Here is a 57,671-nt window from a genome sequence, read left to right on the forward strand (position 1 = left end):
CAGAATGTGCGGGTTCGTCGGGACACCAACGGGCATTGCAGCATCTCGGTGTACGCACCGGGTGAGGTGGGTGCGCATCTGGCGGCGCGGATCGCACAGATGATCAGTGAGCGGATCTGCCCACGTGATCGGCGTCGTCGGGGTCAGGTGCAGGTCGCGGCCTTCGCCGAAATCCAAGGCCTGCCGGGTGCGTACCTGTCGTGTGAGTGCGGGCGGGGTGACTGCTCGCGGGCGATCCCGTTGCCGGGAGAACCCTGTGGTCTGACCGACCTCGACATCGATGTAGACGGCGACGCGACGGATCTGTCTGACGATGTCGACGCGGACGTCGATCATGGTGAGGCTGACGAGATCACCGAACCCGAGACGACCGACGCTCCCGAGACGATCACCGAGGGCGATGCTGATTGTGCGGCAGCGGATACCGCCGAGGCGCACCCCAACACCGACACCAACACCGACACCGACGCCGACACCGACACCGACAGTGATTCACAGTTGTCGCTGTCGTTGATCACCGACCCATCCGGACAGCGGGAAGCCCGACTGGAATACTTCGGCGTGATTGACGACTCCCACGCCCGAACGCTGATCGGTTCGGGACAGTTGGTCACCGTCAGCGAGTTTCCGACCCTGGACATACCCACCGTCAGCACCGCCACCTCACTGGATCGGATACCGGCGGCGTGGCGTCGTCTCGACGATCCGTTCCCCGCAACGCCGATCGACCCCACCGGACACGGCGGATATCTCCTCCCGCCGCCGGGTGCGTTGACGTATCGGATACCAGCCTGGTTACGGGAGAAAATCATCGAATTGGATGGCACCTGCCGGTATCCGCAGTGCGGACGCCCGGCCAGTGACTGCCAGATCGATCACCTGGTGAAGTTCGTGCACCAGGATCCGATCACCGGTGGCTGGACGGTGGAGTTCAACCTGATGCCGCTGTGCACCCCGGACCACCAACGAAAACACATGGGATTGCTGATCCCCACCATGCTCGCCGATCGGGCTGTCATCTGGCGCGACCCTGTCACCGGGGAAACCATCACCACCTATCCGCGGTAAGCCTTGGGCTGGTGCCATTGTCGGCATATGGAAGTGGTCTCGACGAGTGCCTCGACCTGCGCGATGAGTGGTGTTGCCCCGCAACCGGTTTTCGGATCACTCCCCCGCCGGCACCGGCAACCGCACCTCGACGATGTCGGCGGCAGCGGCCACGGCACGCTCCGGTGGCACCATCCGCTGAGCGAAGTCCGCTGCTACGCAACGGACCTTCTCCGTCAACGCCACTGACAGGTCCGCGCGGATCGACTCGTCGGTGAGTGCCGAGAACGCACGGCCGGTACCGACTCCAAGCGTGCGGATACGCTCCGCCCAGAACGGCTGCTCGGCGGTGAACGAATACACCGCCGATGGCACACCGGCCCGCAATGCGGCGGCCGTCGTCCCTGCTCCCCCGTGGTGAACCACAGCTGCGCAGTGCGGAAACAGCCACGCGTGATTGACCGCACCCACGTGATAGATGGACGTGTCGTCGGCGTCGACCCCGGGCGAGGCGCCCAGGCCGAACACACATCGGACACCGAGTTCGGCTGCAGCCACGCCGATCAACGACCGCACCCGCTGCGGGTCGGTCACCGGCATCGAGCCGAATCCGACGAACACCGGCGGGTCTCCCGCGTCGAGCCACTCGGCCAGTTGGGCATCCCCTTGCGAGGTCTCCGCGAGATGATCGCGGGCACCGGCGGGCAGGTCGAGGAACCCGATGATGGGTTTGACCGCGTGTCCGGCCTTCCATTCGGCAACCAACCCCGGAGCGATGGCCGGGTCGTAGGCCTGGATCTGCGGAACCCGCAACACCCCGAGACGATCCGGGCAGCCGGTGCGCGCGGGGGGTCTGCCGATCCGTCGGCGAAATCCATTCTCGCTGTATCGCGTTGCCCACCACACGATGCGGTCATAGGCCCGCCAGCTGCGTCGCTTCCACTCCGGCGACCACGAGTCGGTGACGCCGGGTAGCGGACCGATCACCCCGCTCTCCGACATCGGCGCATAGCGCAGGACCGTCAATGGCACGCCCAACCGCTCGGCGAGCGCGAGGCCCCGTGCCTGACACAACGGGGCCGCGATCAGCATATCGACATCGGTGATCGCGGCGTCGTCGCCGAGGAAGGTCTCGACCATGGCCCGGTCGAAGGCCGAGATGCCGTCCCGCACCGTGGCGAGCGCGAATCGCGCACGCGTCCAGGGGTTCCGGGACCGCTGGGCGTTTAACGCTTCATCGGAGGACCACTGCGTGCCGGTGTCGCGGCCGATGGCCACCACCGTCGCCAGTCCCGCGTTCCGCGCGAAGCCCAGCATGTTGGGCGGTACCGCGACACTGACCCGATGGCCACGTCGCTGGAGTTCGACGGCCAAAGACACGCCGGGCTGCACGTCGCCGCGACTGCCGTAGAGGATGACAGCAACATGCGCGCCGCCGGATCGGCTTGTCATCATGAGTAATTCACCAGAATCTATGATCGAGGCCCCAGGCCGACAGTTCCGCACTGAGCAGCTTCGCGAAATGATCCTGGTCGCCGTAGTACTCGGGACTGAAGGCGGCAAACGACAGGGTGACGGTGGAGCCGTACTCGACGATCCACGCCGAAAGCCCCGGGCCGGGCATCACCAGATCCTCACCCGCGGTGTCCTGCACCATCAGTCGCAGCACAAACGACGAGGCGGGCACTCCGGCGATGGTGCGTACCCGATCGTCGAGCACTCCGAGATTGGACACGCTCACATCGGGGGCGGGCACCGGCTCCCGGCTGGCAGTCGAGCCTGTCGCTGTGGCTGCTGGACGCGCAGGAGACCGCCGCGTTCAACGCCGCCTGCAAGCAGCACGGCAAGTCACTGTCCGGTGGCGCCTTCACTGCCCTCGCGGCGGCGATCGAGCGACTCACCGGTGAGCGCACCACCCGCTTCGTGATGCCGATGCACACCCGCACCGATCCGGAATCCCTGGCCGCCGCCGGGTGGTACGTCGGACTCGTGCCCGTCGAGATGTCGTTGGGTGAGGCGAACACCTTCGCCGAGGCCATCGACATCGTCGACGCGGGCGTACGTCGCCACGCCGCGCTCACCCACGTCCCGCACCCACGGATCGCGGAGTTGCTGGCCGTGACCGAGGCACCACGATTCGCCGTGTCATTCGTCGACGCACGTTTCGTGCCGGGCGCCGACTCGTGGGACGAGCGGGATCGCGCGCTGCGCAGCCGAATCCACAATCTCGACGAGGTCTACCTATGGGTGAATCGCACCCATGAGGGCATGAACGTCTCGATGCGCTTCCCGAACAACGAGGTCGCCGCGGCGTCCCTGCACGCACTGATCGGCGAGTACACAGCGGTGCTGCGCGAGGTCGCCGCCAACGGTGATCTCGCCTTGTGCGGCGCACCCACCGACGCCGCACCCACCGATTCCGCCGACACCGACTCGGCCCCGAGCCCGACGGTCACCTCGACCGAGGTTCGATGAGGCTGGGTCCGGACACCTACTGGTGCCCGAGCCCCGGGCGGCTGGTGGATTTCGTCCCCGCGCCGTCGACGATGCAGGCGGCCGAGTCCGCACCGGAGCACCCGCTGGGCCCGTCGCTGCTGCAGGGTGACCACATCTCCGGTGTGCTCGCGCAGCGCGCCGCCGGTCGCGAGCACCGTGGGTACACCTGCAGTGCGATCACGGTGGACGCCGACCTCGACGAGGACCGGATGGCGGCGGCGCTGACCGCGTTCGTACGCGCCCACGAGGGCCTGCGGTCGTCCTTCCGGGTCGACGAGGCCGCCGGCATCACCCGCTACGTCGTCGACCCAGAGGCGATCGACATCGTGGCCGCCGAGGTCACCGAGACCGACCCGCATCGTCATCTGGCCCAACGCCTTCCGCACACGGCCGTCTTCGATGCGTTCCCCGGATGCGCGTTCGGGGTGGTGACGCGACCGGGATCGTTCGACCTCTACTACGGCATCGATCACGCCTACGGGGACGGCAGTTCCCAGGTGCTCGGGCTGCTGGAGATCCTGGCCCGCTATCGCGGCGAGCAGAACCATCCGCTGGTGTCCGCACGGCACGGCAGTTACCTCGATTACGCCGTCGAGGAGTTCACCCGTGCCACCGCGCTCACCCCGGATTCGCCCGGCGTCGTCGAATGGCGGCGAGTCCTCACCGAATCCGGCGGCACCATCCCGGTTTTCCCGCTGCCGCTGGGGCTCGGTGACGATCCGCAGCAGGTGGTCATCCACTGTGAGGATCTCGCCGACGCCGCCACCACCGAGGCGCTCTCGGTGATCGCCAAAGCTCATGGGACGAGCCTGATCTCGGTGATCTATGCGGGACTCGCACTGGCGCACAAGGCATTGTCCGGTGCCGGGCGGTATGCCACCGCCACGGTGCTGTCCACCCGGGGGAACGCGGAGCACCGCGGTTCGCAGGGCTGGTACTGCAACTTCGCACCGGTCGGATTCGAGATCCGAGGCTCGACGGTCGAGGAGGTCATCGACGACGCGGCCGCCGCCGTGGAGGCGTCGAAGCGCGCCGTCGCCGACCCGGTACACGGTGCCCTGGCGATCCTGCTGGGCGAGGGGGCCATTGACCCGTCGGTGGTCGCGAGCCCACAGATGGTGACCTACTTCGATTTCCGCTGGTTCCCGGCCCCCGAGGGTGCCCGCGACATCGTCGTGTTCACCGGCGAGGGACGCACCCGCAATGCCTCCCTGTGGATCTCCCGCGATCTCGACGGTCTGCGCATCAACACCCAGCGTCCGGACAATCCGGTGGCGGCCGAATCGGTGGTACGGTACTTCGCCACCGTCCGCGACATCCTCACCGCCGCGGTGGCCGTCGACGCCGGAGCACGCTGATGCACGTCACCGCCGTCGACCTCGCCGACCTCGCCGGTCGACTCACCGAGATCGAGGTCACCTGGGATGCGGAGCCGGCGCAGTGCGATGTGCCGGTCACCTTCAATCAGGGCAACCATGTTCGCGCCCAACTCACCGGAAGCGGGGCCTGGCTGGCCGGCACGGTGACCCTGCCGGATCGGTATCCCGACCGGTCGCGGATCGTCGAGGCCGTCACCCGCCTGCTGGTCGAGCACGACGCGCTCCGGGCCCGAATTCGGCCGTGCGACACTCCTCGTCAGGACGTGTACGCCCCCGACCAGTTCGAGGTTCGGTCCCGGACCGTCGGCACGGTGTGGCACGGATTCACCACCGCCCTGATCACCGAGCGGTGTCGAGCGGGCGAGGTCCCCGGATTGTTCTTCGGCATCCTCGCCGATCGGCTCGTCTGCGCCTTCGATCATGCGCACGCCGACGCTCTCACCATCGATCTCGTCCTGCGACGGCTGTACGAGCTCTACGCCGATCCCGGCACCGCCGCCCGCACCACACGCAGTTTCGCGCAGCGGTGCGTCATCGAGGAGACGGGCGCGTCGGTGTCGGGTGGACCGCACTCGACCGACCCCACGCGTCTGATGCAGGTGTGGGAGGACTTCTTCACGATCACCGACGCAACCCTGCCGGTCTTCCCACTGCCACTCGGATCGGGATCGGCCCCACAGCGCACCGTCGTCGTACCGCTGCTGAACTCCCCGGAATGCCATGATGTACTGGGTCGTTCGGCGTTCGCCCACATCCTGGCGACGCTGGCAACAGCGGTGGCATCGGTGGGCGGGCCACGGCGACTGGCGACGCTGATACCCGTGCACACCCGCGGGGCGCGCGATTCCGGCTGGCACGACACGGCGGGCTGGATGGTCTCCAACGCGCCGGTGGTCGTCGACGCCGGAGATCCGGACAGCGCCACGCAGTGGCTGACACACGCTGCGGCACTGACGGATCTACCGCTGGATCAGGTACTCGCCCACTGTCGGCCGAGTTTCGTCACCGAGGGCATCTTCATGGTCTCCTACCTCGACTACCGCAAGCTGGGTCCGGCATTGCCCGGAGCACAGCACATCTCGGCGGTGACGAGAACCGACACCGCGCAGTTCTGGTTCAACCGTTCGGAGTCCGGACTGGATCTGCGCGTGCGCTACCCCGGCCGACCCGAGGCCGACGCCGCAATGGCCGAACTGCTCCGGGTGCTCACCACCGAACTCCGGGAACCGCTGCGCCACAGCGCGTGCCGCACCAGCGCCTGAGCACTCCGCGCGCAGTTGCGCGCTCGGCTCCCACATGCACGCCATGCATTCCGTGCGTGTGGGAGCTGCGTGCGCATCGTCGAGTGAGCCCCTACGCGCGGCAGGTGGTCGCGGCGGTGTCGATGGCCGCCTCGGCCGCGTGGCGTTCGTTCTCCGACCAGCCATGGACCCCGAGGAACATCTGACGGTTGTCGGCGTCGGTGGGCCGCACCTGATCCCAGTAATCGGCGCGGCCGGCGGGACTCAGGGCGAGAACGTTCGCCAGTTCCGCCGACGAATCCGAGTACTTCATGATCTTGGCGTAGTCGGCCGGGTCCTGTGCCGCCAGCGTCGCCTCGGCCTGCCCGACGGTGCAGGTGCTTCCCGGCACCGCCGACGACGTATCGGCGGCGGATGCGACACCGGCCGCCAGCGTTCCGGCGATGCCGATACCGACGACGACGATGCCGATCCGGACACCGACGGTCTGATTCACGAGTTTCATGGGTCCACCTTTTCTCCCGCACCGAAAACCACCTCCGGTGTGGCAGTCACCAACACTAGGAATCCACCTTGGGAGTGGGCTGTGATGAACCTGCCAATACTGAATGATTTCCATAGCGCGAGAACGCTTTTCACCATTCGTCGCCATTGCCCGGATTGGCGGGTGCACCCGCCGCCCGGATCAGCCGCCACCCCCACCCGGGCGCGAACTAAAGTGGATCCGATCCGTTCCACCCCACCCCGACACGATCGCAGCGATGGACACCGACGACCCACGCCCCCAACCGCCGGCACGACCATCGATGTCGGGCGCTCTGTTCGCGGTCCCGGACGTGCGGGGCCGCTGGCCCGCGGCCATTCGGGCCGGCCTCGCCTTCGCGATTCCCGCCGCCGTGCTGTATCTACTCGGCTTCGACCGCGATTGCCTGCTGGCCACCCTCGGCGGCTTCGCCGCACTCTACGGCGAGAAACGTCCGTACCGTGTGCGGTGGCGGGCGGTGAGCACCGCAGGCGCTGTGCTGGTGGCGACCACCGCCGGGTACGGCGCACTCGGGGCCTGGGCCGGGCCGTCGGCGACGCCGCCGGAGAATCTCGTCGTGATCATCGCGCTGGTCGCCGGTGCGGCCGTCACGGCGTTCTGCCTGAACGCGCTGCGACTCGGGCCGCCGGGCCCGTTCTTCTTCGTCCTGACCGCCGCGATCGCCTCCGTCGTGACCCGGCACGGCGTCGATCTCACCCCACTGGTCCTGGCCTCCGGCGCCGGCGCCGTCGCATCCCTGGTGGTATCGATGGCGCCGGCCCTGTGGCGCCCGCACGGCCCGGAGACCGCCGCCACGGCCGCGGCGATCCGGGCGGTCGAGGACTACCTCGACGACAATCGCAGTACCGCACCCGCACATCGTCACGGGGTGGCCCTGTCCACCTTGCATGCGTGGTCCGTGCTGCACGACGCGGCCGCCACCAACAGCGCTCTGGCCCAACAACTCTGGGAGTCCATGCGCCGCTGGCACGGCGCCCGGCAACCCGTCGACCTGGCACCGCCACTGCCCCGCCCGTCGGTCGCCCACCGGCTGCGGATCGCCGCCCGGCGGTTCAGTCACGCCGAGGTGACCACGGCACGGGTCGCGTCAGCCGCCTTCGCCGCGGGCGCGATCTCTATCGCCACCGGACTCTCGCGTCCCGACTGGGCGATCCTCGGCGCGGTGCTGGTTCTCCAGTTGGGGCCCGACCGCATCCGCGGTGTGGTGCGCGGTGCGCACCGGCTGATCGGAACGGTCGCCGGACTCGGCGTGTTCGTCGCCCTGCACCTGCTCGACCTGGGTGTGCCGACGCTGATCGTGGTGATCGCGGCGCTCAATCTGCTGATCGAGTTGACCATCGTGGGCAACTACGCCGTGGCGGTCACCTTCATCACTCCTCTCGCCATGCTGATGGGTGACCCCGCCGTCGACATCACCATTCCGGTGCGTGACCGCTTCCTGGAGACGTTGCTCGGCGTGGTCTGCGCCATCGCCGCCATGTGGCTGGTGCTCGGGCGTGCGCATCGCCGCACCTGGCGGTATGCCGACGAGGCCGTCGTCGGCGGTATCGACGACGTGCTCGACGGCGCCGCGACCCAACCCGTCGGTTCACCCCGATCGATGACGCTGCGCCGCGACCTGCAGTGGTCGCTGCTCGAGGCCGAGATGGCCGCCACCGATGCCGCCGGGAACGAACCCGGGTGGGCGCGACGACGTTGGGCCGCCCACGTCGCGCTGTGTCAGGTCGGTCATGAGGTACTCACGTGGTGCTGGCGTGCCGATCCGGACCGGCCGCTCGACACGGCGATCGCCGGAATGTTGTCCGAACGTCGACTTCTGCTCACCGATCACGCACCTCCCGGCCGCTGACTCCCTGGCGTCCGGTGCATCCGGGCCGACCCCGACCTTCGTCAACTACCTCGAGGCCGCGTCTGCGGTCACCGGCCAACTCGACAGGCAGCCGGTATCGGGCCGCGCCTACGCCGAGGTCAACCCGTGCCAGGTCAACCCGTGGGAAGAGCCCTACACGTCACTGCCGTGACCGGACTTCTCACCATCTGAGGCGACGACGCCCGTGCGGGCCCGCTCACGCGCATCACGATCGGCAGGCTCAGGACCGGCATTTGATCCCGACACGCCCCGGGGAGTACATTCGACGTCATGCAGCGCGCGCTCCTTCTCGGTTGCCGCGGCGGGGTCTGATCTGACCGGCCCTCCGTCGCGGGCCTTTCTATGCGCCGGTCATCTTCCCCCTCTTTCACTCTCGGAGAATGACCATCATGGCAGCAGCAGACACCTTCACCTCGGGCGCAAGCCGGATCGTCGAGCCCACTGGCCCGATCCCCGCCGACCAGCCCGCATGGAACACCCAACGCAACTCCGCGATGCCGGTACACCGCTATCGCCCCTTCGCCAACGAGGTCGAGACCGTCTCGGTGCCCGACCGCACCTGGCCCGACAAGGTCATCGACCGCGCACCCGGATGGTGTGCGGTAGACCTCCGCGACGGCAACCAGGCCCTGATCGATCCGATGAGCCCGGCCCGCAAACGCCGCATGTTCGACCTGCTGGTTCGTATGGGCTACAAGGAGATCGAGGTCGGATTCCCCTCGGCCAGCCAGACCGACTACGACTTCGTCCGCGAGATCATCGAGGACGGCGCCATCCCCGCCGATGTGACCATCCAGGTGCTGACCCAGTGCCGTGACGAACTGATCGAGCGGACCTTCGACGCGTGCCGCGGCGCCGCCAACGTGATCGTGCACTTCTACAATTCCACCTCGATCCTGCAGCGCCGGGTGGTGTTCCGTGCCGACAAGGACAAGATCACCGAGATCGCCACCCTCGCCGCCCGCAAGGTGCTGGAGGTGGAGAAGAACTACCCCGACACCAATTGGCGCTACGAGTACTCCCCGGAGTCCTACACCGGCACCGAACTGTCCTACGCCAAAGAGGTCTGCGACGCGGTCACCGAGATCATCGCGCCCACCCCGGAGCGGCCGATGATCATCAATCTGCCGGCCACCGTCGAGATGGCCACCCCGAACGTCTATGCCGACTCCATCGAATGGATGCACCGCAACCTGGCCCGCCGGGACTCGATCATTCTGAGCCTGCACCCGCACAACGACCGCGGCACCGCGGTCGCCGCGGCCGAACTCGGCTATCAGGCCGGCGCCGACCGCATCGAGGGATGCCTGTTCGGCAACGGCGAGCGCACCGGCAACGTCTGCCTGGTGACCCTCGGCATGAATCTGTTCAGCCGGGGCGTCGACCCGCAGATCAGTTTCTCCGACATCGACGAGATCCGTCGCACCGTCGAGTACTGCAACCAGCTGAACGTTCCCGAGCGTCACCCCTACGGCGGCGATCTGGTCTACACCGCGTTCTCCGGCAGCCATCAGGACGCCATCAACAAGGGCCTCGACCAGATGAAGTACGACGCCGACGCCGATGACGCCGACGTCGACGACATCACCTGGGCGGTCCCCTACCTGCCGATCGACCCCAAGGACGTCGGCCGCAGCTACGAGGCGGTCATCCGCGTCAACAGCCAGTCCGGCAAGGGCGGCGTCGCCTACATCATGAAGACCGACCACGGCATGAATCTGCCCCGGCGCCTGCAGATCGAGTTCAGCCGCGAGATCCAGAAGCTGACCGACGGCGAGGGCGGCGAGGTCGCACCCAAGGAGATGTGGGACGTCTTCGCGCAGGAGTATCTGCTGCCGATCCGGCCGCTGGAACGCATGCGCCAGAAGGTCGATGCGGCCGAGGTCGACGGCGGCGAGGACCGCATCACCGTCGTGGTCAAGGTCGACGGCGTGGAGAAAGAGATCTCCGGCTCCGGCAACGGTCCGCTCGACGCCTTCGTCGATGCGCTGGGCACCGTCGGATTCGACCTGCGCATCCTCGACTACAGCGAACACGCGATGACCGCCGGCGGTGACGCCAACGCGGCCTGCTACGTCGAGGCCGAGATCAACGGCGAAACGGTATGGGGAGTCGGCGTCGCCTCCTCCATCACCACCGCATCACTGCGCGCCGTCGTCTCCGCCGTCAACCGCGCACATCGGGTGGCAGCACCGGCCGACGAGGCCGGCGACACCGCACCACGCACCTGGGCCCCGTAGGCCGCAGGTCACACCGTAAGTTCCCAGGTCACACCGAGATCCCCGGGTCACATCGACCCTCACATCAGAAACCACCGGCGCGGGCGATCCCCGACGCCGGAGCCACCGAGCGCGGTTACGTCGCCGTCATCGCGCGTGGCACGGAATGGGCCGGACACTTCCTTGCGCGAGAAACCCTCGCGAATGTGTCCGGCCCTTTGCCGATTCGCCGGGATCGATCCCAGGGTTCTCATCCCTTACGCATGACGACCCGCGACCGCCCCGACTCCACACTGGAACGAGCACATTACCGTTGCCCCGTCGTGAGGAGCCGGACCATTGCACGCTGCGGACATGGGCCCCATCGACTACCTGGTGATCGAATTGGCACCGGGTACCGAGGAACTGCCCACCCGGATCGGTGAGACGCTGGCGCGGATGATCGCCTCGGGCATGGTGCGGATTCTGGATCTGCTACTGGTCCATCATGATCGGGACACCGGGTTGTCGGTCCGCGAGTACGAGGACGTCGGCGCCACGCTCCCCGCGGAACTCGGTGGTTCACTCGCCGAGATTCTCGCGCTCGAAGATCTCGACAATCTGGCTCCCGCGATCGAACCGGGCCGCAGCGCGGCAATCCTGGTGTGGGAGTACGTCTGTGCCCGGCAACTCATCGACGCGGCCGCCGCGTCGGATGCCCAGTTGGTCGCGCAGGGACGAATCCCGTTGCGCGCCATCGTGTCCTCGCTGTCCTGCGATGAGTGACAGGTGGGCCGCGCCCATCTCGGACCGCGGTCAGAGCAGGCGACGCTCCCGCGCCCGGTCGACCGCGTCGCGCCGGGTGGACACCCCGAGTTTGCGATAAATCGACTGCTGGTGGGTCTTGACGGTGTTGACGGAGACGAAGAGGTCCGCGGCGATCTCGGATGCCTTGTACATCGTCGGGAGATACCTCAGCACCGCCAACTCACGCTCGGTGAGCAGTTGTTCGGGCGCCACCGCATCCGGATCGGCCGGTGGTGGGGACGCCGCGGCGGTGTCGTCGCCGCAGAGTTCGAGGATGCGATCGACCACCTCGACATGTTTGCCGGTCAGCAACCGGTATCGCGCCACGATGGGGCCGATGTCGGCGGACCACGCCGCGAACGGGCGCACCGATCCGGTGGTACCGGCGACCGCGATCGCCTCCCCGATCCGGTCGAGGGCCTGGGCGTCGCGACGGCACCGGGCGGCCGCGACGGCGGCGACCACCATGGCCTCGCACTGCTGGATCGGATAGTCGCGGTACTTCGTCGACGGCCCGAGGATCGCTGCGACGTCGTTCGGCTTCGCCGACGCCAATGCGACCTCGGCGGTGACGACCCGTTCGAGGACGCCCGCGAGTCCCCAGTCCTGCGGCATCGGTGGCAGGCTTTCCCGGGCACCCTCGACGTCCCCGTGGACCAGGTGCAGCCGGATGAGGACCACGCACATCCACCGCCGGAGCAGGTCGGGCAGCGCGCCGGCGCGCGACCGCAGGACGGCCAGGCGATCGGCGGCGGTCCGGGCGGCGTCGGCGTCACCGGCGGCCACCGCCACCCAGATCGCGTAGATCTCCACGATCATCAGGGCGGCGATGTCGGTGACCGGTTCCCCGGCCACCCGCGCGCGCCGCACATGCTCCCACGCCTCCTCGAGGTGTCCGGTGTGCAGGGCTGCGGCAATGCACACCGCATGCGAGATGAGCACCTGAGGTTGCCTGCTCCAGCCCCGTCGGCCGGCCTGCTCCAACGTGGCGCGCGCCCGCCGACCGGCCTCGGCCAGATGACCGTCGATCAGATCCAGCAGCGACAGGTAACCCGACGCCGCGATGGCCACCAACCCCATGCCCTGATCGACGGCCTGATCTCGGCAGCCTTCCAGCATCCCGCGTGCCTCGACCAACCGGCCCTGCAGCAGGTTCCCGATCCCCAGGTTGTTGGTCGCGAGCACCAGGTAGGCGGGCGCGGCCGGGATGTGACCCGGTTCGACCTCGCCGATGACCTGCCGGATCTGCTCGGCCCGCACCGTGAGATCGGCGATGGTGTGGAACCGGGCGAGCACCATCCGGGCCACCGCGACCACGATCCGGGCGCTCGACACGAGTTCAGCGTCGGGATGAACCGCGCCGTCGGCCAGCATCCGCTCGACGGCGTCCGCGTACTGGCCCATCAGCAGGTAATCGCGTCGGTGATAGGCCAGCACGACGCCGATGATCTGCTCCGCCACGGTGGCCGGGAGGCCCGGCTTGTCGTCGACCTGCTGGAGCGTCGCCGCCAGATCGGCCGCGCGCGCGGTGAGCATCAGGGGAATTGCATACCCCCCGAGCACCCGCGCCGCCTGGGCCCGATCGTCAGCCGCGATCAGGTGCCCGACGGCGGCCACGTGATCACCGTGGTCGAGATACCAGTGCGCCGCGCGGCGATGCAGTTCGGGAACGCTGTCGGGCACTTCGGTCTGCAGCCGATCGCCGAGCAACTCCCGGAGCAGCGGGTGGTAGCGGAACCAGTCCGGGCGGTCGGCGAGGCGCACCGTCAGCGCGTTGTCGGCCACCATCTGTTCGAGAACACGGCGGCCGTCGTCGCGGCCGGTGAGGGCATGCGCCAGCGATGCATCGACCTCCGGGACGAGCGAGGTCGCCAGGAGGAATCGCCGGTCGCTGGACGACAGCCCCGCCAAGACCTCCTCGAGGAGATAGGCGGCCACCAGGCGGTTGTGACCGCTGAACTGCCACAGCGCGTCTCGACTGGCCACCTCGACCGGTGAGCCGCGGCCCAGCAGCGCCAGCCGCAGACCGGCGGGCCACCCCTGGGTGCGTTCGCCGAGCACACCGAGTTCGGCCTCGGACAGACCCATCCCGTCGCACAGCTGCCGGGTCTCGGCACTGGTGAATGCCAGGTCTTCGGCGGTGATCTCGGTGACGGCACCGTCGAGCTGACGCCGTCGTAGGCGCAGTCTGGGCCAGGTCCGGCCGATCAGGATCAGCCGCAGCCGATGCTCACACGCGTCGAGCAGCCGGATGATCGATTCGTTGACGTCGGGATCGGTGATCAGATGGACATCGTCGATGACGACGATCACCGGGGTGCTGCCCGCCGCCAGGACATCGCTGATCCGATCGACGTCGCCGAGGCCGAAATCGGGGCCCGGGGCGATCAGGTCGAGACCGTCGTCGTATCCGGGCACTCGGGCCACCCGGAAGGCCGCGAGCATATCGGTCCAGAACGACGGCAGGTCGGCGTCGGGATCGGCGGTCAACCACACCACCGGCCACGGCGCATCCTCGGCCCACGCGGCCACGGCGAGGGTCTTGCCGTAGCCCGGCCCGGCGCAGACCACGGTGATCGGTCCCTCGATACCGGCGATCAGTGCGGCGTCGAGGCGGGGCCGGTCGACCAGAACCGGCGGAACCGCCGGACGCGACACCCGCAAGCGCGAGCGGGCGCCGCCGATGCCAGTTTCTGTCACAACCCGTCCCGAGGAGATCGCCGGATACTTCCGGCCAGATCTTACGCACCGACGACCACATCCACCCGGGTTCATCAACCTCGCGGGTTCATCCACCTCGGATGACGACCCGATCCGGGCATCCCGCCCATGATGGACACACCAGCACGATCTCATCAGTCGAGGAGAACCCATGACGATGCGTCCCTCACGAGGCACCCGGCATGCGGTGATCGGCCATCCGGTCGGCCGGGCACGCCCGGTTCCCGCCGCCGGCGACACGATCGCCAAGGCCATCGAACGTCGTGCCACCAGGGTCGACGGAGCATCCCGGGGTGCGCCCACCTGACGGGTGCGCCCAGGAAGGACAGGACCGGAACCGATCGTCCGGCTCAGACGTCGGCGACCGCGGTCACCTCACCACGCTCGATCGCCGCGACGAACGCAGCGTGATCGCCGGTATTGACCTTGGCGTACCGGGTGGCGAACCGACGGATCGCCTTGTCGAACTCGGCGGTCTCGCCGAGGTATGCCGAAATCGCGACGGCGTCGCCGGATCGGCCGTGGCCGTAGGCGAGCACCCGGGCACACACCCGGCCGTAGGCATACAACCCCTTCTGGTCCAGGGCCTCGATGACGAAGGAACCCTTGCCGTCGCGAAGTTGACGGAGGTAGAAGTCACGCTGCGTGCCGTCGAGGCCGGGCCCACCGTTCCACCCCAGGAAGACATCGCTGACCGCCTGGATCAGCTTTTGCCCGTGAACGACGCGCTGGCCCTCGTTGTCATAGGTCGGCCCGTCGAGATATCCCGCGAGCACCGAACGCTGGGCCTCCTTGGCCTGCAGTAGCAGCGGATCGCCGGAATCCTTGCCCTGCAGCAACAGAACCCACGCCTGCGTGCCCACACTGCCCACCCCGACGACCTTGCGCGCCATGCGCACGAACTCGAAACGATCGAGCAGGACCTGATGATGCGGCTCCATCGTCGCCCGGAAGTCGACGTACCGGCGTGCGATCTCGTCGTAGAACCCCGGCGCGGACTCACCGAGCAGATTCTCGATGGGAACGATCAACGGGGGCTGATCGACGAACTCGACGGCGCCGTCGACGACGGTCGTCAGTTTGCTCAGCGCCTGCAGGCTGTCGCGGCGCCACGCCTTCTTGATGGTGCGTTGGACCTCCTTGGCCGACTTCGGATCCAGATAAGGGCTCAGCAGTGCCAGATCGGGTGTCGGAATGGCATGGCTGTACCACGCTTTCAACGTTCCCATGGACGCCAGTCCGGCCATCGTCGCGCGGTATTCGGTGGCGCAGGCCTGCGCGATCTCCTTGGCGATCTTCGGCGTGAACCCGTTGCCCCGCGCGGCGACGACCAGGCTGGCGGCGAGCCGTTTCACGTCCCATTCGAAGGGGCCGGGGTAGGTTTCGTCGAAGTCGTTGACGTCGAAGGTCAACTGCCGTTCCGGGGTGGCGTACAGGCCGAAGTTGCTCAGGTGCGCGTCACCGCAGAGTTGCACGGTCAGACCGGAATTCGGGGTCCGGGCGAGGTCGTCGGCCATCACCAGGGCGGCACCGCGGTAGAAGGTGAACGGGGTCCGGGCCATCCGGCCGTGGCGGATCGGCACCAACTCGGGAACCCGGGTACCCGCCTGACCGACCAGCAGACCGATCGGGTCGCGGTCGGCGCCGTCGCCGAGGTTGGCGAGATCGGCCACCGCGACGCGGTCGGCCGCCGCACGCCCGAGGGCCTCCCGATCGGACACGCTCAGATGGCGGCGTGCCGGGTCGGCCTCTACGTCCGGAGCACTCATGGCATGTCCGTTCTCATCGGTGACGACCGGCCCCGGTCGGGTCGAGCGGGGCCGAGCGGGGTCGAACGCCGGGGGTGGATCAGGACGCGAGGATGCGCTGCTTCTCCGTGGCGAATTCGGCGTCGGTCAGCACTCCCTGCGCGTGCAGATCCGCGAGCTGCTTGAGTTCGGCGATGCGGTCGGCGTTCGACGCGGCCGGGGCCGCCGGTGCCGGTTGCGGAGGCGGGGCCTGCTGGACATACTGCGGCTCGGGCTGCGCATACCGTTGCTGCTGCTCGTAACCCTGCTGGGCCCATCGCTGACCCTGACGACGAGACACTCTGTTGGACACCGCCGTTGCGGTTCCTGCGACGACTGCGGTGCGTGCCATTCCACGCAGGAGTCCGGGCATGATGTTCTCTTTTCTGTCGTTCGGCGAAAAGTAAGAGGATCAGTTCTCGGCGGACTCGAGCGCTTCGATCAGGTCGGTGACCGGAATCCGGCCGGACGCGACCGGCTCCGCCCCACTGCGCCGAAGCGCCGTCGCAAACGGTGCCGCCCAATGGTTTTCGTAGACGATGATGGCCGCGGCATGGCCGACGTCGAGCACGGCGCCCGCCTCGGCGAGATCATCCTCGCCGATGAGTCCGGACGCAGCCTCGGCGAACAGCGTCACGTCGAGGTCGCCGTCGAGGTCGAGGTCGGCGATGTCCACGCCGACCACACCGTCGGCGGTGCGCCGGAGGAACGCGAGGTCGAGGACTCGGATGATGTCGCGGTCGACGAGGTCACGCAGGTGCCCGAGTGCGCTGCCGTCGAAGTGGGCGTCTGCGGGAAATTCGACGACGAGATAGTCGATCGGACCGATCTCGACGTCGACGTCGGTGATTTCGCTGTCTGCTGCGGTCATGGTGTCCAGCCTTCCATCGCCCGATGTGCGCGGCATCATCCTCCTGGTATGACAGGAGTCGGTCGGCCGGTATGACCCCAGGCGACCGGCATCGACGACGGCCGGGCGATGTCATTCGGTCCGGGTGATTCGCATCCGCGGGCCGGCGGTGCACGATGAAGCGCGCACACAACCGTCGCCGGGTCCGTCGTGGCCCGAGATCTTGAGGAGAGGTCAAATCATGTGGGATTCGTTCTGGGAGTTCATCTGGGGCATGGTGGTGATCTTCGCGTTCGTCGCCTACCTGCTCGTGCTGTTCTACATCCTGAGCGACCTGTTCCGTGACCGGAAGCTGTCCGGCTGGTTCAAGGCGATCTGGATCATCTTCCTGATCCTCATCCCCTACCTGACCGCACTGGTGTATCTCATCGCCCGCGGGCGCGGGATGACCGAACGCACCGTCGCCGCACAGCAACAGATGCAACAGCAGACCGACGACTACATCCGCAACGTCGCCGGACCGTCATCCGCCGAGCAGATCGCCACCGCCAAGGCACTCCTGGACGCGGGCACCATCACGCCGGCGAAATTCGAGACACTCAAGGCCAAAGCGCTCGGGTGAGGCCCGCCGTATCGAAGTGAATCGGCCTCGGACGCGTCAGTTGTTGTCCATGACGCTGTTGTCCATGACGCGCCCGAGGAACTCCGTCGCCGCATCCAGCCCTCCCCGCCACGGCAGGTCACCGTGATCGGAATCGACCACCCGGAGCTCGTATCGTGTTCCGGCGGCGGCGAATTCGCCGAGCAAGGCCGCGGTCAGCGGTAGCGGCACATCGGCGTCGCGAAACCCCTGCACGACCAGGATCGGGCGGTCGTACCCCGTGGTCGGAACGGCCATGTACCGGTGCAACGCGGCCGCGAACACCGGGTCGTCGAGTGGCCGGGAGACCAGCCGTCCGGCAGGTGCCTGCCCGACCACCGACGCGAAGTCCGGTGCGCAGACACTCGAGATCCGGTCGATGATGCCGCGCCCGAGGGGCGTCAGATACCTTCCGACGTCGACGTCGTCGGAGTTGGCGGCCATCCCCGCCAGGATCGCGGCCACGGTTCCGGTCAACCCGGCGGGCAGTGCGGGGACACCCGGCCGCAGGGCGAGGATCGCGTTCTCCACATTCGATGCGGGCGCCATCGCGACGGTTCCGCGGAAGTCGAGGTCCGGGGCCCGGGCCGAGGCGACATTGCCGGTCGCCAGCGCGGCGTGACCGCCCTGCGAGACACCCACCACCGCCCACCGGCGGGACAGGCCGGGAAGCGCGATGTGGGCGGCCCGCACGATATCGGCCGACGCCGTCGCCTCCGACCGGGTCTGCAGATACGGATGGGTCCTCTGCCCGGCGACGACGGCGGCGGGGCTCAGACCCAGGTACTCCGGGGCGACGACCGCGTAGCCTGCGCGGTTGAATTCGGCGACGATCGCGGAGTCGTTGCGTTCGGCGATCGGCGACGCGGTGAGGCCGCAGTCCGGTCCGAGCCCGGAGGTCCCATGGGTCCACACCACCACCGGCCATCCGCCCGGCGGTGGCGTGCCGGCCGGCGTTCGCACCAACCCGCTCGCCGGTACGGTGTGCCCGAATCCGTCGGTGGTGAGGTACGACAGTCGCGCCACGCGGTCGAGGCCACCCCAGGCGCGGCCGAGTGGGGCGATCGCCACCACCGCGCCGGGTGGCCCGGGCGAGGCCTGCGCCGGGGCTCGCACCACACCCGTCAGAATGGCCGTGACCAGCACCGATACCATCACCGGCCACACGCTTGCATGCCTTCTCGTCGCCACGTAACACTCCTCGTTTACGAGTGAGTATCCACACCGATTCGCCCCTCCGGCTGGAATTATGGCGTCGAGCGCGGACAATCGAGACACATGACCTCCATGGAAATCCTCGCGCTCAGCTCGCTGCTCGTTCTCGTCGCCTGCGCCGCCGGCATCGGCGCGCTCATCGGCATTGTCGCCACCTCGGCCGGTTCCTCACCCGCCGCACCGGATCGCGGCGCCGACTTCGCGCCCGTCCCGGCCTCCTGAGGCCTGTCCTCAGACCTCGTACTCCACGAGCCGGCCCTGCACGTAGACCTCGGCGATCGCCGGCTCCCGCATCCCCATCAGCAGCGCGAACAGTGTCTGCTCCCTGGCCAATTCGGGATCATCGGCGCGAACCCCGTTGGTCAGCAACGATTCCAGCGGCGGCCAGCGTTCCGGCTCGATCACCAGGAAATCCGCTTCCTTACCGGCGTCGAGGTTGCCGAATCGCTCCTCGGCGTCGAGCGCGCGCGCCCCGGCCAGTGTCCCGGTGAACAACAGCTGCGCGGGATGCAGCGCCACGCTCGCGTCACCGGGTTCGGAAATGTGCACCTTGAACGTGTCGGCGAGCACCTGCGGTATCAGCCACTCATCCCCTGCCCCGCAATCGGTTCCGGCGGCGACTGTGACCCCGGCCGCGACGGTCCGCCGCCACGGCATGGTGCCCGAACCCAGGAACTGTTGCGATGTGGGGCAGTGCGCGATCGATGTTCCGGTCTGCGCCATCCGTGACAGCTCGGCGTCGGTGCAGTGCACCGCATGCGCCATGATCGTCCGTCGTCCCAGCAGGCTCTCACCGCCGGGCATCGAACCCGGCAGGAATTTCCCGTCGTAGGTGTCGAGATAACTGTCGACCTCGAAAAGTGTTTTCACCGTGTCGATTTCACCGGTGAGCGGACGATTGTTCTCGTTCAGGTGGGTGTGAACGTACACTCCTCGCTCGGTCACAGACGCGTATAGATCCCCCAGGGCACGCAAGGTCTCGGTGGTCACCGACAGGCTGAATCGGGGCACGATGGCGGTGTGGCGCAACGCGGTTGACGGGTCACCGGTGTCCGAGGCATGCCAGCGGTCGATCTCGGCCAGCGTCAAGGCGGTCGCGTCGGCCTCCGAGGTCATCAGCGGCGCAGCCGAATCCGGCCCGGAAGTCTGAATGCCGCGGCCGCTGACGATGCGCAGGCCCGCACGCTCGGTTTCGGTGAACAGTGCCTCCTGGGCCACCGGGAACGCCGATCCGAACACCATCGCGGCGGTCGTGCCGGCCGAGATCCGGCGGTTGGTGAAGTCCCGGGCGATGCGGCGGGCGAATTCCGGGTCGGCCAGTCGCGCCTCGGCCGGAAAGATGCAGGTGTTCAACCATTCCAGCAGTTGCCCGCCACCGTAGGCGTCCAGGGAGTAGGTCTGCGGGAAGTGGATGTGGGTGTCGACGAAACCGGGCAGCAGGAAGGCCGAACCGTGATCGATCACCCGGTGCGCGGCGAACTCGTCGGGGACCTCGCCGCGGGGTCCGGAGAACAGGATGATCCCGGAGTCGTCGTCGACGACCAGGGCACCGTCGTCGATGTCGACGAGTGCGGCCACCGCGTCGTCGACGGTGGGACTCCCGGCGATGTGGACGAGGTGGCCGAGGTGCGTGCTCATCGGTCAACCGAAGCACAACCGGCGCGGTTCGGCGCGCCGAGCAGGGCGCGTCTCAGATGACCCGCTCAGATGACGTGGCCGTCCCATTCGTGATCGTGCATGAACCCCTCGGCGAGACCGACGCGGTACTTCACGCAGCTGCGCAGGATGCCGAGGTAGGCGGCGGGCAGCAGCAGGCCCGGTTTCCGGTCACCCGGCACCCCGATGACGTCGTCGAATCCGCGCAGGTCCCGGAAGTACTCCCGCATGGTGCGTCCCTGCCGGGAGTCCTCCGTCCAGCCGAACAGCGTCATCCCGACCTTGATCATGGTGTGCACGTCGTCGTCGGGGACGATGACCTCGGTGTTCTCGCCGAAGAACGCGCGATCGACCCGGTTGTGCGGACGGAACATCATGATCCCGCTGGTCGCGCGGGGATTGCACTCGATGCAGTACAACCCCTTCTCGGGGTGATCGATGAAGTCGAAACCCACCTGGCCGGTGAAGTCGGTGCCGGCGAGGAAGTCGGTGACCCAGTCCAGGATCCCCTGGTGGTGGGCGGAGACGAACGACAGGCAGGAGCTGCCGCCGATCGCGTACTCCACCGGATAGGTCGCGTGGGCGAAGATCCGGCCCTCCCGCACCACCGAGTAGGTGCAGTAGCGGTCGCCGGTGAGCCATTCCTGTGCCAGCCACGGGTTGCTCGGGTCGTGATCGAGCCACTCCATCGCGTCACCGGGATACACCTTGTGCACCTTCTGCGAACCGCGCGAGTAGCACTTCTTGACCGCGAACGGTCCGGTGAAGTCGAGTTGTGCGATGTCCTCCGGTCCGCGGAGTTCGGCGAACTTCAGGGTCGGGATGCCGCGATCGGCCAGCATGACCTGGAAATCGTATTTGTTGTGCAGCCGGTTCTCGAGGTCGAAATCGGAGAGGAACAGCTCGCATTCGGGCGGGAAGAGCCCTCGCATCATCGCCAGGATGTCGGTTTCCTCGTGGATCGGGATGACGATGTCCACGGCTTCCTCGACGACGATGCGCGCGAGTTCGCGGCAGTATTCCTGCGGTTGGAATTTCGGAGGTGGGACGAGGTGAAAGCCGCTGACCGCATTGGAGACCCGGGTGATGGCGACCGGGATCGAGTCCACCGTCGTCACCCGGTGCCCGCCGGCGGCGAGCAGACGGGCGAGGTTCAGGGTCAGGAATGATCGGCCGAAGGTGATGAGCACATGCTTACCGGTTGGGGGCACGTCGCGAGTCTAGAGACATGCGGCCGATGAGCGCGCAGGGCGGCCCGACGGCACCGGTGAGGACACCGATGTCGCCGCCGCGGGTGTCCGCAATTTGCGCATAATTGACGGGCTCTTGTCGGCCCCACCCGGCATACTCGGACATGTCGGTACCCGGAATACTCGGACATGTCGGTACCCGGAATACCGGGACCGCGATGACTGTTCCAGTTTTTCGCGTTGTTAAGTTGGTGTTGTCGGCCGTTTGAGGCCGCAGGGGTGGAGGTGCGGATGTTGTTTGTCGTCGGCGTCATCTCCGCATGCCTGGCTGCCGTCGCCTACGGCATGTCGACGGTGCTGCGTGCGCTCGGTGCCCGTCGCGTCGCGCAGACCTCCCGTGAGGACGGGATCGAGGACACCAACGCGGCCGGTGGTCCGTCACTGCAGTCGACGATGTCCACGTTCGTCGATCCGTCCTTCATCCTCGGCACGGTGATGGTGATCGTCGGGTTCGCCGGCGGCGCGGTCGCCGCACGGTTCCTGCCGCTGTTCCTGTCGCAGACCATCGTCTCGGCCAACCTCGTCGTCACCGCGCTACTCGGGACGATCATGCTCAACATCGCCCTGCACACCCGGGACTGGGTGTCGATCTGGCTGGTCGTCTTCTCCCTGTGTCTGCTGGGCTTCTCCTCGTCGCATACGACCGGGGAAGGCCAGGCCCACTCGATCCACTGGGGTTTGTTCGTCGCGACGCTCGTGTTGTCATCGCTGGCCCTGCTCGGTGTCTACCGGCTGGGTCGCCACGGCGCGATCGTCGGTGGTGCGATGGCCGGCCTGCTCTTCGGCGTCATCGCGATCGCCGTGCGCATCCTCGACGGCGTTCACCCCTTCGACCTCAAGGTGCTGCTCCTCGATCCGGCGGCATGGACGATCGCCGTCGCGGGGGCGGCCGGATTCTTCGTGCAGACCGTCGCCCTGCAACTCGGTGCCGTCAACGGCGTCACCGCGGTCCTGGTGGTCGGTGAGACCGCAGGACCCAGCCTGGTCGGGGTGCTGTTCCTCGGCGACACCGCCAAGGCCGGTCTGGGCTGGCTGGCAGTCGTCGGTTTCATCGGCGCGGTGATCGGTGCGGTCCTCGTCGCCTGGTACGGCTCCGGCGATCCCGACCACTTCGGCGAGGCACCGCCGATGAAGGGCGGCTGGCGACGCGGACGGGAGAACGACGAACGCGACGACCTCGACGCCGAGGAGCGCGACGCCGCCGACGTGACGAGCGCCGTCGCCACCGACGACGAGGTCAGCGAGGATCAGTTCTGCGACGCAGACTTCACGCTCGTGGAGGACGATCTGGAAGCCGACCTGGGCGTCACCGGCGATCAGCGGGTGGCCCATCCCGGTGGCAACGGACCGCGCCGGACACCGTGACACCGTCTCCGTGATCACGCTGCACGCTTGACACCGAACGGTGGCGCCGACAGCGTGGTGACCATGTCCACGACCAGCTCCGCCGCCCGACGCGCCTATGACACCCTCGAACCCTTCCACGTCCTGGCCTACTTCAGTCCCGCCCTCGCCGCCGCGCACGAGGCGACCGGCCTGAACGCGCACGCCTTCTACGTCGGGGCACGTGCCGCACCGATGGGTCCGTGCGCGGCGGCGGTGGTGACCGCCGCCTTCGTCAACTTCGCCCCCGATTCGATCGCCAAGAGTTGGGCCAAGGCCGTCGCGGTCGGCCTCGACCGGGTGTCGCAGGCCCGCGACCAGATGCTCGATGAGCAATTGCGCGATATCTGGGGCGACGGCGTCGCCGACGACGCCATCGTCGCGGCCGCCGATGTGTTCGCCGAAGCGGCGCAGACCCTGCCGTACTCGGGTCGTCCGCTCGCCGCTGCGTGGGCCGCGGCCCCGGCACCCACGCCGCCGCACCTGCGGCTGTGGCATACCTTCGCCGTGCTGCGGGAGTGGCGCGGCGACAACCACATTGCCGCGTTGGTGGTTCACGGACTCGGCGGACTCGACGCCGCGGTATTCCACGAGGCGGCACTGCCCGATCCCACCGTCACGCGCCGGGTACTGGGCCGGGATCTGACGCTGCTCACCCGCGGCTGGTCGGCGCAGGAGTGGGAGGAATCGGTGGATCGTCTTGTCGCCCAGGGGCTCGCCGAACGCACCGGGTCGGATACCGAACCCGGTCACCGTCTCACCGCAGACGGCGCCGCCATCTACGACGACATCGAGGCGCAGACCGATGCCCTCGGTGAGCAACTGTGGTCGCGTCCAGAACTGTCGGAGACCGTCACCGCCCTGCGCCCGTACGTGAAGTCCGTCATCGACGCCGGGGTCCTGCCCGGCACCCGGAAGAAGTAGCCCGGAAGATCCAGGTCCGAGAAAATCGGCGATCTCGATCCCCCGGCGGGTGTGGTGGGTGTATTGGTCGAACCATGACACCACCACACCCCGACGACGAACACGAATCGCCTGATCACCAAAGACGTTCCACCAGTCTAGATCTCGCCGAGATCAAGCAGCTCAAGTATCGGTATCTGCGGGCCCTGGACACCAAGAACTGGGATGATTTCGCCGCCACCCTCACCGACGACGTGATCGGCCACTACGGCGGTCTCGACCTCACCGGCCGCGACGACCTCGTCGGCTTCATGCGCGAGTCGGTGGGACCGGGGGTGATCACCGAACATCGTGTGTCACATCCGGAGATCGACGTCGACTGCGACGTCGCGCACGGACGGTGGTATCTGTCGGATCGGGTGATCGTCGCCGAGGTGGAGTTCATGCTCATCGGCGCCGCCTTCTACGCCGACGAGTATCGGCGCACCGCCGACGGCTGGCGGATCTGCGCCACCGGATACGAGCGCACCTACGAGGCGCACGTACCGCTGGCGTCGATCCCCGGATTCAGCGTCACCCCGGGGCCGGCGATCATCGTCGGCGAGGGATCATCGCTCCCGAAATAACCGACGATTCGCGAGTCCGGAGGATCACCGTTCCCGGAGAATCAGTGAGGCGATGCCGTCGCGGTCGGTGACGTCGAGTTTGGCGCAGGCCCGGTAGATGTGGCCTTCGACCGTGCGTACCGAGACGGTGAGCCGCTCGGCGATCTGCCGGTTGGACAGTCCCGACGCTACCAGCGTGGCGATCTCGCGTTCGCGGGTGGTGAGCGGCAGCGGCTGCGCCGCCTCGAGTAGTGCCGGGGTGCGCAGACCACCGCAGGCCGCGGCCAGACGATTGGCCATCGACGACGACGCCACCGTCGCCGACCGTTTGCCGGCCTTGTCGTGGATCGCCGACGCCTGCGCGGCGACGTCGGCCGCCGACAGCCGCAGCCCCAGCGCCTCGAGATCGGCGGCACAGACGTCGAGTTCGACCCCGTCACCGGCGGCGAGCGCCTCGGCATGCCGCGCGTACAGGCCCGGTAGCGGACCGTCGATCCGTTCGGCCAGTTCGGCCAGGCGCCCGGCCGGGCCGGCGTCACCGAACCGGACCACGGTGTGCAACGCCTGCGCCTCGACGGCCAGTTGCCCGGTCTGCGCGGCCAGCGCCGCCGCATCCCACGCCCGCCGGATACCCAGTGACACCGTGCCGGCGGCGGCCGCCTGCCAGGCCTCGGCGATGCGCAGCATCGGCCGGAACACCGCGACGTGCCGGCCGTCCCGGGCCCGGGCGCGGGCCAACACGGCCTCGGCGCGGTCGGCCTCACCCAAGGCGCTCAACGCCTGGGCGAGAAAAACATACGCCGGGAAGTTCCACGAGGCCGAGTACTCCTCGCCGTCGAGGGTGGCCAGGGTCTGCTCGATCCGCCGCACCACCGACGAGCAGTCGCCGCGGGCCAGTTCGACCGCGGACACCAGAATCCCGGACATCGCCCAACTGAGGTACTGCGCGGTGTCGGCGAACGCCACGTAGCGTCCGGCGGCGGTGTCGGCGGCGTCGAGTCGGCCGCCGAGGATGAGTCCGAGGATCTCGCCGATCCCGGCCGGATATCGCAGCAGCCCGTCGGTGTACCTCTCGGCCTCGCGGGCCCGCTGGATCAGCGGATCGAGTTCGTCGCCGCGCCCGATGAGGGCCCGGGACAGCATGCCACCGAAGACACCCCATTCGACCGCCCACGGCAGCGCGTCCTCCGGTGCCAGCGCGGCATCCGACAGGCGCAACGCGTCGTCCAACTTGTTCTCGAAAAGCGCACAGGCAGAACTGATTCCGTCGACGATACCCATCAGGTGCGGGTCGGTCACCGCAGCGCGCACCCCCTCGAGGATCGTCGATGCCCGATCGGCGTCGTTCATCACCCAGAACATGTTGCCGACGCGCTGCAACCCGATCCGCAGCTGCAGCGACGCCTCGAGCCCGGTGGTGTCGATGCGCGCCAGGATCGCCTCGGCCTCGTCGGGATGGCCCTGCCACATCAGGGCACGAGAGAGCAGTTCGGCCTCGGCCGGACCGCCACCCTCCTCCAGCGCGGCACGTGCGAATCGCTCCCCCATCGGGGTCTGCGCCAGGTTGAGGGCGTCACCCGCGGCCGCCGACAGCAGACCGAGGTCGACCGCGGATGCGTCACTCTCCAAGGCCAATTCGGCCAGCCGGATCCGGTCGGCGGGTGACGACAGCGAACGCCCGCGCAGGGCCTTCACCAGATTGCCGCGGAGGCGCCGCGACGAGGCGAATCCGAGGCGTCGGCGGATGACCTCACCGAACAGCGGGTGGTGGAAGCCGACGTTGAGGTTGCGGCCCTCCCGTTCGATCCGCACCAGTCCGTCGATCTCGGCCTCCTCGACCGCCTCCTCGCCGGCCACCTCGGCGAGGACGTCGAGATCGAGGGGTTCACACAGGCTCAGATATTTCAGCGCGGTCAGCACCGACTCGTGAAGTTGTTCGATGCGTCCCTCGAGCAGCGAGGCGAGTTCGGAGGTGATGGCCGCGCGCCCGCGCAGCTGCCACACCCCGTTGACCTGCCGCAACGTGTTCGCCTGCCGGGCACCGTCGACGAGATGACGCAGGAACAGCGCGTTCCCGCCGGATGCCGCCCACATCCGGTCGGCCGAGTGTTCCTCGAGCTGACCGCCGAGCACCGACTCCACCAGTTCGACGCTCTCCTCCTTGGTGAACGGCGACAAGGTGATCCGCAGCAGGTGGTTGTCCTTCCACAGCGAGGTCACCGCGTCGGGGACGGTCTCGCCGCTGCGGACCGTCGCCACGATGTGCACCGCGCGGTCGATGGCGAGTTGGTGCAGCAGCGTCGCCGACAACTCGTCGAGCAGGTGCGCGTCGTCGACGCCGATGACGGCGTGACCGTCGGCGAGCAACGATTCGCGGGCCGCCGCGAGGTAGGTGACCGGGTCACTGGAGGTGGCCGTCCCGACCAGGTGGGCGAACACGCCCAACGGGATGCTGCGGGCCGATTCGGTTCCGGCGACCCACCGCACGCCGCTGCCGATGCTCGCGGTGACGTGCCGGGCGAGGGTCGTCTTGCCGACGCCGGAGTCCCCGGTCAGGACCACCCCACCGACGGCGGATTCGCCGCGCAGGGCCGCCGAGATGGCGCGATACTCCTTCTCGCGTTGCACCAGGGGCCAATTCGTTGGCATGGTTGCTGATTTTAGTCCCTTTATCAGCAAATACGCAGGTGAATATCAGCCAACGACATACGGTCGGTTGATCACGCGTCCCGTCGGTTGGTCACCACGACGCCGGCGACGTAGATGACGATGGCGACCACCGCGAAGTACACCAGCGACACATACGAGTTCCAATGGAACACGTCGTCGGCCGAACCGCCGGACAGGAATCGCGACCCATTGGCGAACGGCAGGAACGGGCCGACCCAGTCACGCACCCGCGGAACCGATCCGAGGATGGTCTCCAGCACCAGCATCCACACCAGGACGATGGAGATCGCGCCGGCGGTCTGACGGACCAGCGCACCGATTCCCATCGACAGCAGCACGCACAGCGCGGCGAAGATCGGGGTGCCCCAGATCTGCCGGATCACCGCCGAGTTGCCGAAACCGACGACCGAGGTGCCGAGACCGGCCTGCAGGATCAGGATGCACACGACCGCCAGGACCAGCGTCGTGATCACGGTGAGCGCAACGTAGACGACGGCCTTGCCGATCAACACCAGCGGCCGGTTCGGCACCGCGAGGAACGACGCGCGGATCGTGGAGAACCGGTATTCGCTGGTGATGCCGAGGACCGCCATGATCATCAGGACGATTACGGCGAACTGCTGCAACCCGACCAGGAGCACGGTCATCGCGGAGCCGTCGGCGATCTCGGTGCTGCTCGTTCCGGTCTCGTCGGGTGCCCCGGTGAACAGCGCACTGAACAGCGCGGTGATACCGATGCTGAGCAACACCACCAGCCCCATGCACCAGTACGGGGAGCGGATGGAGCCGAGTTTGATCTGTTCGGCGCGCAGGACGTCGATCACTGCGGACCTCCCTGGGACGGGCCCGGGAACGGCCCCGGTGCGGGCGGGGCAGGCGGGAATCCGGGTGGCGGCACCTGACCGGGTGGCACATACCCCGGTGGTGGCGAGCCGTGGCGCGGCGGACCCGAATGCATACCCGGCTCGGCGCCCGGCATCGCCACACCCATCTCGTGGGCGCCGCCACCCGGCGCCGCCCCGGCACCACCCTGATATTCGACGGCGTGCGCGGTCATCGCCATGAACGCCTCCTCCAGCGATGCCTGCGCGCCGACGAGTTCGTGCAGGGTCACCCCGGCCGCGGCGGCGATGTCGCCGATCCGATCGGTGGTCGATCCGTCGTCGACGACGAACACGGTGCGTCCGTGGGCGTCGATCTCCGGGTGCGGCGTCACGCCGGCGGTGACCAGCGCGTGATGGAGTTGATCCGGATAGGGCGAGCGCACCCGCACGATGGTGCGGGCCGCCGCGGTGAACTCGGCGACCGACTTGTCGGCGATCAGCCGGCCCTGTCCGATGACGATGAGGTGATCGGCGGTCAGCGACATCTCGGTCAGCAGGTGACTGGACACCAGGACGGTCCGGCCCTCGGCGGCCAGCGCTTTCATGAAGTTGCGGATCCAGACGATGCCCTCGGGATCGAGGCCGTTGACCGGCTCGTCGAACAGCAGGGTGTGCGGATCGCCGAGGATCGCGCCGGCCAGTCCGAGGCGCTGCGACATGCCCAGGGAGAAACCCCCGGCGCGTTTGCCCGCGACCTGGGTCAGGCCGACGGTCTCGAGGACCTCGTCGACGCGGGCGGCGGCGATGCCGTTGCTGGCGGCCAGCCACCTCAGGTGTGCCCGGGCGCTGCGGTTGGGGTGCACCCACTTCGCGTCGAGCAGGGCACCGACCTGCCGCAGCGGATGATCGAGGTGACGGTATTCCTTGCCGTCGATGGTGGCGCGTCCCGCGCTCGGCCGGTCCAGTCCCAGCATCATCCGCATGGTGGTGGACTTGCCCGCACCGTTGGGTCCGAGGAAGCCGGTGACGATCCCGGATGCCACCTCGAAACTCAGGTTGTCGACGGCACGCACCGGCCCATAGTCTTTGGTGAGGTTCTCCACTCTCAGCACGGACTCGACAGTACACAGCTTCCGGTGTCGGCCGGGCGGTGCGATGTCTCAGGGTGATGTCTCAGGCGTCGCGGTCGGGCGAGGAGGCGTTCGCCCAGCGTCGCCGCGGAATCCGGCCCGCACCGGCGGCCAACCGGCCGGCGGTGACGCCGTGCCGCATCGCCGCGGCCATCCGTTCCGGATCGTCGGCGCGCGTCACCGCCGTCGCGAGAAGTACTGCGTCACAACCGAGTTCCATGGCGAGAGCGGCGTCGCTCGCGGTTCCGATCCCGGCGTCGAGAACGATCGGTACCGTCGCCCGCGAGACGATCATCTCGATGTTGTGCGGGTTGCGGATACCGAGGCCGGTACCGATCGGCGAGCCCAACGGCATCACCGCCGCCACGCCGAGGTCGGCGAGTCGGGCGGCCAGCACCGGATCGTCGTTGGTGTAGGCGAGTACGACGAATCCGTCGTCGACGAGTTGGGTTGCGGCGTCGAGGAGTTCGACGGGATCGGGCAGCAGCGTCCGCTCGTCGGCGACCACCTCGAGTTTCACCCAGGACGTCTCGAGTGCCTCCCGCGCCAGTCGCGCGGTGAGGACCGCCTCGGCCGCGGTGTGAGCGCCCGCGGTGTTGGGCAGGATGTCGATCCCCAATCGCCGCAGCAGTTCCAGCACGCCGGTGGCACTGTCGGCACTGACCCGCCGGATGGCCACGGTCGTGAGTTCGGTGCCCGAGGCGATCAGTGCGCGGGAGAGAACATCGAGGTTTCCCGCACCGCCGGTACCCATGATCAGGCGTGAGGTGAACTGTTTGTCGGCGATGCGCAGCGGATCGCCGATTCCCGGGTCGACCGCGGTGCCGAACGCGGATTCGGCCGGCGCGCTAGCCACCTTGCACCGCCGTCACGATCTCCACCACGGCACCGTCGGAAAGGCCACGGCCCCAGCCACTTCGGGGTATCACCTCGCCGTCGACGGCCACCGCGATCCCTCGATCGGGCAGACCCATCGTCGACACCAGGTGCGCCACCGAACGGTCGTCGGCGAGGTACATGGTGTTCCCGTTGACCCGTATCGTCATACTCGTTCCCCTTTCGTGACGCCCGCCCCGATCCCGGTCTCCCTCGGCGCCTCGCCCAGCAACTCGAGGACCGCGTCGGATGTGTAGGGCGCCAACATGATTCCGTTGCGCCCGTGACCGGTCGCGATCACCGTCCGGTCGTCGGCCCGTTCGATGATCGGGAGGCCGTCGGGCGAACACGGCCGGAATCCCACCCCCACCTCGGTGAGTGAATACTCGCGCAGGCCCGGATAGACCTCGATCGCGTCGGCGAGCAACTCGGCCACGCCACCGGCCCGTGCCGCACCCGAGGCGTTCCGCCAGTCGGACACGTCACCTTCGTATTGTGTTGCGCCGACGACGATTCCGTCGCTTCTCGGCACCAGGTACACCATCCGGCCGTCCACTCGAGCGCGGATGACGTGCCGCGGCGGCGGTACCGTCCAGCGGTCGGCGGTCAGGCGCAGCACCTCCCCGGCGGCCAGGTGCACCGGGGCCGACGGCCACAGGTCCACCATGCCGGCGCCGGCGGTGAGCAGCACCTGATCGGCGTCGACCTCGGCCGGCGAGGTGATCCGGCGGGTGACGATGGTGCCACCCACTGCTTGCAACGCTGCGCGCAGTGCCGCCAGTAACCGCCGATTGTCCACTGCCCCTTCGCCTCGCGCGAGGTATCCACCGCGCAGCCGCGGCCCGACGGCCGGCTCACGACGACGGATCTCCGCGGCGCCGACGGGTGTCAGGTCGTCGTCGCCGCGCGGTCGGGCCGACCACACGAAGTCGGCGAGTTGGCGGAGGTAGGCGACGTCGGCGGCGGTGGTCGCGACGAACAGTGAGTCGCGGGCCGCGATGATCGACGGGTCGCCGAGTCGCTCGACGAGTGCCGGCCAGCGCCGCACCGAGGCTTCCGAGAGCGCCAGCAATGCGTCCTCGCCGGGATGTCCCTCGCCCAGCGAGCCGAGCATCCCGCCAGCCACGTGCGCGGCGCGGTAATGCTCGCCGGCGTCGAAAACCGTGACGCGCCAACCACGATCGGCGGCGGCCAGTGCGCAGGTGAGGCCGATGACGCCGCCACCGACGACGGCCAGCGTCCGCCCGTGCGGCCGTACGGATTCCGGGATCCGCGAATGATGCATCCGTGCTCCTTCCTTCGCCGGCATGATCCGGATCAGGTGTGACGGTCTGCGGGGGCGGCCCGCACTCTCAGCCCGACGTTCCCCGGACTCCCGTGTGGTGGTGCCAAGCCTACCCCCGACCGCACGGCCGCTACTCTCGTCCCCATGTCGACCGAATCTCGGACTCCCGGGACCGGCCGCGCCGAGGGACCATCCCGGCGCGATCGCCTCACCACCACCCGGCTCTACCTGTGCACCGACGCCCGCCGCGAACGCGGAGACCTGCCGGCCTTTGTCGATGCCGCGCTTTCCGGTGGGGTCGACATCGTGCAACTGCGCGACAAGGGTTCGGCCGGTGAACGCGAGTTCGGCGTGCTCGAGGCCCGCGAGGAACTCGCCATTCTCGCCGACCTGCGCAGCATCGTCGACGCACACGGCGCACTGCTGGCGGTCAACGATCGCGCCGACATCGCCGCACTCGCCGGCGCCGACGTTCTGCATCTCGGCCAGGGCGACCTGCCTCCTGCCGACGCCCGGCGCATCGTCGGCGACGACGTTGTGATCGGCGCCTCCACCCATGACCCGGAGCAGGCCGCGGCGGCGATCGCCGACGGCGACGTCGACTACTTCTGCACCGGACCGTGCTGGGCGACGCCCACCAAACCGGGTCGGGTCGCCGCCGGCCTCGACCTGGTGCGGTCGGTGGCCGCGACCGGCACCGCCAAGCCGTGGTTCGCGATCGGCGGCATCGACGCCGACCGCGTGCCCGAGGTCGTCGACGCCGGGGCCGGACGGATCGTCGTGGTCCGGGCGATCACCGCGGCCGCGGACCCCGCTGCGGCGGCGACCGATCTGCGGAGTCGGCTCGGCTGAACTGACGCAGCACCATTCACCCGCAACCGGAGATGCCGGGAAAGCGACCCCGCGGGCGTGATACGGACCTCCCCTGAGCAGAACTCGGGTCGGGCAGGCTTTACCGTGTCATCCCTACCCACGCGGACTGCCCTGAGTCTGCTCCCGAAACGCGCTTGCCCACCGCCACGAGCCGGGTCTATGGTGGGCGGATCATGTCGTGGACACACATCGCGCTCGTAACCCGCCGCAGCGGGGTCTGATCAGACCGACCCCCCGCTGCGGGGTCGGCGTGCGCTGGATGTCATGCGTTGGAAGTCGGTCACCCACTCTTCGACCGAAACGATGATCCACGATGCCTTCTCGTCACCTCTCGCCCGCACCCTTGTCCTCGGGTGAGCGCGACCCTCATCCGTCCACGTTCCCCTGGTCGCGCTGCGGCGGTCCGATCCCTCGCGGCATTCGCGAGGAGGCATCGGGCATGACCTGGCAAGAGTTCACCGAATCCTATGGCGCGACCGGCGCCATCCGCCTCGGGTCCTTCTCGGTGGCACCGGCCCCGGCGGACATGGTCGAATGCCGGGCCACGATGGCCTACGCCGACCGGATCATGTCGCTGTCGGCCACCTCGACCGGCCCGATCGGCGCCATGACGTCGATGCTGCACGAGATGGGTGCGCACGTCTCGATCCTCACGCTGCATCAGCGCCCGACCGACGACGGATTCGCGTCGTTTCTGCTGTGTGAGCGCGACGACCGGCAGTGCTGGGCCTACGGCGACGGCGCCACCGGCGACGAGGCCAACGTCAAGGCCCTGATCGCGGGCGCCAACCGACTTCTCGAGCCGTAGGCGGCGCAAGACCTGGCCCGGCCGGAACCCTCGGGTCAGGTCGGCAGCGCTCAGGTCGGGTCGAGCGCGGCCAGACGTTCCCGCAACTGAGGCCATGCCTCAGCGAACGCGGGATGCAGCGGCAGACTGTCGACATCGGCCTCGTCGACCCACCGCAGTTCCGCGGATTCACCGTTGGCCACGGTCCGGACCGGCGCGTCGACGTCGGCGATCACCGTCGTGTAGGTCCATGCGTCCACCCGGTGCGTCACCAACGCGGCGACCACTTGCAGGTCGTCGGCCTCGATGCCGGCCTCTTCGTGCGCCTCACGCATCGCCGTGTCGATGGCGCTCTCGTGGGAGTCGCGCGCCCCGCCGGGCAGACCCCAGGTGCCGCCCTGATGGGACCAGACCGCCCGATGTTGCAGCAGGATCAGGGTCCGGCCCTCCTCCTCGTGGGGCGCACGGATCAGCAGTCCCGCCGCTCCGTTCACACCCCAATACCGGCTGCCATCGCCACCGATGACCCAGCCATCCCCGTCTCCGCGCACACATGCCTCCTCGACACCCGAGAATCGCCGGCGACAAACTCACCACCGCCATCCGCGGCGGATGCGTCCGCACCGCCACCGTTCCTCCACCGTATGTGAGGCAGCGCACCTCGGCCAGGGGTGGCGCGCGTGTCAGGCCGATGCGGACGAAGTGGAGAAAACGCCCCGGGGAGGTGGGGCATCGGCCCGTCGACATGTCCTAGGGTTGAAACGGACTCCTCCCCCGGAGCGATTCATCCGATACCGAGCGATTCGCCCGATACCGGACACTGCCACGCCGCGGCGAGGCGTCGGTGGGTGCGCCCTGCCGATGCGGCGGAGCGACCAGCACACTGAGCAGTTCGCTGCCCAGGACCGGCGGCCAGAAGAGGTGACGACGTGACCGGCGACGCATCTGGAGTGCGTACCGCGCTCACGCGCGCGGGTCGCACGATTCGACCGCATCCCACCACCCCGCCGATCCGGCAGGTCCTCACCGACCGTCGCGAACTGATGTCGATGGGCCGGGCGCGCGCCCAGTCACCGCTGGTCACAATGCGTCACTACGCACGCACCACGCCCGGCAAACTCATCATGATCGTCGCCGTCGTGGCCATCGGGATCCTCGCCACCGGCTGGTACGGCTCCACCGTGCTCGAGAAGCGCACCGACTCCCTGAAGTCGATGATCGACGTGGACGAACCCCTCGCCGAGGCATCGCAGGTGCTCTACAGCTCGCTGTCGATCGCCGACGCCGCCGCCAATTCCGCGTTCATCTCCGGCGGTCTGGAATCCCCCGAATTGCGGGCACGCTATTCCGACGCACTGGCCACCGCCTCGGCGTCACTGATGCGGGCGGCGGGCACCTCGGGGGCGCCCGGCGAGGTCAACGACGCCACCGACCGCGCGATCAACGCCGACCTGCAGACCCTCGCCACGACGATCCCCGTCTACAGCGGGCTCATCGAGACCGCCCGTATCAACAACCGGCTCGGCAACCCGGTGGGCAGCGCCTATCTCGGTCAGGCGTCGGCCCTCATGCAGGACCAGATCCTGCCGTCGGCTCAACGACTCTACGATCGACGCTCCACCGCGATCGCCGACCCGCAGCAGGCGCTGACGATCCCGCCCTACGGGGTCTACTTCGGGTTGCTCGTGGTGAGCCTGGCCCTCATCGGGACCTCCCGGTTCCTGGTGCGGCGCACACGACGCCGATTCAACATCGGCGTGCTCGCCGCCCTCGTCGCGATCCTCGGGGGGCTGGCGTGGCTGCTCATCTCCGGATTGGCGTCCGTCGCTGCCACCAATTCTGCGAAGGTCGACGGCGCCGATCCCCTCGGGCAGCTCACCGAGGCTCGCATCCTCACCCAGCAGGCACGGTCGGCGGAGACCCTCTCGCTGGTCCGTCGCAGCGATCAGGCCGATCTCGACCAGACCTTCGCGACCGCCACCGACAGCATCAGTGCGACGTTGACGCATCTGGGTGGGCAAACCGCCGACGACGACGGCGCGCTGTCCTCGGCGCAGGTGGAGTCGGTGAAGTCGGCGCTGGCGCAGTGGCGCGAATCCGACGAGCAGGCCCGTGCGGCGATCGAGAAGGGTGACTTCGCGACCGCCCGCACCCTCACGATCGGCAGCGATCCGTCGAGCACCGCGAGCAGCTACGCCGCGGTCGACTCGGCGTTGACCGACGCGATCACCACCACCCGCAACTCGTTCCGCGACGACATCAACACCGCGCAACGGGTCCTCGGCTACACCGGTACCGGGATCATGGTGCTGTCGCTCTTCGCCGCGGCGGCCCTCGTGCTCGGCATCATCCCGCGGATCCGGGAGTATCGATGAACCCCGTACCGATGAACCCCGGACCGATGAACCCCGGACGGCATCCGCTCACCTCGCGGCGCCACGGCGCGGCACGGTGGATCGTGCTCCTCGGCGCGGTCGTCGTACTGTGCAGCGGTTGCGTGACGTTCACCGCGCCGGAGTCGCCGCCGCCGTCGGCCGCGGGTGTCACACCCACCCCGCCCGGGGTGCAGACCGCGACGACCACCGAGCCGGTGCCGAACTCGCAGTCGTGCAATGCGACGGCGAGTCTGCGTCCACCCGAGCAGATGCCCGAACCCAACGAGATGCCGCCGAACAGCACGATGGCCGTGATCGCCGCCCGCGGTCGGCTGGTCGTCGGCACCGACATCGGCTCCAACCCGTTCAGCTTCCGTGATCCGCTCTCCGGTGACATCCAGGGATTCGATGTCGACATCGCCCGCCAGATCTCCGCGGCCATCTTCGGTGATCCCAATCGGATCGAGTACCGGGTGCTCAGCTCGGCCGACCGCACCGAGGCACTGCGTGACGGCTCCGTCGACGTCGTGGTCAAGACCATGTCGATCACCTGCGACCGTCTCCGAGAAGTCAGTTTCTCGGCCCCGTATTATATTGCGTCGCAACGCATTCTGGCACCCAAGAATTCCGGCATCACCGACGTCGACGGCCTCGCCGACAAGCGCGTGTGCGCCGCGCGCGGAACCACCTCGATCGGCCGGATGCAGGCCGACCAACCGCGTGCCAAGATCATCACCACAACCACATGGGCCGACTGCCTGGTGATGTTGCAGCAGGGCCAGGTCGATGCCGTCACCACCGACGACGCCATCCTGGCCGGGCTCGCCGCACAGGATCCGTGGGTGGAGGTCGTCGGACCGGGTCTCGGTGCCGAATACTACGGAGTGGGCATGCCGCAAGGGCACGATGACATGGTGCGGTTCGTCAACGGAGTCCTCGCGGAGAATAAGGCCAACGGTCAGTGGTATGCCACCTACAACCGGTGGCTGAGCAATCTGGGCCCCAGCTACGGCCCGCCACAGGCAACATATCGGGACTGAGGGACGATGACCGGGCACGACGAGCGCACCGACGAGACACCCGCGTGTGTCGACGTCGGGACGCAACGTGCCGCGCTGGAAGACCTCGACGTCGGGACCCAACGCGCGGAGTCCGACGATCTCGACCCGGGAACCCAGCGCGCATCGCTGGAGGACCTGGATCCGGGAACCCAGCGCGCATCGCTCGACGATCTCGATCCGGGAACCCAGCGATCCGATCCCGCCGACCTCGGGACCATGGCCACCCCGATGACCGGATCGACCGATCCGGTGGTGCGGTCCAGACCGCTCATCCCGACCGAGGCACTCACCTCGGTCGGCCAGACCCGTCGTCTCGTCCCAAAGCGCCGCCCGCAGGTGCACGATCGGCGACTCGGCAGCGGTCTGGTCGAACTCCCGAAGATCACCGACATCGAGCCCGCCGACGCCGTCCTGGACTATCCGGTCATCGCCGAGGCCAAGCGCACCTGCTGGCGCTGCGGCCGACCGGTGGGACGTGACTCTGGTTCGGCTGCAGGCGAACTCACCGGAACCTGCCCGCACTGCGGCGCGCGATACTCCTTCGTTCCCGGACTCGAACCGGGCACCGTCGTCGCCGGACAGTACGAGATCGCCGGCGCCATCGCCCACGGTGGCCTCGGCTGGATCTACCTCGCCATCGACCGCAACGTCTCCGACCGCCCCGTCGTCCTCAAGGGTCTGCTGAATTCGTCCGACTCCGAGGCGCAGCAGGTGGCACTGGCCGAGCGGCAGTTCCTGGCGTCGGTCAATCATCCCGGCATCGTCAAGATCTACAACTTCGTCGAGCACGTCACCGACGACGATCAACGCTTCGGCTACATCGTCATGGAGTACATCGGCGGCCAGACACTCAAGCAGATCACCTCCGGCGGTGCGGATTCCGACTCCGCGCAGGCAACGATGCCCATCGAACAGGCGATGGCCTACATTCTCGAGGTGCTGCCGGCCATCGGATATCTGCACTCGGTGGGACTGGTGTACAACGACGTCAAACCCGAGAACATCATGATCTCCAGCGACGAGGTCAAACTCATCGATCTCGGCGCGGTGTCGGCGATCAACGGGTACGGACACCTGTACGGCACACCGGGATTCCAGGCGCCGGAGATCGTACAGACCGGACCGCAAGTGGTCACCGACATCTACAGCATCGGACGGACCCTGGCGGTCCTGACCGTCGACATGCCCATGGAGAAGGGACGCTATCTCGACGGGCTGCCCGACGCCGAGTCGACACCGGTGTTCGCCGACAACCCGTCGTTCCACATGCTCCTGCGGCGGGCGACCGCGGCCGACCCAGATGACCGCTTCGCCTCCGCCGAGGAGATGACCACGCAGCTGCTGAATGTGTTGCGCGAGACCGTCGCCGTGCACACCGGGGTGCCGCGACCGTCGCTGTCGACGGTGTTCACCCCGCAACGCTCCACCTTCGGGACCGATCTGATGCTCGCTCCCGTCGACGGCTTCTTCGATCCCGATCTCGCCGCCTTCTACGATCCGGTCGACATCGCCCGCGCGCTGCCGGTGCCGCTGGTCAATCCGACCGATCCCGCTGCCGGACTGCTCAATTCGGCGGCGCTGTCGGATCCGCGCCAGACCCTCGACTCGATCGGCGCGGCCCGGGCCGAAGGTTTCGCATCACTGCTGGGCCGCCCGGCCACCAGCGCCCACCCGTCGCTGGAGATCGACCTCGCCGAGGCCCGAGCACACCTCGAACTCGACGACGTCGACACCGCACTGGCCGTGTTGCGGGATGTCTCTGCCCAGCACGGGGATTCGTGGCGGGTGCAGTGGTACATGGGTATCTGCGCCCTGATGAACGACGAACCGGAGTTGGCCCACGCCCGCTTCACCGACGTCCTGGCCGCGATGCCCGGTGAGGTGGCACCCAAGTTGGCGACCGCCGGCACCTCCGAACTCATCGGACGATGGCTCACCGACGAGAAACAGCCGACCGACGATGCCGACGGCGCTCCCGATGCGCGCATCGAGGAGATGTACGCGATCGCCGCACACCATTATCACGACCTGTGGCTGACCGACCACAGCATCGTCACCGCCGCCTTCGGGCTGGCGCGCCTCGCCGTGGCCCGCGGCGACTTCGACGCCGCGATCGAACCGCTCGACGAGGTCCCCCCGACGAGCCGTCACTACAACACCGCCCGGGCCACCGCCGTGCTCGCTCTGGTCCACGGACGCGATCCGCAGTTGGTGGAGAAACGTCAGATCATCGAGGCGGCACAGCGTCTGGAGGCGATGCCGGATTCCGAGCCCCGCAAGGCGCGTCTCCAACTCATCGTGCTCGGCACCACGATGGGGTGGATCATGGCCCATCCCGAGGAGGCCGGCACCCCGGCCACCGTGCTCGGCGTGCCGTTCACCGAACGTGGACTCCGCGCCGGAACCGAACGCGCACTGCGCTCACTGGCCCGTCAGATGCGCAGCAACCGCGATCATCGTTTCCTGCTCGTCGACCTCGCGAACTACGTGCGGCCCGACAGTCTGTTCTGACGTCGTCCCGTCGAGTGGGCGCCCTTCTCCGTCGAGTGGGCGCCCTTCTCCGTCGAGTGGGCGCCATATCCCGTCGAGTGGGCGCCTCGCGTTCTACCGCCGCACCGACGACCCGGCACGCGCCGAGATCGTGTGATCGCCCGACAGGAATTGCGACATCATCCGGCGGTAGGTGGCGGTGTAGGTCGGCCACATCACCGAGTTCCGGCCGGTCGAGTCGAAATACCAACTGCCACAGCCACCGGAGTTCCAGACGGTCGACGCGAGCCGGGCATCGATGTCGGCCACGTACCGATCGTGGGCGGCCTGCGTCACCTCGACGGTGCCCCCGCCGTGCGCGGCGAGATAGGTCAGCACCTGGCCGATGTAGTAGGCCTGCGCCTCGAGCATCAGCACGATCGACGAGTGGCCGAGGTTCGTGTTCGGGCCGTACATCAAGAACAGGTTGGGGAAGTCCGGGATCTCGACACCGCGGTAGGCGCTCGGCGATGCGTGCCAGACCTCGTCAAGTCGCCGTCCGTCGCGGCCGGTGATGACCGACGCCAGCGGTGGGGCGGTGGGCGTGAACCCGGTGGCGAAAACGACGGTGTCGACCTCGAATTCGGCGCCGTCGGCGCTCACCGCACCGGTCGGGGTCAGACGCGCCAGGGCACCGGTGACGGTGGTGTGCGGATGGACGAGCGCCGGGTACCACTTGTTGGAGATCAGGATTCGTTTGCATCCGATGCTGAAATCCGGGGTGAGGCGCCGACGCAGGCCCTCGTCGGCGATCTGATGATGCAGATGCCGCAGTGAGATGGCGCGGAAGATATTGAGGAGTTTGCGGTGGTGCGCCATCGCCATCACATGGAACTCGTGAGTGAGCCAGGTGAATCGCCGCGCAGCCCGATGCAGCTTCGGGAAGCGTTTGTAGGCAGCCTGTTCCACCGGCCCGATGGTGCGATCCAGGCGCGGGATCACCCACGACGGGGTGCGCTGGAAGACCACCAGTTGGTCGACGTCGTCCACGATCTCGGGCACGACCTGGATGGCCGACGCACCGCTCCCCACCACCGCGACCCGACGACCGACGAGGCTGTGCCCATGGTCCCACCGTGCGGTGTGAAAGACGTTGCCGGAGAAGTCCTCCAGGCCGTCGACCGCCGGAATGGTCGGGGCCGACAACGCCCCGGGCGCCGCTATCAGGTAGGTGGCCAGTATGGTGCCACTCGAGGTGTCCACCCGCCAACGACCCTGATCGGCATCCCACTCCGCCGCGAGAACTTCACAGTCATAACGGATCTGATCGTCGAAGTCCCGCGCGACACCCTCGAGGTAGTTCTTGATCTCCCAACCACGGCCGTAGGTGTGCGACCAGTCGGGCTTGTGGGCGAACGAGAGTGAGTACAGGGATGTGGGCACGTCGCAGGCTGCGCCGGGATAACTGTTGTCACGCCAGACGCCACCGGGGCCGTCGGCACGTTCGACGGCGACCACCGTGAGATGCGGGTGGTCGGTGCGCAGTCGGTGCAGCGCGGCCAGTCCGCCGAATCCGGTGCCGACGATGAGGACGTCGACGCACTCGTTGCCGCCGCTCGGCTCTGAGCCGCCCCTGGCGGGCGGTTGCATGCCGGGTCGATCGGTGGGAGTGAGAGTCATTGTCGGAGCGCCTCGGTGAAGGTGGTGAAGATGCGACGGGCGACGTCGCGGTCGGTGGAGGGGTCGCGCAGCAAGCGCGAAATGGCCAGTCCACGAGCGAGTTCGGCGGCCACCTCGATCTGTTCCGCGGAGTAGCGGTGCCCGAACAGTTCGAGACCGGTGGTCAGCAACTCCTCGGCGATGCGCCGCTCCACCGGGATCAGTGCTTCCCGCAGTGCGGGATCGGTCCGCGAGGCGACCCAGAGTTCCAGCGCCGCGTAGAACAGCGGACCGTCGAACACGTCGAGCAGCAGGTCCAGGTCCGGTTCGGCCGCGCCGGCACGTTCGATGATCTCGGCCTTGCGCCGGTCGACGAGGTAACCGATCGCGGCCACCACCAGCGATTCCCGTGTCGGGAACTGATGAAGCAGCGCACCGCGTGACACCCCGGCCCGCCGATTGACCTCCTGGGTGGTGGTGGCACCGTACCCACGCTCGATCAGCAACTCGACGGTGGCGTCGAGCACCTTGTCGCGCGTCGCCGCCGAGCGTTGCGCCTGAGTGCGCGGGGCGGGCGCCGTCGGGACGGGAGTGGTCGTCGTTTCGGACACTCCGTGATCGTATCCGCCTACTTACAATCAGTCCAGACTGTTTTGTGCGCGGTTCTCGCCGGCCGACACCGCGACCCCGTTGACGGCGCTCACCTCACCGTTGACTGCGCTCTGGGGTCGTTCCAGCGCAACCTACGGAGGCCTCGACACCTCCCTCGGCCAGCGCCTCGTCGGGCGCGACCGACGGGTGGGCGAGCGCCGTCAGTGGGTCGGCGAACCCCGTGAGTGAGTGTGTGAGCGCCGTCAACGCGCGGGTGAGCGCTGTCAACGTAGAGGCGAGCGCCGTCAGTGCGGCACGCGCACTACTCCTCGACGACTTCCGCCGACTGCCGTGCGATGGCGAGTTCCTCGTTGGTGGGGATCACCAGGACGGTGACCGGGCTGTCGTCGGTGGAGATGCGTCGTGGTTGCCTGCTGCGCACCGCGTTACGTTCCGGGTCGACGACGATGCCGTAGTTCTCCAGCCCGGCGAGGGCGTCGGCCCGGACCGACGCCGCGTTCTCGCCGACGCCCGCGGTGAAGGTGATGGCGTCCACCCGTCCCAGGTCGATCATGTAGGCCCCGATGTAGCGGCGCAACCGGTGGATGTAGACGTCGTAGGCCAGCTTAGCGGCCGGGTCGCCGTCGGCGATTCGCTGTGTGACGGAACGGAAGTCGTTGTCTCCGCAGAGCCCCTTGAGGCCCGAGTTCTTGTTCAGCAGGGTGTTGATTTGATCGGCATTCAGTTTGACGACGCGGTGCAGATGCAGCACGACGCCCGGGTCGATGTCACCGCTGCGGGTACCCATCACCAGCCCCTCCAGCGGCGTCATACCCATGCTGGTATCGATGGGGTCGCCTCCCCGGATCGCCGAGGCGGACGCACCGTTACCCAGATGCAGCACAATCTGATTGACGTCGGACGGTTCCTTGCCCAGCAGGTCCGGCACCTGCTCGGAGACGAACTGATGGCTGGTCCCGTGGAAACCGTAGCGGCGAATGGCATGCAGTTTCGCGACGCCGCGATCGATGGCATAGGTGGCGGCCGCCTCGGGCAGCGCGTGAAAGAAGGCCGTGTCGAAGACGGCCACCGAGGGCACGTCGGGAAGCTTGTCCCGGGCCGCTTGGATACCGATGAGATTGGCCGGGTTATGCAGCGGCGCAAGCGAAGAGATGCGTTCGATCTCACTGATGACGTAGTCATCGATCAGCGTCGGCTCGAAGAACGTCCGCCCGCCGTGCACCACTCGGTGCCCCACCGCCGACAGCCCCGCGTTCGCGAGGTCGATACCACCTTCGGCGAACAAGGCCATCACCCGGGCGATGGCCGCGGCATGGTCGAGGAGTTCGAGTTTCTCGGTGATCTCCTCACCGGCCTGGACGTGGGTGATCGTTCCCTCGTCCTCACCGATGCGTTCGGCGATCCCCTCCGCGATGACCACCTCGCTACCCGGATGCACGAGTTGATATTTCAGCGATGACGATCCGGCGTTGAGAACCAGCACCGACCCGGCGATCTGGTCGGTCATCGGGTGACTTCCTCGGCGGCCATGTTCTGCGCCTGGATCGCGGTGATGGCGACGGTGTTGACGATGTCGTCGACCAGCGCACCACGCGACAGGTCGTTGATCGGCCGTCGAATACCTTGCAGCACCGGCCCGATGGCGATGGCGCCGGCGCTGCGCTGCACGGCCTTGTAGGTGTTGTTGCCGGTGTTGAGATCCGGGAAGATCAGCACCGTGGCGCGCCCGGCGACCGGCGAGTCGGGCATCTTCGTCTTTGCGACGGACGGTTCGACCGCCGCGTCGTACTGAATCGGGCCTTCCACCAACAGATGTGGGGCGCGCTCCCGGACGAGTTCGGTGGCCACGCGCACCTTGTCGACGTCGGCACCGGTTCCCGAACTCCCCGTCGAGTACGACAGCATCGCCACCCGAGGCTCGATCCCGAAGCCCGATGCCGTGGTCGCAGAGGAGATGGCGATGTCGGCGAGTTGCTCGGCGGTGGGATCGGGCACGATGGCACAGTCGCCGTAGGCCAGCACCTTGTCGGCCAGGCACATGAAGAACACACTCGAGACGGTGGAGACGCCGGGTGCGGTCTTGATGACCTCGAAGGCCGGGCGGATGGTGTGTGCGGTGGTGTGCGCCGCGCCACTGACCATGCCGTCGGCGCGACCGGTGTAGACGAGCATCGTGCCGAAATACGAGACGTCGCGCATCCGCTCCTGCGCCTGCTCGAAATCCATCCCCTTGTGCTTGCGGAGTTCGGCGTAGATCGTCGCGAATTCGTCGGTGAGTGGCGAGGTTCCGGGATCGATGATCTCGACGCCGGTGATGTCGATACCGAGATCCTGCGCTCGCCGGCCGACCGCGTCGGGATCGCCGAGGATGATCAGCGAGACCACATCGCGACGCAGCAGACGTCCGGCGGCGCGCAGGATGCGATCGTCTCCACCCTCGGGGAGCACGATGCATTTCCTGTCGGCGCGGGCACGGGCGATCAGCCCGTACTCGAACATCTGCGGCGTGGTCACCTGACTGGTCGGCACCTTGAGGACGCTCATCATCTCGTCGGCGTCGACGTGGCGCTCCATCAGTTCCAGTGCGGCCTCGATCTTGCGGACCGATCCGACCGCCACCCGCCCGCGGGTCTTGGCCGCGGTGCGCGCGGTTTCGTAGGTCCCCTGTTCGCAGGCCAGGATCGGCAACGTCGACTTCAGGCCGCTGACGAGTGCGTCGATCATCGGATGGGGATGCAGCCCACCGTTGAGTATGATGCCGGTCAGCCGCGGAAAACCTTGTGCGGCATTGGCGGTCACCAGCGCGAGCAGGACGTCGGACCGGTCGGCCGGGGCGATCACGACCATGCCGTCGCTGAGGCGTTCGAGGATGTGCTCGACGGTCATGCCGCCGACCATCACGTTCAGCGCCTCCCGGTCGAGCAGTTCGGGGTCCCCACTGAACAGCGAGGCACCGAGCGCCTCCTGGAGTTCGGCCATGGTGGGCGCGAACAGCACCGGGTCCTCGGGCAGGCACCAGGCCGGCACCGGTACCCTCTCAAGTTCGGCACGAATCCGTGACATCTGTTGCGGATCACAGCGATTGGCGACGATCGCCGCGGTGGTGGCGTGGATGGCCGCGATCTCGGCGAGCAGATGTTCGGCGAGATCGCGCACCTCGCCGGCAGTATGACCGGATGCGTTGAGCGCCAGGATGATCGGTGCCGAGAGGTTGGCCGCGACGCGGGCGTTGAAGGCCAGCTCGGACGGATTGCCCACGTCGGTGTAGTCCGAACCGAGGATGACCACGGCGTCACATCGCGATTCCACGACGTGGAAACGGGCGACGATCTCGGCGATCGCCCCCTCGGGCGCGGCGTGCACCTGGTCGTAGGTGACGCCGATGCAGTCGTCGTAGTCGACGTCGGCCGAGGCGTGCTCGATGAGCATCTCCAGCAGGAAGTCGCGTTCGGAGGCGACGGCCCGCGAGATTGGCCGGAATACGCCGACCCGACCACCTGTCGCCGACAGCAACGCGAGCACACCCAGCGCGATCGTTGACTTTCCGGTACCCCCCTCGGCCGAGGCGATGTAGATACTCGTCGACGGGGCGTTCGCGCTGTCCTCGCTGGCTGCGGTCATGGTGTCTTAGCCTAGCGATACCCGCCCGGCCAGGCGCCCTATTGACCGGTCGGTTCGGTATCCTCCGGCTGCGCGGCGTCCGCGACGATCGCGCGCACCACCAGGTCGGCCACCTCCTCATCGGACAAAGCGCTCTGCGGGACGAGCATGACCGAGTAGATCACCCGCACCAGGAATTCAGCGGCTCCTCGCGGATCGGGCACCAGATGTTCACCGATCTCCGGTTCGAGGTCCTGTAGTGCTTCGTCGACGATCCGCTCCACCAGCGACGGCCCGGCGGCGGCGTCGGTGCTGATGATCGCCCGGACGATCTCCTCGGGTTCCTTGCGCAGCACGTACTGCAGGGCCTCGTGCTCCCGGATGTAGGGCAGCACGTTGCGGATCTGGGCGCGGACCTTGCCGGCCGCGTCCGGTTCGCTCGCCGCCCAGTCACGCAGCAGCACCCGCAACTGCGCGACCTCACGCTCGACGATGGCCGCAACCAGCGCATCGCGCCCACCGAACATGCGATACGCGGTGGCCCGTGCGACACCCGCGTGGCGAGCCACCGACGTCAGGCTCAGCGCCTTGGCCCCGAAGCGGGACACCAGGCTGACCCCGACGTCCACCATCCGATCGCGTTCCATGAGAAAACGTTAGCGAACGGGTCGCAATCGGGGTGATGCGCCGCGCACGACGTCACAGTCATGTCACTGTTGTACGCATAGGTGTCGATCATAGTAGTCTCGCCGCATGCCCCCCGACGGACCCGCCGCGCCGACCGCGCTGACCACCGCCATCGCCGACGCGGTCCGCAGCGCCCGCCTCGAACGCGACATGACCGTCGCCACCCTGGCCACCGAGTCGGCCGTCTCGCGCGCGATGATCACCAAGATCGAACGCGGAGACGCCCAGCCGACGGCCGCGCTGCTCGCGAAACTCGCCAACGCCCTGGGCCTGACACTCTCGGAGCTGATCGCCCGCGCCGAGAATTCCGAGGCGCGGCTGGCCCGTCGGGACGAACAACCCACCTGGACCGACCCCGACACCGGATACCGCCGACGAGCCATATCCCCCTCCGCCGCACACGATCTCGAACTCGTCGAGGTCGATCTCCCACCCGGCTCACAGGTCTCCTACCCCGCAGAGTCGTATCGCTTCATCGATCAGCAGATCTGGGTCCTGGCCGGCACGCTCAGATTCGACGAGGGATCAGCGACCCACGAACTCCACACCGGCGACTGCCTGTCACTCGGCGCGCCGTCCCCATGCCGATTCCACAATCCGTCCACCACCGAAGCGTGTCGTTATCTTGTTGTGCTCCACAAAGTTTCCCGACCGCGCTGACACCGGATCTACCTTGAGAGGCCCCACCATGGACATCCGCGACGCCACCGACCTCGACGCCGAGGGCATCACCGTCATCTACAACGACGCCGTCGCACACACCACGGCAATCTGGAACGAGCGCCTCGTCGACGCCGACAACCGCCGCGCATGGATCGCCGACCGTCGGGCCGCCGGATTCCCCGTTCTCGTTGCCGTGGAACCGGACCCGGCCAATCCCGACGCGGAGCGGGTCCTCGGCTACGCCACCTACGGCCCGTTTCGCCCCCACGACGGCTTCCGCCGCACCGTCGAGCACTCAGTGTATGTCCGTGGGGATCAACGGGGTCGCGGCCTGGGCACCGATCTGATGGCGGCCCTGCTCGATCGGGCGCGCAACTCCGGCGTGCACGTCGTCGTCGCCGGGATCGATGCCGCCAACACCGGGTCGATCCGGTTGCATGAGCGACTCGGCTTCACCCGCGTGGGGACGCTGCGCGAGGTCGGTACGAAGTTCGGATCATGGCTGGATCTCGCTTTCCTGCAACTGATTCTCGACGACGGGACGCCCGCCGACCGGTGAGGCGGATCGGCGGGTTCGCCGACGGCCACCGCCAGAGCGGCAGAGCCTTGCCAAGCCCGTGACACCCAATTCGTGAGCGACACGGTCGCGGTCGCTCATGGTCATGTCTTTTGTAGAACTATGCGGGAAGGTTGATAGAAGTCCGGCCCGCCCTCGCCAAAGCGAGGCGGGCCGAAACGATTACCGCAAGTCGGCCCACAGTTCCGTCAACTGTCACAACTCGGTGCGCGTACGGCCTGACCACCATCGACCGGCTGCTCCACACTTACCCGACGCCACCGCAGCGGCACCCGCAGCAGCCCGCGTGTCAGCGCGACGCCCACCAGGCACAGCACACCGCCGACGATCCGAAGGGGTGTCGGCACCTCGGCGAGCAGCAGCCAGGACAACACGATGACCAGGGCCGGCACCACCAGCGTGGTGGCCGCCATCGCACCCGCCGACGTGCGGGCCAGTGCATAGGCCCACGTGCTGAAGGCTATGGCGGTCGGGCCGATACCGAGGAAGACCATCCAGCCGATGTCGGCGGCCGAGGCCGAGGCCACCTCGCCGATCGCGGCGGGAACAAACGGCAGGGTGACGACGAGACCCGCGATCGCACCCCAGAAAGTCGCGGTCAACGCGTCGACGGTGCCCAGCGCCACCTTCTGCACCAGCACGCCGGTCGCGTAGAGCACGGCGGCGAGCAGCCCCAGTCCGACGCCCAGCCAGTCCGCGTGCGTGTCACCGCCACCCACCGTGATGAGGACGACGCCGCCGAATGCGACGGCGATCCCGACCACCAGCCGCATCGAGAATCCTTCACCCAGAAAGAGTCCGGCGAAGACGGCGACCAGGATGGGCGCAAAATTCACCAGCAATGCCGCGGTTCCGGCGTCGATGTGCTGTTCGGCCCAGTTCAGCACCACGCTGTAGGCCCCGAACCACGCTGCGCCGTAGGCGATCACCAGTGCCAGGTATCGGCCGCGCGGTGGCACGAACGGGTTCGACGCCGCGCCACTCGATCCTCGTGCCACGACGGCGGCGAGCACCACCAGCGCGACGACCGCGATGGCGAGTCGCCCGAAGGCGAGCACCCCCGGCGAGAACGCCTCTCCGGCCGAACGGATCGCGATGAACGACAGGGACCACAGCGCGACGGTGGTGGCCGCGGCGAGGGCCGGAAGATTCACCGCACGTGGCGTCAGAGAATCACTCCGCGACAGTCAGTTTCCGCAGGCGCGGGGCCAGATCGGACTCGAAGTTGTCGAGGAAACGACGCTGATCATGTCCCGGCGCGTGGAAGACGAGGTGATTCAGGCCGGCGTCGGTGTAGAACTTCACCTTCTCGACGGCCTCGTCGGGGTCGGAGGCGACGATCCAGCGCTTGGCGACCTGCTCGATCGGCAACTCGTCGGCCAGGCGTTCCATCTCCGTCGACGAGTTGACGCTGTGCTTCTGCTCCGCGGTCAGTGACAGGGGCGCCCAGAACCGACAGTTCTCCAGTGCCAGTTGCGGATCCGGATCGTAGGAGATCTTGATCTCGATCATCCGGTCGATTGTGTCGAAGTCACGCTCGGCCTTCTCCGCACCCTCCTTGACCGCCGGGATCAGCTTCTCGGTGTAGAGTTCGGCCCCCTTGCCGGAGGTGCAGATGAAACCGTCGCCGGCCCGGCCGGCATACCGTGCGACGACCGGTCCACCCGCGGCCACGTACACCGGAATCGGTTGCTCCGGAACGTCATACATGTAGGCGCCCTGGGTGTGGTAGTACTCGCCATCGAAGTCGACCTCGTCACCGGTCCACAGTTCGCGCATCAGCCGGATGGCCTCGCGCAGCCGGGCGAAGCGTTCCTTGAACTCCGGCCATTCCCCCTGGAATCCGGTGGCGTATTCGTTGAGGGCCTCGCCGGTGCCGACGCCGAGCATGATCCGGCCCGGATACAGGCAGCCCATGGACGCGAAGGCCTGCGCGATGACGGCCGGGTTGTAGCGGAAGGTCGGCGTCATCACCGAGGTGCCGATCTGCACCCGCTTGGTGCGTTCGCCCACCGCGGCCATCCACGCCAGCGAGAACGGGGCGTGCCCGCCGTTGTGGCGCCAGGGCTGGAAATGATCGCTCACGGCGACCGAATCCATGCCGTGCTCCTCGGCCGCGACCGCGATCTCCACCAGCTCGCGGGGATCGAACTGCTCGGCCGACGCCTTGAATCCGAGTTTCAACTGCTGTGCCATGGCGCCGCCTCACTTCGCGGAACGGCCCGGTCTCGAGTGCCGGTGCGCTCCGATCACTGTCGTCTGATCGACATCCAACGTACTCATCGGGTGACGAGACGCACAGACTCGACCCCTTACACCCACCTCCCGGCGAGCTGGACCTCAAGTTCACTTGAAGTTCTATCCTCGTCGTCATGAGCATGGAATCCGTCGCCTGGGACATGATGTACCGGACCGGCACCGCACCGACCGGGTCGAACGGAGGCGCCGACCGCCGCACCACCCTGCGACGGGTGAGCGGCTTCGCGCGTCCGCACCTGCGCCGCATCGTCGCCTTCCTCGTGTTGTCGGTGTTCACCGCGGTTCTCACCGTCGTCACCCCGCTGCTGGCGGGCCACGTCGTCAACCTGATCACCGCCGGTGACGCCGGGGCCGGTCCGGCCATCGTCGGCGTCGCGGTGCTCATCGCGGTGATCGCGGTGGCCGAGGCGCTGGCGTCGGTCATCACCCGCTGGCTGTCGGCGACCATCGGCGAGGGCCTCATCCTGGACCTGCGTCGCGCGGTCTTCGACCACGTCCAACAGATGCCGGTGGCCTTCTTCACCCGCACCCGCACCGGCGCTTTGGTGAGCCGCCTCAACAATGACGTCATCGGCGCCCAACGCGCGTTCAGCGACACCCTGTCCGGGGTCGTCTCCAACGCCGTCACGCTGGCGCTCACCCTGGGCGTGATGTTCGCGATCAGCTGGCCGATCACCCTGCTGGCGCTGATCCTGTTGCCGGTCTTCGTCATTCCCGCGCGACGACTCGGCCGGCGGATGTCGGCGCTGTCCCGGGAGGCCGCCGAACACAATGCCGGCATGTCGACGCAGATGACCGAACGGTTCTCCGCCCCCGGCGCCACCCTGGTCAAACTGTTCGGACGACCGGAGACCGAATCGGCGGCCTTCGCCGACCGCGCGGATCGAGTGCGTGACATCGGAGTTCGACGCGCCATGCTGCAGTCGGTGTTCATGACGGCACTGACCCTGGTGTCCGCCTTGGCCCTCGCCCTGGTCTATGGCCTCGGCGGATGGCTCGCCGTGCACGAGCACCTGTCCGCAGGTGCGGTGGTGTCGCTGGCGCTGCTGCTCACCCGGATGTATGCACCGCTGACCGCCCTGGCGAACGCCCGCGTCGAGATCTCCTCTGCGGTGGTCAGTTTCGAGCGGGTCTTCGAGGTCCTCGATCTGGCGCCCCTCATCGCCGACAAGCCCGGCGCCATCGCCGTGCCGCACACCGATGAGACCCGTGGCGTCACGGTCCGTTTCGACGACGTCTCCTTCGCCTACCCGTCCGCGGACAAGATCTCCCTCGCCTCGCTGGAAGAGGTTGCGCAACTGGACAATCGGGGCGGCAGCACCGTGCTGCATCACATCGACCTCGACGTCCCGGCCGGATCGATGCTCGCCCTCGTCGGCAGTTCCGGCGCCGGGAAGTCGACGATCGCCTCGCTGGCCACCCGACTCTACGACGTCGACGAGGGATCGGTGCGGCTCAACGGCATCGACGTCCGCGACCTGACGTCGGCGTCGGTGCACGCCACCGTCGGCCTGGTCACCCAGGACGGTCACCTCTTCCACGACACCGTCCGCGCCAATCTGGGTCTGGCACGCCCGGACGCGTCCGACGACGACATCTGGGCAGCGTTGCGCCGCGCCCGACTCGACGATCTCGTCGCGACACTGCCCGACGGCCTCGACACCGTCGTCGGCGAACGCGGATATCGGCTCTCCGGCGGTGAACGCCAGCGGCTGACCATCGCGCGACTGCTCCTCGCGAGGCCGTCGGTGGTGATCCTCGACGAGGCGACCGCCCACCTGGACTCGACGTCGGAGGCCGCGGTGTCGGCGGCGCTCGGCGAGGCCCTGGAAGGCCGGACGTCGATCGTCATCGCCCACCGGCTGTCGACCATTCGCGCCGCCGACCAGATCGCGGTGCTCGAAGACGGCCGCGTCGTCGAACGCGGAACCCACGCGACGCTGCTCGCGAAGGGCGGGCGCTACGCCGAGCTGTACCGCACCCAGTTCGCCGGGGAGGAGCAGACCCGCGAGTGCTGCCCGGCAGTCGGGGCGTGAGCGCACACTCGACGGGAAAGGGCACCCACTCGACGCAAAACGACGCACACTCGACGGGAAAGGGCGCCCACTCGACGGGGCGGGATCGTCAGTCCTCGGGGTCGTCGTCGTGATCGCCGGGCGGCGGCGTGAGCTTGGCCTTCCGGTAGGTCATGAAGACCATCATGATGTTGACCAGGATGAGGATGATGCCGAGGGCGACCCACACCCAACGGCCGTCGCGCCACCAGGTGTAGGTCAGGAAGCCGACGCAGACCATCAGGATGATGGCGCCGACGGTGACCATGCCACGCGAAAAGCCCTGCGCGGCGCTCTGGAACTGATGATTGGTCACCGGACGTGCACTCCTCGTACTACTGGGGTCAGTTCTGCACGACGATCGCCACCGCGGTCGCCACTGCCACCACCACTATGGCAGCGACGACGATGATCACCTGGCTCGACCCCGGCATCGGCTCACCACGACGCAACGCCCGGTCGGTGCGCCGCCACCGCCAGGCGCCCAGCAGCACGATCGCACAGCCGAGCGCGACCATCACCAGGCCGAGAACCGTCTCCACGATCGCATCGGTGACGTCGGGGGCCACGTAGACGATGGCCACGCCGCCGGCGATGGAGCCGAGCGCGGTACGCACCCACGCCAGCAGGGTGCGTTCGGCGGCGAGGGTGAATCGGGCGTCGGGAGCACCCGGCGGCCTCAGATCCTCGGCGGGCACCACCCGATCGTCGTCATCCGGCCCATTGGTTCTCTCGGTCGTCAGTGTCCTTGGCCTCTCGAATCGCATGACCGGCAAAGGCGGCCGTGGCCTCGATCGCCTCCAGTGTCTCCTGGTGACGGAAACCGAAGACCGGGAACGCGTGAATTTGCCACGAATAACTATGGGCCACTGCGTCGATTCCGGCAGCGTCGAGGTTCTCGATGAGGTGGATGACGTCGGGTTCGAGGAGTTCGTTCTCGGCGGTGACCATGATGGTCGGCGGGAAGTCCTCCGGGTCGAGATCGGCGATGCGGCGCGCCCCGGCGAAGGGCCGCGGACCACGCAGGAACGCCGGGGCCAGTTTGCGCAGCTGGGACAGCGGGATGTAGGCGTCGGCGCGGCTGCTGCGGTCGGGATGGTCGGCGAGGTCGATGTCGAGCAACGGGGAGAACCCGATCAGCGCGGTCGGCGCGGGCAGGTCCTGCTCGGCTGCCCCTTCGACGACCTTGGCCGCCAGGAAGCCACCCGCGGAATCCCCGGCCACCACGACGCGTCGAAACCCGCGTTCGGTGAGCAACTCGCGGTACGCCGACATCGTGTCGGCCACCGAGGTGCCGACGCCCGCGGCCGGCAGTTGCCGGTAGACGAGGGAGAACACCGGCAGTTCGGTGGCCTTGGACAGGCACGCGGCGATGGAACGGTGGGTGCCGACGCCTCCGACGACGAACGCCCCGCCATGCAGGTAGAGGACGGCGGTGTCGGAGTCGCGCCGCGACGGCCCGGTCGGCACGATCAGTTCGGCCGGACGTCCGCCGAGTTCGAGTTGCTCACGGACGACGCCGCGCGGGGTGGGGCCGGCGGCGAAGGTCCGGTCGATGAGGAACAGACCGGCCATTCCGGCCCGGCCCAGGGGCCAGAGCGACATCAGCGGTTTGAGTGCGATGCGGCTGCCCAGCCAGATCGGATACGACAGCAGGCTCGCCTTGCGATGATGCACGATCGGCATCGGACTCCTCCGGGGTTCGGTGTCAGGGGGCCGGTGTCAGGAGGCCGCGGTGTGACGCCTTCGGCCTTGGTACCGGCACGTCGTCGGACCACCCGAGTGGACTGATCGGGAGTGTGTAAGTGAACCTACACCGATCTCCGGCGCTCACGGGGCGGTTACGGCGGGTTTCGCAACCGAACTCACCGGAGCCCGGCACCGAGACGAATGACACCCAGCGTTCACCCACGTCCGGGTCAACACGTGTCCCGGGCGCGATATATTTCTTGCTTCCATGTCTAAAAACGGTGGTGAGAGTGGACATACCCGGCCAATATCTGCTGTCGTCACAGGCGAGCGCACCGCGCACGCTCTGCGACATCCTCGACGAGACCGCCGCACGGTATCCCGACGCACCCGCCATCGACGACGGCGACGTCATCGTCAGCTACTCGCAACTCCTCGCGGTGATCCGTCGCGGTGCCGACCGGCTCGCCGCGGCCGGGGTGCGACGCGGCGGTCGCGTCGGCATCCGGATGCCGTCGGGGTCGCGGGATCTCTACACCGCGATCCTGTCGACGATCTATGCCGGCGCCGCCTATGTGCCGGTCGACGCCGACGATCCCGAGGAGCGCGCCGAACTCGTCTTCGGTGAGGCGGGTATCGACGCCCTCGTCGACGCCTTCGGGGTGCATGCCACCAACCCGGATTCCGACGGGCTCGCACCGACCATCGCCGACGTGCGTCCCACCGTCACCGACGACGCCTGGATCATCTTCACCTCCGGTTCCACCGGAACCCCCAAAGGTGTTGCGGTGACCCATCGCAACGCCGCCGCCTTCGTCGACGCCGAGGCGCGACTGTTCCTGACCGGCGAGCCGATCGGCCCCGGCGATCGCGTCCTCGCGGGACTGTCGGTGGCCTTCGACGCGTCGTGCGAGGAGATGTGGCTGGCGTGGCGCAACGGCGCCTGCCTGGTGCCCGCACCACGTTCGTTGGTGCGCAGCGGCATGGACCTCGGGCCGTGGCTGGTGCAGCGCGACATCACCATCGTCTCCACCGTGCCGACGCTGGCGTCGCTGTGGCCGCCGGAGGCCCTCGAGGCGGTCCGGCTGCTGATCTTCGGCGGTGAGGCCTGCCCGCCGGAACTGGCCGAGCGCCTTGCCGTTTCGGGTCGCGAGGTGTGGAACACCTACGGCCCCACCGAGGCCACCGTGGTGGCGTGTGCCGCACCGCTGGGCGGACCGGGACCGGTCCGTATCGGATTGCCCTTGGCCGGTTGGGATCTCGCGGTGGTGGGCGCCGACGGCAACCCGGTCGCTGAGGGGGAGATCGGCGAGTTGATCATCGGCGGCGTCGGACTCGCGCATTATCTGGACCCGGCCAAGGACGCCGAGAAGTACGCGCCGATGCCGAGCCTGGGATGGGAACGTGCCTATCGCAGTGGCGATCTCGTGCGTCTGGATGCCGAGGGCCTGGTATTCCAGGGCCGCGCCGACGATCAGGTCAAGGTGGGCGGCCGACGCATCGAACTCGGCGAGATCGACAACGCCCTGCAGCATCTGCCCGGTGTGAGCGGCGCCGCCGCGGCGGTCCGCACCACCGCGGCCGGCAACAGTCTGCTGGTGGGGTATCTCGTCTCCGCCGATCCCGACTTCGACGTCGAAGCCGCCCACACCCTGCTCACCGAACGCCTCCCGGCGCCGATGGTGCCCCGCCTGGCGCTCGTCGACGAATTGCCCACGCGCACATCGGGAAAGGTCGACCGCAACGCCCTGCCCTGGCCACTGCCCGGCGCGGCCGCGGACGCCGATGACGACGACGCCGACGATCTCTCGCCGACCGAGGCGTGGCTGGCCGGGCGCTGGACCGACGTTCTCGGCGCGCGGATCACCAGCCCGGACGCCGACTTCTTCACCGAGGGCGGCGGATCGCTGTCGGCGGCACAATTGGTGACCGCGCTGCGCGAACGCTACCCGGCGATCACCGTCGCCGATCTCTACGACCATCCGCGCCTCGGGGCCCTGGCCCGCATGCTCGACACCATCGCGCCGACGACGGTCATCACCGAGCGCGAGGTCACCCCGACACCGCGGTCGACCGGCGTGGCGCAGATCCTGCTGTCGGTGCCGCTGACCACCCTGACCGGACTGCAATGGGCGACGTGGCTGGGCGTGACCAACAACGTCGGCGCCTGGGCGGCACGCCGACTCGACGTCACGGTGCCGTGGCTGGTCGAGGTGAACTGGTGGGTGGTGCTCGTCGCGTTCCTGGTGTTCATCACTCCCCCGGGCCGGATGGTCATCGCGGCTCTCGGGGCGCGCGTCCTGCTGGCCGGCGTGCAACCCGGCACCTATCCGCGTGGTGGCGGTGTGCACCTGCGACTGTGGGTCGCCGAACGACTCCTCGAGGCCGCCGGCGCCGCCAACATGTCGGGCGCGCCGTGGATGATCTACCTGGCCCGGGCGCTCGGCGCCGACATCGGCCGGGGCGTCGACCTGCACACCATCCCGCCGGTCACCGGCATGCTCACCGTCGGCGAGGGCGCCTCCATCGAACCCGAGGTGGACCTGTCCGGGTGGTGGATCGACGGCGACGTCGTTCACATCGGTGCGGTCGAGGTGAAGCGCGGCGCAACGGTCGGCGCCCGCTCCACCCTCGCACCCGGCGCGGTCGTCGGGCGTGACGCGGAGGTCGCGCCGGGTTCGGCGGTCTTCGGCCGCGTCAAGAAGGAACAGCACTGGGCCGGATCACCGGCGGTCAAGGTGGGTAAGGCCGAGCATCGGTGGCCGGCGCACCGGCCGCCGCGGCGGACCGCGTGGGTTCCGGCCTACGGACTGTCGTCGCTGCTGCTCGCGGCCATCCCGCTGGTGTCCCTCGGCGCCGGCCTGGTGGTCATCGGGTCGTGGGCGTTGCACGCGAATCGTCTGCGCGACGTCGCCGAACGCGCCCTGATCCTGATCCCGGCCGCCACCCTGGTGAGTCTCGGCACGTTCGCGGTGATCACCGCGGTGCTGGTCCGGCTGCTCGCGATCGGCATGACGAAGGGCTATCACCCGGTGCGGTCGCGGGTGGGCTGGCAGGTGTGGATGACCGAGCGGCTCCTCGATTCCGCGCGCACCTACCTGTTCCCGCTGTACGCAAGTCTGTTGACGCCGTGGTGGTTCCGGATTCTGGGCGTCAAGGTCGGCAAGGGCACCGAGATCTCGACGGCGCTGGTGCTACCCAAGTTCACCACGATCGACGACGGTTCCTTCCTCGCCGACGACACCATGGTCGCCTCCTACGAGCTCGGTGGCGGCTGGCTCTACATCGACGACGCGAAGATCGGCAAACGCTCATTCCTCGGCAACTCCGGGATGACCGGCCCGGGCCGCAAGGTCCCCAAGAACGGTTTGGTCGCGGTGCTCTCGGCCGCTCCGGACCGCGCGAAGAGCGGGTCGAGCTGGTTGGGCAGTCCGCCGGTGCGGCTGCGTCGTACCGCCTCGGAAGCCGACACCTCCCGCACCTTCGATCCGCCGATGCGGCTCAAGGTGGCGCGCTCGGCGATCGAGACACTGCGACTCATCCCGGTGATGGTGTCCTTCGGTCTGGGTCTGTTCATGCTGTTGGGTCTGCAGTACGTCGCGTTCCACACGAGTTATCTCATTGCCGGTCTGGTCAGCGGGCTGATCCTACTGGTGGCCGGGGCGGCGGCGTGCTGCATCGCTGCCGCGGCGAAGTGGCTGGTCGTGGGGCGCATCGTGGTGTCCGAGCACCCGCTGTGGAGTTCGTTCGTGTGGCGCAACGAGTTGTCGGACGCCTTCGTCGAGACCGTCGCCGCGCCGTGGTTCGCCAACGCGGCCACCGGCACCCCGATCCTCAACCTGTGGCTGCGGATGCTGGGCGCGCACATCGGCCGCGGCGTCTGGTGTGAGACCTACTGGCTGCCCGAGGCCGATCTGGTGACCCTAGGCGACGGCGCGACCGTGGAACGGGGCTGCGTGGTGCAGACCCACCTCTTCCACGACCGGGTGATGGCCATCGACCGGGTCACCCTGGAGGCCGGCGCGACGATGGGCCCCCATTGCGTCGCACTGCCGGCATCGGGGCTCGGTGCATCAGCGACGGTGGGTCCGGCGTCGCTGGTCATGCGCGGCGACGTGGTGCCCGCCCACACCCGGTGGCAGGGCAATCCGATTGCGCCCTGGTACGGCTGAGAGACCTGCACTCACATACGCGAAGCGGGCCGTCATCGAGATCTCGGTGACGGCCCGCTTCGTCTACGGGTTGTTGGCGACGTTGCGGTTCAGACCGAGGCGTCGACCTTCTTCGGCAGGGTCAGCAGGGAGGCGATGCTGATGACGATGAGGAAGATGCCGCCGATCAGGACGAGGAAGTCGACGCCGACTCCGCCGAGGGAGATCATCGCGATGCCCGCGAGCAGGCCGATGATGCCGGAGAGGACGAGGAACCAGGTCGGTGCGTGCCCGGACTTGGTGACCGCGGCGTAGAGGTCACCGACGCCCTGGAAGATCCAGCCGACACCGATGAACAGCGCCAGCAGCCACACCGCATTGCCCGGATGGAACAGCGCGATGATGCCGAGGACCAGGATCGCGAATCCGAGGATGCCCAGCAGGACGCGCCATCCGGGGGCGATGAACGTGGCGGCGAAGGCCTGGTAGATGCGGAAGATGCCGGTGATGATCAGCGAGATGCCGAACAGGACGGCCAGCACGATGGTGGTCGCGCTCGGCCAGACGACCGCGATGATGCCCAGCACGATGCCGAGAATCGATGTCGCGATGATCGCTGATCTCACCGCACCGATGAGTTCGTCGGGGATCTGTCTGGTGTACACACCGAATGTCATGGCCGAAGCGTATCCCGCGTGACATGCGGTGGGCACTCAAAGCCGCCAGGTTGAGTCCAAAGGCCCGCCCCCGGGAGAATCACCCGAAACGGGTGGCGGTA

Annotated in this window: 50 protein-coding genes; 22 read left to right on the forward strand and 28 right to left on the reverse strand. The window is 68.0% G+C overall.

Going from position 1 to position 57,671, the window contains the following annotated elements:
• A partial coding sequence (locus ACWETB_RS20885; RefSeq protein ID WP_452213378.1) for an HNH endonuclease signature motif containing protein occupies positions 1-1,068 on the forward strand: 1,068 nt, incomplete at its 5' end.
• A 96-nt stretch (positions 1,069-1,164) separates the two neighbouring features.
• Here ACWETB_RS20885 and ACWETB_RS20890 read toward each other — a convergent pair.
• Both ACWETB_RS20890 and ACWETB_RS20895 read right to left on the reverse strand, forming a co-directional pair.
• Positions 1,165-2,502: a glycosyltransferase gene (locus tag ACWETB_RS20890; RefSeq protein WP_452213380.1), complete on the reverse strand. Its 1,338-nt coding sequence runs from the start codon at positions 2,500-2,502 to the stop codon at positions 1,165-1,167.
• Between the two features lie 7 nt (positions 2,503-2,509).
• Positions 2,510-2,803: a hypothetical protein gene (locus tag ACWETB_RS20895; RefSeq protein WP_452213382.1), complete on the reverse strand. Its 294-nt coding sequence runs from the start codon at positions 2,801-2,803 to the stop codon at positions 2,510-2,512.
• A gap of 38 nt (positions 2,804-2,841) precedes the next feature.
• On the opposite strand from ACWETB_RS20895, the gene ACWETB_RS20900 reads away from it, so the two are divergent.
• The 3 genes from ACWETB_RS20900 to ACWETB_RS20910 are packed head-to-tail and all read left to right on the forward strand — an operon-like array spanning position 2,842 to position 6,184.
• A complete protein-coding gene (locus tag ACWETB_RS20900; RefSeq protein WP_452213434.1) occupies positions 2,842-3,522 on the forward strand; it encodes a condensation domain-containing protein in 681 nt (226 codons plus the stop codon).
• A complete protein-coding gene (locus ACWETB_RS20905) occupies positions 3,519-4,901 on the forward strand; it encodes a condensation domain-containing protein (protein WP_449742375.1) in 1,383 nt (460 codons plus the stop codon). The genes ACWETB_RS20900 and ACWETB_RS20905 overlap by 4 nt, the downstream gene beginning before the upstream one ends.
• Positions 4,901-6,184 (forward strand): hypothetical protein, encoded by a 1,284-nt coding sequence (locus ACWETB_RS20910; protein WP_452213384.1) that lies wholly within the window; start codon positions 4,901-4,903, stop codon positions 6,182-6,184. Before ACWETB_RS20905 ends, ACWETB_RS20910 begins: the two co-directional genes overlap by 1 nt.
• A gap of 91 nt (positions 6,185-6,275) precedes the next feature.
• Here ACWETB_RS20910 and ACWETB_RS20915 read toward each other — a convergent pair whose 3' ends face one another.
• The gene (locus ACWETB_RS20915; protein ID WP_449742377.1) at positions 6,276-6,668 is read right to left on the reverse strand and encodes a hypothetical protein; all 393 of its coding nucleotides are present in this window, start codon (positions 6,666-6,668) and stop codon (positions 6,276-6,278) included.
• A gap of 256 nt (positions 6,669-6,924) precedes the next feature.
• Between ACWETB_RS20915 and ACWETB_RS20920 the strand changes: the two genes are divergently transcribed.
• The 3 genes from ACWETB_RS20920 to ACWETB_RS20930 all read left to right on the forward strand — a co-directional run bounded on the left by ACWETB_RS20920 (position 6,925) and on the right by ACWETB_RS20930 (position 11,561).
• Positions 6,925-8,556: an FUSC family protein gene (locus tag ACWETB_RS20920; RefSeq protein ID WP_452213386.1), complete on the forward strand. Its 1,632-nt coding sequence runs from the start codon at positions 6,925-6,927 to the stop codon at positions 8,554-8,556.
• Positions 8,557-8,966: 410 nt separating this feature from the next.
• On the forward strand, positions 8,967-10,817 hold the full coding sequence (gene leuA / locus ACWETB_RS20925) for a 2-isopropylmalate synthase (RefSeq protein WP_452213436.1): 1,851 nt from the start codon (positions 8,967-8,969) through the stop codon (positions 10,815-10,817).
• Positions 10,818-11,150: 333 nt separating this feature from the next.
• Entirely contained in the window at positions 11,151-11,561 is a 411-nt protein-coding gene (locus tag ACWETB_RS20930) for a DUF6325 family protein (protein ID WP_348808412.1), read from the forward strand.
• Positions 11,562-11,591: 30 nt separating this feature from the next.
• On the opposite strand, the gene ACWETB_RS20935 is transcribed toward ACWETB_RS20930, so the two are convergent.
• Positions 11,592-14,282, reverse strand: a complete 2,691-nt coding sequence (locus ACWETB_RS20935) for a LuxR C-terminal-related transcriptional regulator (protein WP_449742379.1) — start codon at positions 14,280-14,282, stop codon at positions 11,592-11,594.
• A 172-nt stretch (positions 14,283-14,454) separates the two neighbouring features.
• On the opposite strand from ACWETB_RS20935, the gene ACWETB_RS20940 reads away from it, so the two are divergent.
• Positions 14,455-14,610 carry a hypothetical protein gene (locus ACWETB_RS20940; RefSeq protein WP_348806143.1) on the forward strand — a complete coding sequence of 52 codons (156 nt, stop codon included), beginning with the start codon at positions 14,455-14,457 and terminating at the stop codon, positions 14,608-14,610.
• Between the two features lie 43 nt (positions 14,611-14,653).
• Here ACWETB_RS20940 and ACWETB_RS20945 read toward each other — a convergent pair whose 3' ends face one another.
• From ACWETB_RS20945 to ACWETB_RS20955, 3 genes are all read right to left on the reverse strand, one after another.
• On the reverse strand, positions 14,654-16,072 hold the full coding sequence (locus ACWETB_RS20945) for a DUF2252 domain-containing protein (RefSeq protein ID WP_452213389.1): 1,419 nt from the start codon (positions 16,070-16,072) through the stop codon (positions 14,654-14,656).
• 79 nt (positions 16,073-16,151) lie between these two features.
• Entirely contained in the window at positions 16,152-16,463 is a 312-nt protein-coding gene (locus ACWETB_RS20950) for an SHOCT domain-containing protein (protein WP_348806145.1), read from the reverse strand.
• Positions 16,464-16,502: 39 nt separating this feature from the next.
• Positions 16,503-16,961, reverse strand: a complete 459-nt coding sequence (locus ACWETB_RS20955) for a DUF6325 family protein (RefSeq protein ID WP_449742380.1) — start codon at positions 16,959-16,961, stop codon at positions 16,503-16,505.
• 220 nt (positions 16,962-17,181) lie between these two features.
• Here ACWETB_RS20955 and ACWETB_RS20960 point away from each other — a divergent pair, with 220 nt between their 5' ends.
• A complete protein-coding gene (locus ACWETB_RS20960) occupies positions 17,182-17,562 on the forward strand; it encodes an SHOCT domain-containing protein (RefSeq protein ID WP_452213392.1) in 381 nt (126 codons plus the stop codon).
• A 36-nt stretch (positions 17,563-17,598) separates the two neighbouring features.
• Here ACWETB_RS20960 and ACWETB_RS20965 read toward each other — a convergent pair whose 3' ends face one another.
• Positions 17,599-18,735 carry an alpha/beta hydrolase family protein gene (locus ACWETB_RS20965; RefSeq protein WP_452213438.1) on the reverse strand — a complete coding sequence of 379 codons (1,137 nt, stop codon included), beginning with the start codon at positions 18,733-18,735 and terminating at the stop codon, positions 17,599-17,601.
• Positions 18,736-18,858: 123 nt separating this feature from the next.
• Here ACWETB_RS20965 and ACWETB_RS20970 point away from each other — a divergent pair, with 123 nt between their 5' ends.
• Complete coding sequence (locus ACWETB_RS20970; protein WP_449742382.1) at positions 18,859-19,017, forward strand: hypothetical protein; 159 nt, start codon at positions 18,859-18,861, stop codon at positions 19,015-19,017.
• A gap of 9 nt (positions 19,018-19,026) precedes the next feature.
• Here the strand turns inward: ACWETB_RS20970 and ACWETB_RS20975 are convergent, their stop codons facing one another.
• On the reverse strand, positions 19,027-20,433 hold the full coding sequence (locus ACWETB_RS20975; protein WP_452213394.1) for an amidohydrolase family protein: 1,407 nt from the start codon (positions 20,431-20,433) through the stop codon (positions 19,027-19,029).
• 65 nt (positions 20,434-20,498) lie between these two features.
• Positions 20,499-21,662 carry a carboxylate--amine ligase gene (locus tag ACWETB_RS20980; RefSeq protein ID WP_452213396.1) on the reverse strand — a complete coding sequence of 388 codons (1,164 nt, stop codon included), beginning with the start codon at positions 21,660-21,662 and terminating at the stop codon, positions 20,499-20,501.
• A 270-nt stretch (positions 21,663-21,932) separates the two neighbouring features.
• Here ACWETB_RS20980 and ACWETB_RS20985 point away from each other — a divergent pair, with 270 nt between their 5' ends.
• From ACWETB_RS20985 to ACWETB_RS20995, 3 genes are all read left to right on the forward strand, one after another.
• The gene (locus tag ACWETB_RS20985; RefSeq protein WP_449742385.1) at positions 21,933-23,066 is read left to right on the forward strand and encodes an EamA/RhaT family transporter; all 1,134 of its coding nucleotides are present in this window, start codon (positions 21,933-21,935) and stop codon (positions 23,064-23,066) included.
• Between the two features lie 57 nt (positions 23,067-23,123).
• Positions 23,124-24,008, forward strand: coding sequence for an SCO6745 family protein (locus ACWETB_RS20990; protein ID WP_449742457.1), 885 nt, complete (start codon positions 23,124-23,126; stop codon positions 24,006-24,008).
• A 74-nt stretch (positions 24,009-24,082) separates the two neighbouring features.
• Positions 24,083-24,613 carry a nuclear transport factor 2 family protein gene (locus ACWETB_RS20995; protein ID WP_452213398.1) on the forward strand — a complete coding sequence of 177 codons (531 nt, stop codon included), beginning with the start codon at positions 24,083-24,085 and terminating at the stop codon, positions 24,611-24,613.
• Between the two features lie 24 nt (positions 24,614-24,637).
• Here ACWETB_RS20995 and ACWETB_RS21000 read toward each other — a convergent pair whose 3' ends face one another.
• The 6 genes from ACWETB_RS21000 to thiO form a co-directional block, all read right to left on the reverse strand.
• Positions 24,638-27,241 carry a LuxR C-terminal-related transcriptional regulator gene (locus ACWETB_RS21000; protein WP_452213400.1) on the reverse strand — a complete coding sequence of 868 codons (2,604 nt, stop codon included), beginning with the start codon at positions 27,239-27,241 and terminating at the stop codon, positions 24,638-24,640.
• A 71-nt stretch (positions 27,242-27,312) separates the two neighbouring features.
• Positions 27,313-28,086 carry an ABC transporter permease gene (locus tag ACWETB_RS21005; protein ID WP_348806156.1) on the reverse strand — a complete coding sequence of 258 codons (774 nt, stop codon included), beginning with the start codon at positions 28,084-28,086 and terminating at the stop codon, positions 27,313-27,315.
• Positions 28,083-29,198: an ABC transporter ATP-binding protein gene (locus tag ACWETB_RS21010; protein WP_348806157.1), complete on the reverse strand. Its 1,116-nt coding sequence runs from the start codon at positions 29,196-29,198 to the stop codon at positions 28,083-28,085. Before ACWETB_RS21010 ends, ACWETB_RS21005 begins: the two co-directional genes overlap by 4 nt.
• A gap of 61 nt (positions 29,199-29,259) precedes the next feature.
• Positions 29,260-30,021 (reverse strand): thiazole synthase, encoded by a 762-nt coding sequence (gene thiG / locus ACWETB_RS21015; protein WP_348806218.1) that lies wholly within the window; start codon positions 30,019-30,021, stop codon positions 29,260-29,262.
• A gap of 43 nt (positions 30,022-30,064) precedes the next feature.
• Positions 30,065-30,262: a sulfur carrier protein ThiS gene (thiS, locus tag ACWETB_RS21020; protein ID WP_449742390.1), complete on the reverse strand. Its 198-nt coding sequence runs from the start codon at positions 30,260-30,262 to the stop codon at positions 30,065-30,067.
• Entirely contained in the window at positions 30,259-31,377 is a 1,119-nt protein-coding gene (thiO, locus tag ACWETB_RS21025; protein ID WP_348806159.1) for a glycine oxidase ThiO, read from the reverse strand. The genes thiS and thiO overlap by 4 nt, the downstream gene beginning before the upstream one ends.
• 144 nt (positions 31,378-31,521) lie before the next feature.
• On the opposite strand from thiO, the gene thiE reads away from it, so the two are divergent.
• Both thiE and ACWETB_RS21035 read left to right on the forward strand, forming a co-directional pair.
• Positions 31,522-32,229, forward strand: coding sequence for a thiamine phosphate synthase (gene thiE, locus ACWETB_RS21030; RefSeq protein ID WP_348806161.1), 708 nt, complete (start codon positions 31,522-31,524; stop codon positions 32,227-32,229).
• A gap of 460 nt (positions 32,230-32,689) precedes the next feature.
• The gene (locus ACWETB_RS21035) at positions 32,690-33,058 is read left to right on the forward strand and encodes a hypothetical protein (protein WP_452213404.1); all 369 of its coding nucleotides are present in this window, start codon (positions 32,690-32,692) and stop codon (positions 33,056-33,058) included.
• A gap of 50 nt (positions 33,059-33,108) precedes the next feature.
• On the opposite strand, the gene ACWETB_RS21040 is transcribed toward ACWETB_RS21035, so the two are convergent.
• Positions 33,109-33,588: an NUDIX hydrolase gene (locus ACWETB_RS21040; protein ID WP_452213406.1), complete on the reverse strand. Its 480-nt coding sequence runs from the start codon at positions 33,586-33,588 to the stop codon at positions 33,109-33,111.
• 378 nt (positions 33,589-33,966) lie between these two features.
• Between ACWETB_RS21040 and ACWETB_RS21045 the strand changes: the two genes are divergently transcribed.
• The 3 genes from ACWETB_RS21045 to ACWETB_RS21055 are packed head-to-tail and all read left to right on the forward strand — an operon-like array spanning position 33,967 to position 38,984.
• Positions 33,967-35,412 (forward strand): hypothetical protein, encoded by a 1,446-nt coding sequence (locus ACWETB_RS21045; protein WP_449742394.1) that lies wholly within the window; start codon positions 33,967-33,969, stop codon positions 35,410-35,412.
• A complete protein-coding gene (locus ACWETB_RS21050; RefSeq protein WP_449742395.1) occupies positions 35,409-36,452 on the forward strand; it encodes a glutamate ABC transporter substrate-binding protein in 1,044 nt (347 codons plus the stop codon). The genes ACWETB_RS21045 and ACWETB_RS21050 overlap by 4 nt, the downstream gene beginning before the upstream one ends.
• 6 nt (positions 36,453-36,458) lie before the next feature.
• On the forward strand, positions 36,459-38,984 hold the full coding sequence (locus tag ACWETB_RS21055; RefSeq protein WP_348808421.1) for a tetratricopeptide repeat protein: 2,526 nt from the start codon (positions 36,459-36,461) through the stop codon (positions 38,982-38,984).
• A gap of 93 nt (positions 38,985-39,077) precedes the next feature.
• Here the strand turns inward: ACWETB_RS21055 and ACWETB_RS21060 are convergent, their stop codons facing one another.
• The 5 genes from ACWETB_RS21060 to ACWETB_RS21080 all read right to left on the reverse strand — a co-directional run bounded on the left by ACWETB_RS21060 (position 39,078) and on the right by ACWETB_RS21080 (position 45,460).
• Entirely contained in the window at positions 39,078-40,592 is a 1,515-nt protein-coding gene (locus ACWETB_RS21060; RefSeq protein WP_452213440.1) for a flavin-containing monooxygenase, read from the reverse strand.
• 26 nt (positions 40,593-40,618) lie between these two features.
• Positions 40,619-41,212, reverse strand: coding sequence for a TetR/AcrR family transcriptional regulator (locus tag ACWETB_RS21065; protein WP_449742396.1), 594 nt, complete (start codon positions 41,210-41,212; stop codon positions 40,619-40,621).
• Between the two features lie 302 nt (positions 41,213-41,514).
• The gene (locus tag ACWETB_RS21070) at positions 41,515-42,720 is read right to left on the reverse strand and encodes an acetate kinase (RefSeq protein ID WP_449742397.1); all 1,206 of its coding nucleotides are present in this window, start codon (positions 42,718-42,720) and stop codon (positions 41,515-41,517) included.
• Positions 42,717-44,834, reverse strand: coding sequence for a phosphate acetyltransferase (gene pta, locus ACWETB_RS21075; protein ID WP_452213410.1), 2,118 nt, complete (start codon positions 44,832-44,834; stop codon positions 42,717-42,719). Before pta ends, ACWETB_RS21070 begins: the two co-directional genes overlap by 4 nt.
• Positions 44,835-44,872: 38 nt before the next feature.
• Entirely contained in the window at positions 44,873-45,460 is a 588-nt protein-coding gene (locus ACWETB_RS21080) for a TetR/AcrR family transcriptional regulator (protein ID WP_449742399.1), read from the reverse strand.
• 106 nt (positions 45,461-45,566) lie between these two features.
• Between ACWETB_RS21080 and ACWETB_RS21085 the strand changes: the two genes are divergently transcribed.
• The gene (locus ACWETB_RS21085) at positions 45,567-46,160 is read left to right on the forward strand and encodes a helix-turn-helix domain-containing protein (protein ID WP_449742400.1); all 594 of its coding nucleotides are present in this window, start codon (positions 45,567-45,569) and stop codon (positions 46,158-46,160) included.
• 28 nt (positions 46,161-46,188) lie between these two features.
• The gene (locus ACWETB_RS21090) at positions 46,189-46,722 is read left to right on the forward strand and encodes an N-acetyltransferase family protein (RefSeq protein ID WP_452213412.1); all 534 of its coding nucleotides are present in this window, start codon (positions 46,189-46,191) and stop codon (positions 46,720-46,722) included.
• 206 nt (positions 46,723-46,928) lie between these two features.
• Here the strand turns inward: ACWETB_RS21090 and ACWETB_RS21095 are convergent, their stop codons facing one another.
• Positions 46,929-47,894 carry a DMT family transporter gene (locus ACWETB_RS21095; RefSeq protein ID WP_452213414.1) on the reverse strand — a complete coding sequence of 322 codons (966 nt, stop codon included), beginning with the start codon at positions 47,892-47,894 and terminating at the stop codon, positions 46,929-46,931.
• 19 nt (positions 47,895-47,913) lie between these two features.
• Complete coding sequence (fgd, locus tag ACWETB_RS21100; RefSeq protein WP_449742402.1) at positions 47,914-48,936, reverse strand: glucose-6-phosphate dehydrogenase (coenzyme-F420); 1,023 nt, start codon at positions 48,934-48,936, stop codon at positions 47,914-47,916.
• Positions 48,937-49,112: 176 nt separating this feature from the next.
• On the opposite strand from fgd, the gene ACWETB_RS21105 reads away from it, so the two are divergent.
• Positions 49,113-51,035: an ABC transporter ATP-binding protein gene (locus tag ACWETB_RS21105; RefSeq protein WP_452213417.1), complete on the forward strand. Its 1,923-nt coding sequence runs from the start codon at positions 49,113-49,115 to the stop codon at positions 51,033-51,035.
• A gap of 88 nt (positions 51,036-51,123) precedes the next feature.
• Here ACWETB_RS21105 and ACWETB_RS21110 read toward each other — a convergent pair whose 3' ends face one another.
• The 3 genes from ACWETB_RS21110 to ACWETB_RS21120 are packed head-to-tail and all read right to left on the reverse strand — an operon-like array spanning position 51,124 to position 52,739.
• Positions 51,124-51,369, reverse strand: a complete 246-nt coding sequence (locus ACWETB_RS21110; RefSeq protein ID WP_452213419.1) for a hypothetical protein — start codon at positions 51,367-51,369, stop codon at positions 51,124-51,126.
• A 28-nt stretch (positions 51,370-51,397) separates the two neighbouring features.
• Positions 51,398-51,751 (reverse strand): YidH family protein, encoded by a 354-nt coding sequence (locus tag ACWETB_RS21115; protein ID WP_452213421.1) that lies wholly within the window; start codon positions 51,749-51,751, stop codon positions 51,398-51,400.
• A gap of 13 nt (positions 51,752-51,764) precedes the next feature.
• The gene (locus tag ACWETB_RS21120; RefSeq protein ID WP_452213423.1) at positions 51,765-52,739 is read right to left on the reverse strand and encodes an alpha/beta hydrolase; all 975 of its coding nucleotides are present in this window, start codon (positions 52,737-52,739) and stop codon (positions 51,765-51,767) included.
• A gap of 284 nt (positions 52,740-53,023) precedes the next feature.
• Between ACWETB_RS21120 and ACWETB_RS21125 the strand changes: the two genes are divergently transcribed.
• Entirely contained in the window at positions 53,024-56,914 is a 3,891-nt protein-coding gene (locus ACWETB_RS21125; protein WP_452213425.1) for a Pls/PosA family non-ribosomal peptide synthetase, read from the forward strand.
• An 89-nt stretch (positions 56,915-57,003) separates the two neighbouring features.
• Here the strand turns inward: ACWETB_RS21125 and ACWETB_RS21130 are convergent, their stop codons facing one another.
• A complete protein-coding gene (locus ACWETB_RS21130; protein ID WP_449742407.1) occupies positions 57,004-57,570 on the reverse strand; it encodes an HdeD family acid-resistance protein in 567 nt (188 codons plus the stop codon).
• Between the last annotated feature and the right edge of the window lie 101 nt (positions 57,571-57,671).

The sequence above is a fragment of the Gordonia sp. NPDC003950 genome (assembly GCF_053605205.1).

Coding starts and splice junctions, on each gene's coding strand:
- thiO (WP_348806159.1), bottom strand. CDS start 31,377: ATGCATCATTCGCGGATCCCGGAATCCGTACGGCCGCACGGGCGGACG.
- leuA (WP_452213436.1), top strand. CDS start 8,967: ATGGCAGCAGCAGACACCTTCACCTCGGGCGCAAGCCGGATCGTCGAG.
- ACWETB_RS21060 (WP_452213440.1), bottom strand. CDS start 40,592: ATGCAACCGCCCGCCAGGGGCGGCTCAGAGCCGAGCGGCGGCAACGAG.
- ACWETB_RS20995 (WP_452213398.1), top strand. CDS start 24,083: ATGACACCACCACACCCCGACGACGAACACGAATCGCCTGATCACCAA.
- ACWETB_RS20890 (WP_452213380.1), bottom strand. CDS start 2,502: ATGATGACAAGCCGATCCGGCGGCGCGCATGTTGCTGTCATCCTCTAC.
- ACWETB_RS21070 (WP_449742397.1), bottom strand. CDS start 42,720: ATGACCGACCAGATCGCCGGGTCGGTGCTGGTTCTCAACGCCGGATCG.
- ACWETB_RS21035 (WP_452213404.1), top strand. CDS start 32,690: ATGACCTGGCAAGAGTTCACCGAATCCTATGGCGCGACCGGCGCCATC.
- ACWETB_RS21130 (WP_449742407.1), bottom strand. CDS start 57,570: ATGACATTCGGTGTGTACACCAGACAGATCCCCGACGAACTCATCGGT.
- pta (WP_452213410.1), bottom strand. CDS start 44,834: ATGACCGCAGCCAGCGAGGACAGCGCGAACGCCCCGTCGACGAGTATC.
- thiS (WP_449742390.1), bottom strand. CDS start 30,262: ATGACGATACGGGTCAACGGGAACACCATGTACCTCGCCGACGACCGT.
- ACWETB_RS21050 (WP_449742395.1), top strand. CDS start 35,409: ATGAACCCCGTACCGATGAACCCCGGACCGATGAACCCCGGACGGCAT.
- thiE (WP_348806161.1), top strand. CDS start 31,522: ATGTCGACCGAATCTCGGACTCCCGGGACCGGCCGCGCCGAGGGACCA.
- ACWETB_RS21055 (WP_348808421.1), top strand. CDS start 36,459: ATGACCGGGCACGACGAGCGCACCGACGAGACACCCGCGTGTGTCGAC.
- ACWETB_RS20955 (WP_449742380.1), bottom strand. CDS start 16,961: ATGACCGCAGCAGACAGCGAAATCACCGACGTCGACGTCGAGATCGGT.
- ACWETB_RS21000 (WP_452213400.1), bottom strand. CDS start 27,241: ATGCCAACGAATTGGCCCCTGGTGCAACGCGAGAAGGAGTATCGCGCC.
- ACWETB_RS21105 (WP_452213417.1), top strand. CDS start 49,113: ATGAGCATGGAATCCGTCGCCTGGGACATGATGTACCGGACCGGCACC.
- ACWETB_RS20920 (WP_452213386.1), top strand. CDS start 6,925: ATGGACACCGACGACCCACGCCCCCAACCGCCGGCACGACCATCGATG.
- ACWETB_RS20905 (WP_449742375.1), top strand. CDS start 3,519: ATGAGGCTGGGTCCGGACACCTACTGGTGCCCGAGCCCCGGGCGGCTG.
- ACWETB_RS20950 (WP_348806145.1), bottom strand. CDS start 16,463: ATGCCCGGACTCCTGCGTGGAATGGCACGCACCGCAGTCGTCGCAGGA.
- ACWETB_RS21090 (WP_452213412.1), top strand. CDS start 46,189: ATGGACATCCGCGACGCCACCGACCTCGACGCCGAGGGCATCACCGTC.
- ACWETB_RS21080 (WP_449742399.1), bottom strand. CDS start 45,460: ATGGAACGCGATCGGATGGTGGACGTCGGGGTCAGCCTGGTGTCCCGC.
- ACWETB_RS20930 (WP_348808412.1), top strand. CDS start 11,151: ATGGGCCCCATCGACTACCTGGTGATCGAATTGGCACCGGGTACCGAG.
- ACWETB_RS20940 (WP_348806143.1), top strand. CDS start 14,455: ATGACGATGCGTCCCTCACGAGGCACCCGGCATGCGGTGATCGGCCAT.
- ACWETB_RS20960 (WP_452213392.1), top strand. CDS start 17,182: ATGTGGGATTCGTTCTGGGAGTTCATCTGGGGCATGGTGGTGATCTTC.
- ACWETB_RS20945 (WP_452213389.1), bottom strand. CDS start 16,072: ATGAGTGCTCCGGACGTAGAGGCCGACCCGGCACGCCGCCATCTGAGC.
- fgd (WP_449742402.1), bottom strand. CDS start 48,936: ATGGCACAGCAGTTGAAACTCGGATTCAAGGCGTCGGCCGAGCAGTTC.
- ACWETB_RS21120 (WP_452213423.1), bottom strand. CDS start 52,739: ATGCCGATCGTGCATCATCGCAAGGCGAGCCTGCTGTCGTATCCGATC.
- ACWETB_RS20985 (WP_449742385.1), top strand. CDS start 21,933: ATGTTGTTTGTCGTCGGCGTCATCTCCGCATGCCTGGCTGCCGTCGCC.
- ACWETB_RS20915 (WP_449742377.1), bottom strand. CDS start 6,668: ATGAAACTCGTGAATCAGACCGTCGGTGTCCGGATCGGCATCGTCGTC.
- ACWETB_RS20910 (WP_452213384.1), top strand. CDS start 4,901: ATGCACGTCACCGCCGTCGACCTCGCCGACCTCGCCGGTCGACTCACC.
- ACWETB_RS21085 (WP_449742400.1), top strand. CDS start 45,567: ATGCCCCCCGACGGACCCGCCGCGCCGACCGCGCTGACCACCGCCATC.
- ACWETB_RS20970 (WP_449742382.1), top strand. CDS start 18,859: ATGACCTCCATGGAAATCCTCGCGCTCAGCTCGCTGCTCGTTCTCGTC.
- ACWETB_RS20965 (WP_452213438.1), bottom strand. CDS start 18,735: ATGGTATCGGTGCTGGTCACGGCCATTCTGACGGGTGTGGTGCGAGCC.
- ACWETB_RS20975 (WP_452213394.1), bottom strand. CDS start 20,433: ATGAGCACGCACCTCGGCCACCTCGTCCACATCGCCGGGAGTCCCACC.